This window comes from Mycobacterium sp. 94-17 (assembly GCF_035617725.1).
Taxonomy (GTDB): Bacteria; Actinomycetota; Actinomycetes; order Mycobacteriales; family Mycobacteriaceae; genus Mycobacterium.
In genome coordinates this window covers 64229-121899 of sequence record NZ_JAPIYN010000011.1, presented here as the reverse complement: position 1 = coordinate 121899, position 57671 = coordinate 64229, and the positions used below count along the sequence as shown (strand labels likewise).

Genomic DNA, 57671 nt, shown 5'->3' with positions numbered 1-57671 from the left:
CTCACCGCGCTGCAGCACGACACACCGGATGCGATGGCCTATCCCGATGGCACCGAATCCGATTGGCTGCACTCCGGCGCGACGCCGGTGCCGGGACGCACGATGGGCAAGCTCACCGTGGTGGAACGCGACTACACCGCCATCTATGACAAGTGGCTGACCCTGGGCCCGCTGGTCGACAAGTTCGGCGTGACTACCAAAGGCGTCACCGTGCACCCGTTCCGGGAGGTCGAAGAGCTCGCCGCCAAGTTCGGGGTGCTGAAATCCGGTGTGGCAGCGGGCCGTCCGGCCGTCACCACCGCGTCGCGGATGGCCGACGTGCTGCTGGCACTGTCCGGAACGACGAACGGAAGGCTGGCGGTCGAGGGCTTCCACGAACTGGAGAAGCGCACCGGTCAGCGGCTGGTGCATCTGGCCGAGGGCAGTGAGGACAAACGCATCAGCTACGCCGATACCCAGGCGCGGCCCGTTCCCGTGGTCACCAGCCCGGAATGGTCGGGCAGCGAAACGGGTGGTCGCCGCTACGCGCCGTTCACCATCAACGTCGAAAACCTCAAGCCGTTCCACACCCTCACCGGGCGGATGCATTTCTATCTCGCCCACGACTGGGTCGAGGAGCTCGGTGAGCACCTACCGGTGTTCCGCCCGCCGCTGGACATGAAGCGATTGTTCGGTCAGCCGCAGCTGGGTTCCGCCACGGAAGGTCCCGACGGCATCGGGCTCACCGTGCGCTACCTGACGCCGCACTCGAAGTGGTCTTTCCACTCCACCTATCAGGACAACCTGTACATGCTGTCGTTGTCGCGTGGCGGACCGACGATGTGGATGAGCCCGGGTGACGCCGCGAAAATCCAAGTGCACGACAATGATTGGGTGGAGGCGGTCAACGTCAACGGCATCTACGTGTGCCGGGCGATCGTCAGCCACCGGATGCCCGACGGCGTGGTCTTCGTCTACCACGTCCAGGAGCGCACCGTGGACACCCCGCGCTCCGAGACCAACAACAAGCGGGGCGGCAACCACAACGCGCTGACCCGGGTGCGCATCAAGCCCAGCCACCTGGCCGGTGGCTACGGCCAACACGCGTTCGCGTTCAACTACCTGGGGCCGACCGGCAACCAGCGCGACGAGGTGACCGTGGTGCGCCGCCGCGGCCAGGAAGTGCGGTACTGACGAATGAAGGTCATGGCGCAGTTGGCGATGGTGATGAACCTCGACAAGTGCATCGGCTGCCACACCTGTTCGGTGACCTGCAAGCAGGCCTGGACCAACCGGCCCGGTACCGAATACGTGTGGTTCAACAACGTCGAAACCCGTCCGGGGCAAGGCTATCCGCGCACCTATGAGGACCAGCAGCGGTGGCGCGGCGGCTGGATCCGTGACAAGAAGGGCCGGCTGCGGCTGCGCGACGGCGGGCGGCTGCACAAGCTGCTGCGGATCTTCGCCAATCCGAAGTTGCCCGTCATCGGCGACTACTACGAGCCCTGGACGTATGACTACGAAAACCTGACCAATGCGCCCGCGGGCGACACCTTCCCGACGGCCGCACCGAAAAGCCTGATCACCGGTGAGCCGATGAAGATTTCGTGGGGACCGAACTGGGACGACAACCTGGCCGGGTCGCCGGAGATCCTGTCCGGGGACCCGATCCTGAAGAAGGTCAGCGAAGAGGTGAAGCTCTCGCTCGAAGAAACCTTCATGTTCTACCTGCCCCGCATCTGCGAGCACTGCCTCAACCCGTCCTGCGTGGCGTCGTGCCCGTCGGGCGCGATGTACAAGCGCAGCGAGGACGGCATCGTGCTGGTCGACCAGGACCGCTGCCGCGGCTGGCGGATGTGTGTGTCCGGATGTCCTTACAAGAAGGTGTATTTCAACCACAAGACGGGCAAGGCCGAGAAGTGCACGCTGTGCTATCCGCGGATGGAGGTCGGCCTGCCGACCATCTGCTCGGAGACGTGCGTGGGGCGGCTGCGCTATCTGGGCTTGGTGCTCTACGACGTCGACAAGGTGCTGCAGGCGGCGTCGGTGGAAAAGGAGACCGATCTCTATCCCGCGCAGTGCGAGATCCTGCTGGACCCAAGCAATCCGGACGTCGTCGCCGCGGCGCGGGCGGAGGGCATCCCGGACGAGTGGATCGAGGCTGCGCAGCGCTCCCCGGTGTACGCGCTGATCCACACCTACAAGGTGGCGCTGCCATTGCATCCGGAGTACCGGACCATGCCGATGGTTTGGTACATCCCGCCGCTCTCGCCGGTGGTCGACGCCGTCAGCCGCGATGGGCACGACGGGGAAGATCTGGGCAACCTGTTCGGCGCCCTGGACGCGCTGCGCATTCCGATGCAGTATCTGGCCGAGCTGTTCACCGCCGGCGACACCGCGGTGGTGGAAAGCGTGCTGCGCAGGCTGGCGGCGATGCGCTCCTACATGCGCGACATCAACCTCGGCCGCGAGACCCAGCCGCATATCCCGCATTCGGTCGGCCTGACCGAGGAAGAGATCTACGAGATGTACCGGCTGCTCGCCATCGCGAAATACGAAGAGCGCTATGTCATTCCGACCGCCTTTGCGCCGCAGGCCCGCGATCTCGAGGAGATGGGCTGCTCGTTGACGGGCGACGGCGGGCCGGGCATGTACGAGTCGGACCCGGTGCCGGTGTCCGTGGAGACCTTCCACACCCTCCAGCAGCATGGCGACGATCCCGAAACCGCCCGGCGACCGGCACGGGTGAACCTACTCAACTGGGACGGCGGCCAGGTGCCCGCCGGAATGTTCCCCCGAGAGGAGCAGCGATGAAGCTGCTGTCGGCGCTGCGGGAGCGCTCCGCCAACCGGGCGATGCAGGATCGCCTGGTGTGGCAGGCGGCGTCGCTGCTGCTGGCCTACCCGGACGACCGACTGGCCTCGCGCCTGGACGTCGTCGACGAGTTGCTCGGCCACGTGGGCGGTGCGCAGGCAGAACTGCCGCGGCAGACGGTCGCGGCGCTGCGCGCGCGTGAGCCGATGGCCGCCGCGATGGACTACGTCGAAACCTTCGACATGCGCCGGCGGGCCACCATGTACCTGACGTACTGGACCGCGGGGGATACCCGCAACCGCGGCCGCGAGATGCTGGCGTTCGCCACCGCCTATCGGGAGGCGGGCGTGCAGCCGCCCGGCGGCGAGGCGCCCGATCATCTGACCGTGGTGCTCGAATTCGCCGCCACCGTCGATCCCGAGGTCGGGCGCCGGCTGCTGGAGCAGCATCGCGTGCCGATCGACGTGCTGCGTGGCGCCCTGGCCGAGGCCACGTCGCCCTACGAGCCGACGATCGCGGCGGTCTGCGCGACCCTCGCCCCCGCCACCGACCAGGAGCTGCGCCGCGCCGAACGGCTGGCGCAGGCCGGACCCCCGGTGGAATCCGTTGGGCTGCAACCGTTTACCTTGACCGTGCCGCCCCGCAAAGGATCGTCAAGTGTTTAGCAGCGTGCTGTTCTGGGACATCGCGCCCTACGTCACGCTCTCGGTGCTGATCGTGGGGACGTGGTGGCGCTACCGCTACGACAAATTCGGCTGGACCTCGCGATCTTCGCAGATCTACGAGTCGCGGCTGCTGAGCATTGCCAGCCCCATCTTCCATTTCGGCATCCTGGCGGTGTTCGCCGGACACGTGATGGGGTTGTTCATTCCGCCGAAGGTCACCCAGATGCTCAAGATGAGCGACCGCGTCTACCACCTGCAGGCGGTCGCCGCCGGGTCGATGGCGGGCATGGCGACACTGATCGGGATCGGGTTGCTCATCTACCGGCGGTTCACCCGCCCGGCGGTGACCACGGCCACCACCCGCAGCGACAAGATCATGTATGTGGTGTTGGTGCTGGCGATCGTGGTGGGCCTGTACTGCGACCTGATCGGGACCGGTCCGCACGGCGGCGAGTTCCACTATCGCTACACGGTCGGCCTGTGGTTCCGCCGGATCTGGATCCTGCAGCCGCACGGCGAGGTGATGGTCAACGCGCCGTTGGACTACCAGCTGCACGCCCTGATCGGGATGGTGCTGTTCACGCTCTGGCCGTTCACCCGGCTGGTGCACGTGTTCAGCGCCCCGGTCGCATACCTGTTCCGGCCGTACATCGTCTACCGCAGCCGCGAGGCGTCCAAGGACCAAGTCGTCGGCACCGCGCCGCGCCGCCGGGGCTGGTAGGGCCCGCCCCCGGGTGGGACCGGGCCACCTGCCGGTTCGCTATCCGGGGGCCTCGCTGCCACAATCACCGACGTGCTATTTCGCAACGTCGCCATCGTCGCCCACGTCGACCACGGAAAGACCACGCTGGTTGACGCGATGCTGCGGCAGTCGGGCGCGCTGCACCACCGGGGTGACGACACCCAGGAACGCATCATGGACAGCGGTGACCTGGAGAAGGAAAAGGGCATCACCATCCTGGCCAAGAACACCGCGGTGCACCGGCACAACCCGGACGGCACCGTCACGGTGATCAACGTCATCGACACCCCCGGCCACGCCGACTTCGGCGGCGAGGTGGAACGCGGGCTGTCCATGGTGGACGGGGTGCTGCTGCTGGTCGACGCCTCCGAGGGCCCGTTGCCGCAGACGCGATTCGTGCTGCGCAAGGCGCTGGCCGCCCACCTGCCGGTGATCCTGGTCGTCAACAAGACCGACCGGCCCGACGCCCGCATCGCCGAGGTGGTCGAGGCCAGCCACGACCTGTTGCTCGACGTCGCGTCGGACCTGGACGACGAGGCCGCCGCGGCCGCCGAGCATGCGCTCGGCCTGCCGACGCTGTACGCGTCCGGCCGCGCCGGCATCGCGAGCACCGAACAGCCCGCCGACGGCGAGGCGCCCGCCGGGGACAACCTGGACTCGCTGTTCGACGTGCTGATGGAGCACATCCCGCCGCCGTCGGGCGACCCGGAGGCCCCGCTGCAGGCGCTGGTGACCAACCTCGACGCGTCGGCCTTCCTGGGCCGGCTCGCCCTGATCCGCATCTACAACGGCAAGATCCGCAAGGGCCAGCAGGTCGCCTGGATGCGCGAGGTCGACGGGCTGCCGGTCATCACCAGCGCCAAGATCACCGAGCTGCTGGCAACCGAGGGCGTCGAGCGCAGCGCCACCGAGGAGGCGATCGCCGGGGACATCGTGGCGGTGGCGGGCCTGCCCGAGATCATGATCGGCGACACGCTGGCCGACCCGGACCACGCGCACGCGCTGCCGCGCATCACCGTCGACGAGCCGGCGATCTCGGTGACGATCGGCACGAATACGTCGCCGCTGGCGGGCAAGGTGTCCGGCCACAAGCTGACCGCGCGCATGGTCCGCAGCCGCCTGGACTCCGAGCTGGTGGGCAACGTGTCGATCCGGGTCGTCGACATCGGCCGGCCCGACGCGTGGGAGGTGCAGGGCCGCGGCGAGCTCGCGCTGGCCGTGCTGGTCGAACAGATGCGCCGCGAGGGCTTCGAGCTCACGGTCGGCAAGCCGCAGGTGGTGACCCGCACGATCGACGGCAAGCTGCACGAGCCCTTCGAGGCGATGACCATCGACTGCCCCGACGAGTTCGTCGGCGCCATCACCCAGCTGATGGCCGCCCGCAAGGGCCGCATGGAAGAGATGACCAACCACGCGGCGGGCTGGGTCCGGATGGACTTCATCGTGCCCAGCCGCGGCCTGATCGGGTTCCGCACCGATTTCCTCACCCTGACCCGCGGCACCGGCATCGCCAACGCCGTGTTCGACGGCTACCGGCCGTGGGCGGGGGAGATCCGGGCCCGTCACACGGGGTCGCTGGTGTCCGACCGCGCCGGCACCATCACACCGTTCGCGATGATCCAGCTCGCCGACCGGGGCCAGTTCTTCGTCGAGCCCGGGCAGGACACCTACGAGGGCATGGTCGTCGGAATCAACCCGCGCGCGGAGGATCTCGACATCAACGTCACCCGCGAGAAGAAGCTGACGAACATGCGGTCGTCGACCGCGGACGTCATCGAAACGTTGGCCAGGCCGCTCGAGCTCGATCTCGAGCAGGCCATGGAATTCTGCGCGCAGGACGAATGCGTCGAGGTGACCCCGGAGATCGTGCGAGTGCGCAAGGTCGAGCTGGACGCGACCGCCCGGGCTCGCAGCCGGTCGCGGGCCAAGGCCCGGGGCTGACACCGCGTGGTTGGGCGGGTTGTTGTGCAGCTGCTCGCTACCCTGATCAGCGTGCCGAGACGAGTCCGCCGCCTGTTGATGATGCTCGGCGGGCTGGTTTCGCTGGTCGGATTCGTCCTGTCGGCCTGCACGGTCAACCCGCCGCCGGCGCCGCAGAGCACCGATACGCCGCACAACTCGGTGCCGCCGCCGCCCCGGGTCAGCCAGATCATCATGGGCATCGACTCGATCGGCGCCGGCTTCAATCCGCATCTGCTGTCCGACCTGTCCCCGGTGAACGCGGCGATCAGCGCCCTGGTACTGCCGAGCGCCTTCCGGCCGGTCCCCGACCCCAACACGCCGACCGGCTCCCGATGGGAGATGGACCCGACTCTGTTGGTGTCGGCCGAGGTGACCAGCCAGAACCCGTTCACGGTGTCGTACAAGATCCGGCCCGAGGCGCAGTGGACCGACAACGCGCCGATCGCCGCCGATGACTTCTGGTACCTGTGGCACCAGATGGTCAGCCAGCCCGGGGTCGTCGATCCGGCCGGGTATGACCTCATCACCGGCGTGCAGTCGCTGGAGGGCGGCAAGCAGGCGGTCGTCACCTTCGCCGAACCGTACCCGGCGTGGAAAGAGTTGTTCAGCAACATCCTTCCGGCGCACATCGTCAAGGACGTGCCCGGCGGGTTCGCGTCCGGCCTGGCCCGGGCGCTTCCGGTCACCGGCGGGCAGTTCCGCGTGGAAAGTATCGACCCGCAGCGCGACGAGATCCTGCTGGCGCGTAACGACCGCTACTGGGGACCGCCTGCCAAACCCGCGCTGATCCTCTTCCGGCGTGCCGGGGCGCCCGCCGCGCTGGCCGACTCCGTGCGCAACGGCGACACCCAGGTGGCGCAGGTGCATGGCGGCTCGGCGGCCTTCGCGCAGCTGTCCGCCATTCCCGACGTCCGCACGGCCCGGATCGTGACGCCGCGGGTCATGCAGCTCACGCTGCGGGCCACCGAGCCCAAGCTGGCCGACACGCAGGTACGTAAGGCGATCCTGGGCCTGCTCGACGTCGACCTGCTGGCGGCCGTCGGCGCGGGCAGCGACAACACCGTCACCCTGGACCAGGCCCAGATCCGCGCGCCGAGCGACCCCGGATACGAGCCGACCGCGCCGCCGGCGATGACGACGCCCGCCGCGCTGACGCTGCTCGAGGGGGCCGGATACAAGGTCGAACCCAACACGTCGGCGTCGGCGGCGTCGCCGCCACCGAACCCGCCGAACACCGGGCCTCCGGAGGTCATTCGCGGCCGGATCAGTAAGGACGGCCAACAGCTCTCGCTGGTCGTCGGGGTGGCGGCGAATGACCCGACCTCGGTGGCGGTGGCCAATACCGCCGCTGACCGCCTGCGCAACGTCGGCATCGCCGCGACTGTGCTGGCGCTGGATCCGGTCGCGCTCTACCACGACGCGCTCAACGACAACCGCGTGGACGCGATCGTCGGCTGGCATCAGGCGGGCGGCAACCTGGCGACCCGGCTCGCCTCCCGGTACGGCTGTCGCGCACTGGAATCGACGCAGGTACCGATTTCCAATGGGCCGGCACCCACACCGTCCACCCCGGCCGCGCCGTCCAGCGGGCCGGCCGCGACGTCGACGACACCGGCCAGGACGCCGACCACGACACCGCCCAGCCGCCCCGCTGATCCCAACGCGCTGGTGCAGGCGCCGTCGAACCTGACCGGGATCTGCGATCGCAGCATCCAGTCGAACATCGACGCCGCGCTCAACGGCACCAAGGCCATCAGCGACGTGATCACCGCGGTCGAGCCGCGCTTATGGAACATGTCCACCGTGCTGCCGATCCTCCAGGACACCACCATCGTGGGGGCCGGGCCGAGCGTCCAGAACGTCAGCCTGTCCGGTGCGGTCCCGGTGGGCATCGTCGGCGACGCCGGCCAGTGGGTCAAGACCGGACCCTGACCCCGCTTGTCAGTCGGGGGGCCGCCCGGCCCGCGGCGGGATCACGGTGTCGACGATCAGCGTCAGCTCGCGCCGGTTCGGCGGAGACCCGTTGAGCAGGAAGTGCTGGTTGATCAGAGCCGACCCGATGCGCGCGGTGAGTGGCGTGACGCCCTTCGGGTCGAGGTCGCCGTCGTCTATCGCTGCCTGCAGGATCGATTCCATGATTTTCAGCCGCGGCTGCACCACCGCGTCGACGAAGATGGTCCGCATCTCGGGTTCGTGCAACAGCTGGTGGATGACATCCAGACCGGGAAAGCCGGTCTTTCCGGCCAGCAGATCACGCTGCGCGCTGAACATCGTCAGCAGGTTCTCTCTGGCCGAACGGCCGGACCGCAGTTCGGGCAGTGGCGGCAGCGCGTAAACCAAGGCGGCGTGCACCAGTTCGCATTTGGTGTCCCAGCGCCGATAGAGCGCGGCCTTGCCGGTGTGGGCGCGCGTCGCGATGCCCTCCATGGTCAGGCTGCCGTAACCGACTTCGGTCAGTTCGGCCAGGGTGGCCTCGTAGAGGGCGCGTTCGAGAACCTCACCCCGCCGGCGGCTGCGGCTGCCGGTGCGGTCTGCGTCGGTGAGCTGGGACACCCCTTGATAGTAGCCGTGGGCGTTCCTACCCGGTGAGGTTCGGGCGAGGTGGCCGCGCGGCGCCGAAGATAAGAAACGGTGTCGGGCACTAAAGCCGGCTGCCGATGCCGCTGCCGTCGCCGCTGACGGTAGGGTGCCCTGCATGCCCGAGACGCCGCGGCTGCTGTTCGTCCATGCGCACCCCGACGACGAAAGTCTGGGCACCGGCGCCACCATCGCCCACTACGCGGCCCGCGGCGCGGATGTCCGCGTCGTCACCTGCACCCTGGGCGAGGAGGGCGAGGTGATCGGTGACCGCTGGGCCGGACTCGCCGCCGATCGCGCGGACCAGCTGGGCGGCTACCGAATCGGCGAACTGACCGCAGCGCTGCAGGCGCTGGGCGTCGATGGTCCCCACTATCTCGGCGGTGCGGGCCGGTGGCGCGATTCGGGGATGAGTGGCGCTCCCCGCCGGCACCGGCAGCGGTTCATCGACGCCGACGAGCGCGAGGCCGTCGGCGCGCTGGTGGCCGTCATCCGCGAGCAGCGCCCACACGTGGTCGTGACCTACGACCCCGCCGGCGGCTACGGCCATCCCGACCACGTGCACGCGCACCGGATGACGATGGCCGCCGTGCCCGCGGCCGGTTCGCCGGCCGGCGCCGCCGGCTTTCCTGGCGAGCCGTGGGCCGTACCGAAGCTGTACTGGTCGGTCTTCGCGGCGCGCACATTCGGGGCGGCCATCGACACGCTGACACCCGAGGATCTGCGGCCCGAATGGTCGATCCCGCCCAGGGAGGCGTTCACCTTCGGCTACGCCGACGCCGACATCGACGCCGTCGTCGAGACCGGCCCGCAGGCCTTGGCCGCCAAGCGCGCGGCGCTCACCGCGCACGCCACCCAGGTGACGGTCGGCCCGACGGGCCGGGCCTGCGCGCTGTCGAACAACGCGGCGCTGCCGATATTCGGGGACGAGCACTACGTCCTGGTCGCGGGCGCCGCGGGCGAGCGCGACGAGCGAGGCTGGGAGACGGACCTGCTCGCCGGGCTGGGTTTCCCGGCGACCCCGGCACGGTAGGCTGCCAATCAGGCAGCCACGGAAGGAATCGCATGGACCCCGACCTGGACCCTAACCAGCAGCACTGGCAGGACCGGCTGGACAGCCTGCAATGGGTGATCGGCTCAATCCTGTCGAACATCGACAGCGTCCCGACCTGACCGAAACCGAGCCAAGCGTCGCATCCGTTGACGACGGCGCTGCGACCGATCCCGCGATCCGGTTCGTCGTGTTGGCCCTCTTGGCGGTCGACGGGGTGCTCTCCGCACTCGCCGGGTCCCTGCTGCTGCCTCTCTATATCGGGACGGTTCCGTTTCCCATCAGCGGGCTGATTTCCGGACTCCTCAACGCGGCGCTGGTGTGGGCCGCGGGTCGCTGGACCAGCTCACCCCGCGTGGCGGCCCTGCCGTTATGGACGTGGCTGCTGACGGTGGCGGTGATCAGCATGGGCGGCCCGGCCGACGACGTCATCCTGGGGGGCGGCGGCTTGATGGCCTACGGGGCGTTGATACTGCTGGCCCTGGGCGTTGTCCCGCCGGTTTGGGTGTTGTGGCGGCGCGGCCACCGCACCTGACATTGGGCCGGGATGTCACCCGTGTGCCCCCGCCGGTGTGCCGCTACTGTTGACTGTTGCCCGGACGGGACCCGCCACCGGGTGCCACGATTTCACATGTTGGGACGCGCGGATGAAATTCGATCGTCGGGGAGTTACACGAAGGTGCTGTTGACTCCGGGCGAGGAGCCTGTCGCTCTGCCTAACCCTGCGGTTCCGGCCAAGTCCTCCGCCGACGTCAGCGCCTCGGCGCTGCGACGGGTACTGCGGCGGGCCCGGGATGGCGTCGCGCTCAACGTCGACGAGGCGGCGGTCGCGATGACCGCGCGCGGGTCGGATCTGTCGGATCTGTGCGCCAGCGCGGCGCGGGTGCGCGACGCGGGACTGGAGTCGGCCGGACGGCGCGGCCCCGGCGGCGGGATGCCGATCACCTACTCGCGCAAGGTTTTCATCCCGGTCACCCACCTGTGCCGGGACAGCTGTCACTACTGCACCTTCGTCACCGTCCCGGGCAAGCTGCGTGCCCAAAAGGCCGGCATGTACCTCGAGCCCGACGAGATCGTCGACATCGCTCGCCGCGGAGCCGAACTCGGTTGCAAGGAAGCACTATTCACCCTCGGTGATCGGCCCGAGGATCGCTGGACGGAGGCGAGCGAGTGGCTGGAGTCGCGTGGCTACGACTCCACGCTGTCCTATGTGCGGGCGATGGCGATCCGGGTGCTCGAGGAGACCGGGCTGTTGCCGCACCTGAACCCCGGCGTGATGAGCTGGTCGGAGATGGCGCGGCTCAAGCCCGTGGCGCCGTCGATGGGCATGATGCTCGAGACGACCTCGCGGCGGCTGTTCGAGACGAAAGGGCTTGCGCACTACGGCAGCCCGGACAAAGACCCCGCGGTGCGCCTGCGCGCGCTGACCGACGCGGGCCGGTTGTCGATTCCGTTCACCACCGGCCTGCTGGTCGGCATCGGCGAGACCCTTGCCGAACGCGCCGACACCTTGCATGCGATTCGTAAGTCGCACAAGGAGTTCGGCCACGTGCAGGAAGTGATTGTGCAGAACTTCCGGGCCAAGGAACACACCGCGATGGCCGCCGTTCCCGACGCCGGCATCGAGGATTACCTTGCGACCGTGGCGGTCGCGCGACTGGTGCTGGGGCCGGGGATGCGCATTCAGGCGCCACCCAACCTGGTGTCGCGTGACGAGTGCCTGGCGCTGATCGGCGCCGGAGTCGACGACTGGGGCGGGGTGTCGCCCCTGACGCCCGACCACGTCAACCCGGAGCGGCCGTGGCCGGCGCTGGACGAATTGGCCGCCGTCACCGCCCAAGCCGGTTACGAGCTGGTCCAGCGGCTCACCGCACAACCCAGGTACGTGCAGGCGGGTTCGGCCTGGATCGACCCGCGCGTACGCGCGCATGTGACGGCGCTGGCCGATCCGGCGACCGGACTGGCCCGCGACGTCAACCCGGTGGGGATGGCCTGGCAGGAGCCCGACGACGTCGGCTCCTCGGGCCGGGTCGACCTCAACGCGGCGATCGACAGCGAGGGCCGCAACACCGAAACCCGCAGCGACATCGACAGCGCCTTCGGCGACTGGGAGTCGATCCGCGCGCGGGTCCACGAACTGGCCGCCGAGGGCGCCAAAGCGCCGCAGCGGATGGACACCGACGTGCTCGCCGCGCTGCGCTCCGCCGAACGCGACCCCGCCGGCTGCTCCGACAGCGAATACCTGTCGCTGGCGACGGCCGAAGGTCCGGCGCTGGAAGCCGTTGCCGCGCTTGCGGATCTGCTGCGTCAGGAGGCCATCGGCGACGACGTGACCTTCGTGGTGAACCGCAACATCAACTTCACCAACATCTGCTACACCGGGTGCCGGTTCTGTGCGTTCGCGCAGCGCAAGGGCGACGCCGACGCGTACTCCCTGTCCACCGCCGAGGTCGCCGACCGCGCGTGGGAGGCGCACGTGCAAGGCGCCACCGAGGTGTGCATGCAGGGCGGCATCGACCCCGAGTTGCCGGTCACCGGCTACGCCGACCTGGTTCGGGCCGTCAAAGCGCGGGTGCCCTCGATGCATGTGCACGCGTTCTCCCCGATGGAGATCGCCAACGGAGTAACCAAGAGCGGGTTGAGCATTCGTGAATGGCTGATCAGCTTGCGCGAAGCGGGCCTGGGCACCATTCCGGGCACCGCCGCCGAGATCCTGGACGACGAGGTGCGCTGGGTGCTGACCAAGGGCAAGCTGCCGACGTCGCTGTGGATCGAGATCGTCAGCACCGCACACGAAGTGGGACTGCGGTCGTCTTCGACCATGATGTACGGCCATGTCGACAGCCCCCGGCACTGGGTCGGCCACCTCAACGTGCTGCGTGACATCCAGGACCGCACCGGCGGGTTCACCGAATTCGTGCCGCTGCCGTTCGTGCATCAGAGCTCACCGCTGTACCTGGCCGGCGCGTCGCGGCCCGGGCCCACCCACCGTGACAATCGGGCGGTGCACGCGCTGGCGCGAATCATGTTGCACGGCCGTATTTCTCAGATCCAGACCAGCTGGGTCAAGCTCGGTGTCGAGCGCGCCCGGGTGATGCTGCGCGGTGGCGCGAACGATTTGGGCGGCACGTTGATGGAGGAGACGATCTCGCGGATGGCCGGTTCGGAACACGGCTCGGCCAAGACGGTGGCGGAACTGACCGCGATCGCCGAGGGCATCGGTCGCCCGGCGCGTCAGCGCACGACCGACTACACGACCTTGGCCGCGTAGTTCGCTTTTTGCACAGGCAAACCGGCGCGGTCGCGAGCGCGCTGCCGGGGAGGGCCGTGGGCCCACCACTGCATCACGCATCCGCAACCGCGCCGGTGTAAAAGCCGCGGGTCGGGTGCGCCGCCCGCTCAGCGGTTGCCGAGCGGGCGTGCCGGTCGACTTAGTAGTTGTTGCAGACGGTGGCGACTTGCTGGATGGTCCCCATGAACGCAGCGGCCTGCGGCATGGCTTGGATCTCCTGCTCCATCTGCACGCGCTTCGCCGGCGGGGCGGCGAGGAACTTGCGCAAGTAGCTCTGCGCCATCGGCGATTGGTTGAATTGCTGGGCCGTGGCCGGGTCCGTCGCGTTAAGCGCGGCCATGACCTGCCCGTAGTTACACGTCGTGTCGGTGACCGGGTCGGCGGACGCCACCCCGGCCGCGGCGGTCAGCGCCACCGCCGCGCTGCCAACGGCAACGCCCAACTTGCTCAACGACAGCCTCATGTGTGTACACCTTCCCCAGTTAATGCACCGCTGCAACGGCGATGACATCTGCCGAGCGGTTGCCGTCTTTCGGTCGAGGTTACCAGGCCCCGCGAGCGTGCCTGTACCGCAACAAATATCGCAGGCCACCGCCCCGGCGTTACTCGATGCAGGTCAGCGGCTCCTTCGCGGCGTTCGCGCACGGCGAACAAGGGTCGCCGGACGGACCGCGAGACTGCCGGTCTTAAATCTATGCTTCGACAGGCGCGCCGAATGGTTGACCTGTATCTGCAACGTCTAGTATCAGTAACCGAAAGCTTCACCGGAAGCGGTGAACCGCCGGTGCGAGCCCGAACAGCAGCCCACAGTTCCGCCCGCCAGATGGCCTAGTACATGGAGGAGACGTCTGTGACGTACACGATCGCCGAACCCTGTGTCGACATCAAGGACAAGGCCTGCATCGAGGAGTGCCCAGTCGACTGCATCTATGAGGGCGGCCGGATGCTCTACATCCACCCCGACGAATGCGTCGACTGCGGGGCGTGCGAGCCCGTCTGCCCCGTCGAAGCGATCTATTACGAAGACGATGTGCCGGACCAGTGGAGCCAGTACACGCAGATCAACGCCGACTTCTTCGCCGAGCTGGGCTCGCCCGGCGGCGCGGCCAAGGTGGGCATGACAGAGAACGACCCGCAAGCGGTCAAGGATCTGCCACCGCAGGGCGAAGGCGACTGAGCCGCCCGGTGCCACAGCCGCTCAAAAAGCGCCGGCCCGCGGTGTCGGTTTCCCTGCCGGAGTTCCCCTGGGACACCCTGGCCGCCGCGAAAGCGCAGGCCGGCGCCCACCCGGACGGAATCGTCGACCTCTCCGTCGGCACCCCGGTCGACCCGGTCGCTCCGGTAATCCAGGAGGCGCTGGCCGCAGCCGCGTGGGCGTCGGGGTATCCCGCCACCGCGGGCACCGCCCGGCTGCGCGAATCGGCCGTTGCCGCCCTGAACCGCCGGTTCGGGGTCACCGGGCTGGCCGAGGCGGCCGTGCTCCCGGTGATCGGCAGCAAGGAGCTCATCGCCTGGCTGCCCACGCTGCTGGGCCTGGGTCCTGCGGATGTGATCGTGGTGCCCGAGCTGGCGTACCCGACCTATGACGTCGGGGCCCGGTTGGCCGGGGCGCGGGTGCTGCGCGCGGATTCGCTGACTCAGCTGGGCCCGCAGGCGCCGTCGCTGTACTACCTGAACTCGCCGAGCAATCCGACCGGGCGCGTCTTGGGGGTCGACCATCTGCGCAAGGTGGTCGGATGGGCCCGCGACCGGGGCTGCGTGGTGGCCTCCGACGAGTGCTATCTGGGGTTGGGCTGGGACGACCGGCCGCTGTCGGTCCTGCACCCCGCGGTGTGCGACGGCGACCACACCGGCCTGATCGCGATCCACTCGCTGTCGAAGAGCTCGTCGCTGGCCGGATACCGGGCCGGGTTCGTCGCCGGGGACGCCGAGCTGATCGCCGAGCTGCTGGCCGTGCGCAAACACGCAGGCATGATGGTGCCCACGCCGGTGCAGGCGGCCATGGTGGCCGCCCTGGACGACGACGCCCACGAACTGGCTCAGCGGGAGCGCTACGCACGGCGTCGCGCCGCCCTGCTCCCCGCGCTGCGCTCGGCGGGGTTCGCCATCGACCACTCCGAGGCCGGCCTCTACCTGTGGGCCACGCGCGGCGAGCGATGCCACGACAGCGTCGGCTGGCTGGCGCAGCGTGGGATCCTGGTGGCGCCAGGTGATTTCTATGGGCCCCGCGGTGCGCAGCATGTGCGGGTTGCGCTGACCGCCGGCGACGAGCGGATCGCGGCGGCCGTGCAGCGGCTCGCCTGACCGGTGACGATGCGCGCCGTGCGGCGGCGCGAGGAGGAGCCGGGCCATGCATCCCGGCCGGGCTGCACCCGCCCACGACGGGGGCCCGTTAGCGTGCACAATGCATCGGAGGCGTTTCACGTTCCCCACCTCGGTTAAGGACGGTGCTCGTGACCAGTTCGACCGGCAAGCTGCGCATCCCGCTTTCGTTGGGGGACATCGCCAAGCGGGTGTTTCTCGGTAAGCCGCTGATCACCGAGGACATCGCGTCCGAGAAGCTGTCGAATTCCGTTGCGCTGGGCGCGCTTTCGCCTGACGCGGTCTCGTCTGTCGCATACGGTCCCGAGCAGATCCTGATCGAGCTCTTGCCCCACGCCGGGCTGGCCGCGTTTTTGCTTCTGCTGCCCATCACCGGTGTCATCCTGCTGATCCTGGTGCTGGTGGCCGCCTCGTATCGGCAGGTGGTGATGGCCTACACCCGAGCCGGCGGGTCGTACATCGTCGCTCGGGACAATTTCGGGCCCAAGGTGGCGCAGATCGCCGCCGCGGCGCTGCTGATCGACTATGTGGTCACCGTCGCCGTGCAGTCGGCGGCCGGCACCGTCGCGGTGGTCTCGGCGATCCCCGCGCTGGGCCCGTACAGCCTCGAACTCACGGTCGCCGTGGTGCTGTTCATCTGCTACGCCAACCTGCGCGGCCTCCGGGAAGCGGGACTGCCGTTCGCGGTGGCGACCTATTCCTTCATCGCCATGGTCGGCCTGACCATCGTGGTCGGCGTGGTCCGCGCCTTCCTCGGGAACCTGCCGGTCTACGATCCCGCCCACCTGCCCGGGACCGTGCCGGTGCATCAGGGCAACGGGTTGGTGCTGGGCGCCACGATTTTGGTGCTGCTGCGCGCGTTCGCCAACGGCGGTTCGTCGCTGACCGGGGTGGAGGCCATCTCCAACACGGTCGACTACTTCCGAAAGCCGCAGGGCCGCAACGCGCGTCGGGTGCTGACCGCGATGGCCACCGTCCTCGGCCTGCTGCTGGCCGGCGTCGCCTACCTGGCCCACGTCACGCACGCCACCCCGTACCTCACGGAGTATCCCTCGGTCTTGTCGCAGATCGGGCGGGCCGTCTTCGGCGGCGGCACGGTGGGCGACGTGTTCTATGTCCTGGTGCAGGCGGCCACCGCCGCCATCTTGTTCACCGGCGCGAACACCAGCTTCAACGGTTTCCCGGCCCTGGCCAGTTTCGTCGCCGAAGACCGCTTCCTGCCCAGGCAGCTCACCAAACGTGGTCATCGCCTGGTGTTTTCGAACGGGATCATCACGCTGACCGCGCTGTCGGTCGCGTTGCTGGTGGCCACCGGCGGGTCGGTGAACGCGCTGGTGCCGTTCTACGCGATCGGCGTGTTCACCGGTTTCTCGATGGCCGGCTACGGGATGACCAAGCACCATCTCACGCATCGGGAACAGGGCTGGCGCCGCCGGCTGGCGATCAACCTGTCCGCGGCGATCCTGTCGACGATCGTGGTGGGAATCTTCGCGGTGGCGAAGTTCACCGAGGGCGCCTGGCTGGTGGTCGTCGTCTTCCCGCTGTTGGTGTTCATGCTGACCCGGCTCAACCGCGAATACCGCGCCGAGGCAGCCATTCTCGAGATGTTCCGCACGGACCGCCCGGAGCTGGTGAAGTACGCGCGGCACCGGGTGTTCGTGTTCGTCGACTCCGTCGACCTCGCTGTGATCGAGGCGCTGCGTTACGGCAGGGGACTGCGCGCCGACGAGCTGATCGCGGTGCATTTCATGGTCGACCCGGCACACGCGGCGCTGCTGCGAAAGCGTTGGGACCATTTCGAACTCGACACTCCGCTGCGGATCGTGGACTGCCCCGACCGCCGGATCAGCCGGGCCGCGCAGCTGCTGGTCGCCAAGGCGCGCGACGAGCACGCGGGCACCAACGTGACGGTGCTGTTGCCGCGACGAACGTTCGCGCCGCTGCTCGGCCGGGTATTGCACGACCGCACCGCCGACAAGATCTCGCGAGCGGTCAGCCTCATTCCCGACGCGGCGGCGACGATCGTGCCCTACGACGTCGAATCGCGGATCCGGGAGGCCTATCCCGACACCCTCGAGCAGCGAATCGGTCAGGGAGTCGACAAGATCGAGGCGTGGGTGTCGAAGGATGAGGACGAGAATGTCGACGCCTACGAACACCCGGATCGGCCGCGGTCGGTGATCATGGTGGCCGGCCTGATCTCCGGGCAGCGCGCCAGCATCGAGGGGCGCGTCAACGAGGTCCAAGACGTTACGAACCGAGGCCGGACCCACCGGCAGATCGTCATCGGCGACAGCACCGGCGAAATGACGGTCTCCTTCCGCCCGGGGCACGGGGGCGCCGACATCCAGCCCGGTCAGGTGCTGCGGATCACCGGGAAGGCCCGCCAGAGCGGCACCCGCGCGATATCCATGCTCGATCCGGCGTACCAGGTCGTCGAGGATCCCGCGAAGGAGGCCGGGCAGTCCGAGGAGGCCGAGGAGTCCGGAAAGGCCGGAGCAGCCGCGAAGGATTCCGAAATCGCCGGCGATACGTAGCGGCGCGCGGTGGCGCCGCCCGAGCGACCCGAGCCGGGCGCGTCGGCAATTTGCGCGCGCCTTGAGTCAAACCCAACCGACGGCGGCCGGACAACCCGAACGAGAGTTGTACAGAACATCAACAGCTAACGCTGCCGGCATGTCGAAGGCGCGTGCAGCCCCGAACTCCATGGGAGGCCGGACTTCTGGTATTGGGCACGATCGCATGCCGTTCTAGAGGCAACGATTACGAACACCCGGTGCAGGACTCGGCGGGCCGCGCGCCCGGGCGGCTCCTCGGCAGGCCGGCTACCGTGCGGGGCGAGATGCCGGTGCCGCGCAGCCGATGCCGGCGCGTTACCGGGTGTCGTGCCGCCCGCCGTCGCGCGGCGTTTCCGCCGACCACGCACGGATCGCGCGGCCCCACCGACCGCCAGTGCATTTGCTCGAATACCCGAGAGCGAATCCGGCTGGCGCGGGCGCGCCCGTGGCGCACAAAACCCACGTAAATTGGCCATCTTTACTTGTGGACTGGTTCTAATCCGGATTCATTGATAGACAATACGGTGAAGGTGTGGGGCCAGGATCGAAGCGGCGAGCTTGCGGCGCCGAAGCCGGGCATCGGTGTCGGGTCCGGGACATTGTCCGGCGGAGCCGAGGCGATGTCCTCCCGGCCACCAACGCTGCGACCGTGATGTGAAGGATGTTAAGTGGCCGTGAGGGTTTCGTCACTGTCTGCGATCGACGCGGGTCGACTCCCGCGTTGCGCGACGCACCCTTGCGCGGCCGAGACGCGGTGAACAGGAGCTGGCAATGTCGAACAACATCACCTGGCACGACCATCAGATCAGCCGCGCCGAGCGCGAGGGTCTCAACGGCCACAAGGGCTGCGTCATCTGGTTCACCGGCCTGAGCGGCAGCGGCAAGAGCACGGTGGCCAACGCCGTCGAGCAGAAGCTCCACGCCAGGCGGATCCGCAGCTACCTGCTGGACGGCGACAACGTCCGCTACGGGCTCAACGCCGGACCGGATCTGCTCGAGGAGCGACACGGCCCGGAGTTCGCGAAGCGGTTCGGCCTGGGATTTTCCGCTCAGGATCGTGAAGAGAACATCCGTCGTATCGGCGCGGTCGCCAAGCTGTTCTGCGAGTCCGGCACCATCGCGCTGACGGCCTTCATCAGCCCCTACTTTCGCGATCGTGACGCGATCCGGGCGACCCTGGATGACGGGGATTTTCAGGAGATCTTCATCGACACCCCCATCGAGGTCTGCGAGCAACGCGATCCCAAGGGGCTCTACAAGAAGGCCCGGGCCGGCGAGATCAAGGGGTTCACCGGGATCGACGATCCCTACGAAGCGCCGCCGCGGCCGGAGTTGCGGCTCGAGGGCGGCACAAAGGACGCGGACACGCTGGCCGATGAGGTGATCGCCCATCTCGAACGGGTGGGCGTCATGTCGGCCACGGTCCGGCGAGATGCATAACGGGCAGGTCCGGCGGCGACGCACCGAAACGAGGTCATTGTCATGAGCTATCAGGGTCATAACGGGAAGCCGATCGTGGAACGGGTGTCCACGGAGAATGCGGCGGGTCAGATCGACGGGCTGGCACGCATCCCGATCTCCAAGGCCACCGCACACGAGGTCATCAGCCTGTCCTACGGGTTCTTCACCCCGCTCTCGGGGTTCATGGGCCGGCGCGAGGTGGACGGCACGCTCGACAAGTTCCAGCTGTCCGACGGCACGCTGTGGAGCATCCCGATCGTCTTCGACCTGTCGGCCGAAGACGTCGAGAAGTTCGGGGTGAAAGAGGGCCAAAGCGTCGTCCTCGAATATCACGACGCCCCGATGGCGCTGTTCGAGGTCTCCGAGATCTACGAGTACGACTTGGAGCGCATGGCCGAAAAAACCTACGGCACTACCGATCCGCGGCATCCGGGCGTCAAGAAGACGTTGGCTTACGCGAATCGGTTCATCGGCGGCGACATCACCCTCATCAACGAGCCGGTGTTCAACGAACCCTTCAAGAGCTTCTGGCTCACGCCGCGGCAGCACCAGGACGCGCTGGCGGAAAGGACCTGGAAGCGCACCGTCGCCCATCAAACCCGAAACGTCCCGCACAGCGGTCACGAAGCCTTGATGAAGCAGGCGTGGCTGGCCGCGAACGAGGATCAGCCCGTCGACAACCTGAACACGGGCGTACTGGTCAACGCCATCATCGGCCAGAAGCGTGTCGGGGACTACATCGACGAAGCAATCCTGTTGACGCAGAACGAGTTACGCACAAGCGGATATTTCCGCGAGGACATCCACCTGGTGTCGTTCACGCTGTGGGACATGCGCTACGCGGGACCCCGGGAAGCGATCTTCCACGCGATCCTGCGGACGAACCTCGGCTGCACGCATCACATGTTCGGACGCGACCACGCCGGCGTTGGCGATTTCTACCACCCCTACGATTCGCAGAACATCCTCAAGCAATACCGCAGCGAGCTGGGGATCAAGCCGGTGTTCCTGCGGGAGAACTGGTACTGCCCGGTATGTCAGGAGGTCACAAACTCCGCCCTGTGCGGTCATGACGACCAGTCACAAAGCTTCAGCGGCAGCCTGATTCGAAGCATCCTGACCGACGAGGTCAAGCCGACCCAAAAGGTGATGCGGCATGAGGTATTCGAAGTCGTGATGGACTGCGCCGCCAAGTACGGCCAGGGCTCGCCGTTCGTCACCGAGCAATATCTGAAAGACAGGTTGCCGGTCTTCACGCTGAACCCATTGGAGCACTCATGAGCACTGGCGAAAAGAAGATCAAGGTCAACGTCTGGATCAACGAGGAACGGTTGGAGGCGTTGGCCAACGCCGGCATGGCAAACCTGGCGGTCGAGGCGTTCGCCGGGATGAAGCTGCTGGAGATCTACACCACCGAAGAGCAGAAAGACGTTCTGCTGCAGCGCTTTCCCGGAGCGAAGTACGACTCGGCCACGACCCGCTCGATCGAACTGCTCCCGAAGCAGGCCAAGGACAGGCTGCTCGAGTTGTCCATTAAGATGCACTCCACCGGCCCTGATGTGGTGGGCCGCTTTCTGGAGGAGTCCGAGACCGCCAACAGCCGGTAGCGAGGCGTCATTCCCCCGGCCGAAGGCGGTCAGGCGAACTGCTGGACCCGTAGGCTGAGCGAAAACAGCAGTCGCACATCGGGATCGGCCAGCGACGTGGACAACAACTTCTCGATCCGGCGCACCCGGTAGCGAACCGTGTTCGGGTGTACTCGCAACGACCGTGCGGCCTTGGCAATGTCGCCGAAGGCGTCCAGGTAGGTTCGCAGCGTCTCGGCCAGCACCGGGTCATCGTCGCGCAGCGCCACGATCCGGGGGTCGATCAATCGCTTGTCGCCGCCGATCAGGGTCACGATTTCGTCGAGCAGTACGGCGGTACGCGCTTCGGCCAAAGACGTCACCTGCCCGAACGAAATGGGGTGTCGCTCGGCGCTGTTCAGCACGCGATCGACCTCGCTGCGCGCCGCCGCGGCCCTGGCGAGGCCGCCGATCGGCGCGGCGATGGCCGCCCTCAGCTCGACCCCGAGTTCGGCGCGCATGGCGCCGACGGTGCCGTGCACCCACGAGGTGACCGAGCGGTTCTGCGTGTGCGGGAGAAGCACATACGTTCGCGCACCGGACGACGCGACCTGGGCGTCACGACGAAAAGCGCTGGCGCTCAGCGCGATGACGTCAGCGATCCGAGTGTGACGCGGCGAACCGTCCGCCACGTCCCAACCGATCAGAGCCGCGTCGCCGTCGGCGGCAAGGCCGAGTTCGCCGGCGATTGCGGCGACGTCGAGGTGCCCGACCGCCTCCGCGTCGGCCAGGCCGAGCAGCTGCTGAACCCGGCGGGCGTGTGTGGACGGCCGGGCCGCCAGCCTCGACATGATGCGCGCGGCCAGCACGGCCGCGCCCCGCACCATCTCCTCGGCGTCGTCGGCCAATGGTTGCGAGCCCTGCTGCACCCAGATGGTTCCGGCGAACACCGGAGGTCGCCGCGCGTCCGGTGCGGGCTGGTAGATCCCGACCGCCAGTCGCGGGCGCAGCCCCAGCTCGGGCCGCTCGGCGACGCGGACCACGTCACCGCCCGACCGCAGCGCGTCGAAGATGCCCCACTGGCCGATCCACTCGAGATGTTCGGGCGGGCCTGCCCTGCCCAGGATGGACAGGCGGCGCAGCTCGTCGGCTTCGTCGTTGGAGGCGGAGTACGCCAGGACGTGCGATTGGGCGTTTTCGATGCTGACCATGCCGTGGATGCGGTCGGCGAGTGACTGCGACAGGCCGAACAGGTCGGTACCCGAGTCGTCCATCGCGTCCGTGCGGTCCCCGTGATGCTCGAGCACGTGGTTGACCAGCTGATAGAGGCGTTCCCAGCGGGCCCGTGGATCGGCGGCCACCACGGCCGAGCCAGCCGCAACTGCCTTGGCCACCAATGCATTCGACGGTTCTTTGGCGAAGATGGCCACCGGCACGCGTTCGCGCGCCTGCTTGTCCACCCACCGCAGCGCCTCGTCGTCGGCCACGCCCAACAGGAAGAAGACGTCGGCCGAGCCCGCGGCGGCCGCCAGCCCGAGCCGCACGTCATCGGAGTCGATCAGCGCCGCCGAGCCCACCGGTAGGTCCAGGCCCCGTGGCGCGTCGACCAGGCTCACCAGGGTTGCGTCCAAGGCGAGTAACAGCTGGCCCAGCCCCACACCGGACATTGTCCGATCATACTATTACTACCGGTCTACGTTGTCTGATCGGCTAATTCCTCGCCCTGCCGCGGCGAGGATCCTTGCAAGATGGACGCGATAACCCAGGTCCCGATGCCGGCCAACGAGCCGGTCCACGACTACGCACCGCACTCCCCGGAACGCACCCGCCTGACGGCCACCCTCGCCGAGCTCGCGGGTCGAGCCGTCGACCTCCCGCACGTCATCGGCGGTGTCCACCGCATGGGCGACGGCGAACGCATCGACGTCGTCCAGCCGCACCGGCACGCCGCCAAGCTGGGCACGCTCACCAACGCCGGACACCACGACGCGACAGCGGCGATCGACGCGGCGATGGCCGCGAAGAACGCCTGGGCGGCAATGCCGTTCGACGAGCGCGCCGCGGTGTTCCTGCGCGCCGCCGACCTGCTGGCCGGGCCGTGGCGGGCAAAGATCGCCGCCGCAACGATGCTCGGCCAATCGAAGTCGGTCTACCAGGCCGAGATCGACTCGCCGTGCGAGCAGATCGACTTCTGGCGATTCAACGTGGCGTTCGCGCGGCAGATCCTGGCGCAGCAGCCTCTCAGCGGGCCGGGTGAGTGGAATCGCAGTGAATACCGCCCACTGGACGGTTTCGTGTATGCGATCACGCCGTTCAACTTCACCTCCATCGCGGGCAATCTGCCCACCGCCCCGGCGCTGATGGGCAACACCGTGGTGTGGAAACCCTCAATCACCCAGACGTTTTCGGCCTACCTGACCATGCAGTTGCTCGAGGCCGCGGGGTTGCCACCCGGGGTGATCAACCTGGTGACCGGAGATGGCCTCGCCGTCTCGGAGGTGGCGCTGGCCGATCCGCGGCTGGCCGGCATCCACTTCACCGGATCGACGGCCACCTTCGGGCACCTGTGGCAGCAGGTGGGCGCGAATATCAATCGCTACCAGAGCTATCCGCGGCTGGTCGGCGAGACCGGCGGCAAGGACTTCGTCGTAGCGCACGCCTCGGCGCGCCCGGACGTGTTGTGCACGGCGCTGATTCGCGGTGCGTTCGACTACCAGGGCCAGAAATGCTCGGCGGCGTCGCGGGCGTTCGTCGCGCAGTCGGTGTGGCGCCGTATGGGCGACGACTTCCTGGGCAAGACGGCCGCGCTGCGCTACGGCGACGTCACCGACCTGACCAACTACGGGGGGGCGCTGATCGACCGGCGCGCCTTCATCAAGAACGTCGACGCCATCGAGCGCGCCAAGGGCGCGGCGCACGTCACCATCGCCGTCGGTGGCGAATACGACGACAGCGAAGGCTATTTCGTGCGCCCCACGGTGCTGCTGTCCGACGACCCGGCCGACGAGTCTTTCGCGACGGAATACTTCGGCCCGCTGCTGTCGGTGCACGTCTACCCCGACGCCGATTACGAGCGGATCCTCGACGTCGTCGACACCGGGTCCCGCTACGCGCTGACCGGCGCGGTGATCGCCGACGATCGCGGCGCCGTGCTAACCGCCCAGGACCGCCTGCGGTTCGCCGCCGGAAATTTCTACGTCAACGACAAGCCCACCGGTGCGGTCGTCGGGCGCCAGCCGTTCGGCGGGTCGCGCGGCTCGGGCACCAACGACAAGGCCGGATCGATGCTGAACATGTTGCGCTGGACATCTGCCCGCACCATCAAGGAGACCTTCGTCCCGGCAACCGACCACACCTATCCGCATATGGGCGCCGACTGATGGCCGGGCTGTTCGCCGCCACCCTGCGCCCGGCGATCATGGCCGCGAGCCGCCGCGAGGGCTTGCGCCGCACCGCCGAAAGGCTGTCGGTGACCCGTAAAGTGGTGCACCGCTTCGTGCCCGGGGAGACGATCGATTCCGTGCTGAAAAGCGCTGCCGCCCTGCGCGATTCGGGCCGCTTCGTCAGCGTCGACTATCTGGGCGAGGACGTCGCCGACGCCGATGACGCCGACGCAGCCGTGCGGACCTATCTGGATCTGATCGACGGGCTGGGTGGGCTCGGCGCGCGCGGCGGCGCGGTCCGGCCTGTGGAGGTCTCGGTCAAGCTGTCGGCGCTGGGGCAGTCGCTGGGACGCGACGGGCACAAGATCGCGCGAGAGAACGCCTGGTCGATCTGCGCCGCGGCCCGGCGTGCGGGGGTGTGGGTGACCGTCGACGCCGAGAGCCACACCACCACGGATTCGACGCTGCGCATCGTGCGCGACCTGCGGACCGAATTTCCTTGGCTGGGCCTGGTGTTGCAGGCTTACCTGCGGCGCACCCTGGACGACTGCGAGGAGTTCGCCGCCTCCGGCGCGCGGGTCAGGCTGTGCAAGGGCGCCTACGACGAACCGGCCTCGCTGGCGTACCGCGATCCGACCGAGGTGACCGACTCCTACCTGGCCTGCCTGCGGGTGCTGATGGCCGGGTCCGGCTACCCGATGGTGGCCTCCCACGATCCTGCGATCATCGGCGCGGTACCCGCATTGGCACGCGAATCGTGCGGCCGCAGTCGCGAATTCGAGTACCAAATGCTGTATGGCATCCGCGACGACGAGCAGCGGCGGCTCGTGGCCGCCGGCAACCGGCTGCGGGTCTACGTCCCGTTCGGTACCCAGTGGTACGGCTACTTCATGCGGCGGCTGGCCGAAAGGCCGGCCAATCTGACGTTTTTCCTGCGGGCGCTGCGCCCGCGTTGACCCGGCCGCGCCGCAGACGATTACGGCAGTGTGGCGAGCCTGGTGGCTCAGGGCACCGCCGGCTCATCTCGGGGAACGTCGATCTCCTGGGCCGGCAACGGCATTGGCACTAATGGTCGTCCACAGTTGCGGTGGCCGACACAGCCGCAGTTGAGGCCGATGATACAACCATGCAGAGCGGCGGCTCCGCCATCGTCGGTGGTCCCTGCCTGCGGAGCCGGAAGCGGGTTTGCCTGCCACACGCTGGACGAAGCGGTGTTGGGTGCCATTCTTTCGTTCGCCGAGATGCCGGTGCCGCTTTCGCATCCAATCGCTGAGGCCAGCATGGCTGCACCACCGAAAAGCGCGATCGTCGTCCTGACTCCGGATTTCCTCAGACTCCCGCGTTCTTTCACTCTTCTGTTCTCCTTTTTCATTTCAGGTCAACGGTATTCATCCGCGCGCGGGGTCGGAAACCGCGGGCCGTGAACCGACCGATGACAGGCATGGCTCTTCGGTGACGATGTCGTCGGCCAGCGGTGCGATGGCCGAGATGATCGCCAGAACGATTGGTGGGGGAACGCAAGCGGCGACGAGCGCGTCGGTGAGGTGGTCGAGGACACGGTAGAAGTGCCGTCGGCCGATGTTGCGGCCGCGGTGTGCCTGTGCCATGGACAGTCCGGTGTACTTCTGCGGTCCGCCCAATGTGGCCGCGAAGAACTCGACCTGCCTGCGTTTGAGGTCATCGGTATCCGTGTTGTGGAAGTAGCCGCTCAGCCGAAAGTCGGCGAGGACGCGTTTGTAGAAATCGTCTACGACTGCAATCAAGGCGGCTTCCCCGCCGAGTTTCTGGTAGATGCTGGTCATCCGAAGTTCTCCTAACGGGTTGCGCGGTGTGTGAGTTCGTCGATACCGAAATTCCGCCGGCGCCAAACGCGCATGATGGATCGACACATCTGCGTTAGCCGCAAGCTGGTGAGGGTGGGATCAGGTTGGGCCCACGGCTGACTGGGATCAGCGCCGGCGTAAGAGGCTGCCCCTGGTAACCGCTGAATCGGCGTGGGGGTGAATCGATGGCACGCGGTAGCTGAGATCGGCCCATGAGCCGGCCACCGTCGCATAGACATCACTGCCCTGCGTTGACCGGATCAGCGTCGAGCGATGCAGAACCTCGTCAAAATATCCTGACCTGCAAGAAAAGTGGGCGCACCGCAGCCGGCGCCTTCGGGCCGCCGATCCGACGGGGATAGCGCAATTGCCACTGGAGACCCTGGCGTCACGGGCAGCGCGCGAAGCGACATCGGCAGCCGGGCCGGATTGTGGTCTATGGTCGCGACAGCGTGGGAGCACTCGTCTGACCAGCCAAGGTCAAGATACGGGTGCTCGCCGCGATCACTGGCAGTAGCAGGCTCCCAGCCCACGGAGGTAGTCAACGCGCGCGGTGCGTCAGCCGCAGCGGACTGAGCCCAAGCGGTCTGCGACTGGGCCACGCCGGATCCGACGAGGCCGGCGAACAACGCCACCACAGCTGCGATGACAACCAGCGGCCGCAACCGCTGCGCTCTGCCTCCGTCGTTGAACCGCACAATGGCACCAGTCTAACAATCGCCGGTGTGGCTGTGTGAAACACCGGCCGAATTCATATGTGCCGACGCGTCTGGCAGGCCGGCGGTGAGCGCGGAACTCGGTGTCCGGCCGCGCAATTTGTCAGCGCTGCCGATCACCGGGTGCAGTTCGCTAACCGCGACGCGGCCGCGGACGGTCGCTCCCGAAGCCGCGCACCACGTGGGCGCGCACGAATTCCGCGGCCACGTCAGGATCATCCATGTCCAGCGTGGAGGACGGGGTGCTGAAAAGGGAGAACAGGATGCGCGCGAACCATTCGCCGGCAGCCTCGATGTCGAGCTCCTTGCGCACCTCGCCGGTGAGCCGGGCGGCCGCCAGGTAGGGCGCGAAGAACTCGACGCATTCGCGCAGCAGCACGGCGGCGTCCTTGGTCAGCAGCAGGCTGATCGCGTCCTCGTCGAAGTACTTCTCGGACGCGATGACCCGCCGCGCCTGGGTGACGAAAACAGCTGCCGAACACAGCTTGTCCTCTAACGTGCCGCCGCGGTCCATCGCCTTGGACATCTCCCGGTAGAACCGCTCCGACGCGTGTTCGGCGCACGCCTCGACGATCGAGGCCTTGTCGGAAAAGTATTCGTAGACGGTGCTGCGGGACACCCCGGCCTGCTTGGCGATGTCGACGATGGTCGCCCGCTGCAGGCCCTGCTTGCCGAAGCACGCGAACGCGGAATCCACGATGAGATCGCGGGTGTCGGTCACCGGGGCCGCATGAGTCGTCACGGAATCAGCGCTCCCCGCGGTACCAGCCCGGCATCGGCCGAGGCGAACGCGGCGTTGACGTCGGCCAGATGGAACGGCGTGGGCATCAGCCGCTCGAACGGAAAGCTGGTGTGCCGCAAGAACGACAGACCGGTGACCAGGGTGACGGGGTCGTACAGCATCACGCCGCGCACGGACTTGTTGCCGTAGACCAGCGCGCTGGGGTCGAGCTCGAAGGTGCATCCCATCCCGACGTTGCCGACCTCGAGCAGGGTGCCGCCGTTGTTGAGAAACCCGATCCCCTCCGGGATGACCCCCGGCACGCCGACGACCTCGAGCACCCAGTCCGCACCGATGCCGTCGGTGTGTCGGCGCACCCGCTCGGTGAGCTCCGCGGCCGAGAGGCCGTCGGCGTCGATGCAGTGCGTGGCGCCGAAGCCGGCGGCGACGTCGAGTCGTTCGGCGATCTTGTCGATGACGATCACCGCGGCCGCACCCGCCGTTCGCGCCACCGCCGCCGCGTTGATTCCCAGTCCGCCGGCGCCCTGGATGACGACGGTGTCCCCGAGCCGCACTTCGCGCAGCGCGAAAAGCACCTGGGCCAGTGCGCAATTCAGCGGCGCGACGGCCTCGTCGGCCAGGTCGGGGGGAACTTTGTACAACGGCTGTCTGCGGCTGGTGTAGTAGTACTCGCCGTAGGCGGCGACGAAGTGCGGCGCCTGTTCGTGGCTGCGGTATTCGCCGGCCATCAGGTTCTGGCAGGCATAGGACCGTCCCCGCGCGCACGCGTGACAACTGCCACAGAACCAGAAGTACGGCGCCACCACACGATCGCCGACGGCCAGCGGCTGACCGGTGGCGTCGGTGGTCAGGCCCTCGCCGAGTTCGGCTATTTCGCCGACCATTTCGTGACCTATGGCGAACGGGCACGGCAGTGGTAGCTCGCCGCGAAAGATGTGCAGGTCGGATCCGCAGATACCGGCCATCCGCAGCCGCAGCGCGGCAGTGCCCGGCGCCGGTGTGGTCAAGGGGAATTCGGCCAGCTCGATGGGCCCACCGTGCGCGGTCAGGATCGCCAGCCTCGGCATGACAAACCCCTCAGCCGGCCGGTGCGAGAATCAGGCCGCTGGTGGGAACGCCGGTGCCGGAGGTGACCAGCACGTGTTCGACATTGTCGACCTGGTTGTGCGAAGTGCCGCGCACCTGGCGCACCCCCTCGGTGATGCCGTTCATGCCGTGGATGTAGGCCTCGCCGAGCAGGCCGCCGTTGGTGTTGATGGGGAACTCGCCACCCAGCGACAGCCGCTCGACGGTGGCGAAGTCCTTCGCCTCGCCGCGCCCGCAGAATCCGAGCTCCTCGAGCTGAGCGAACACGAACGGCGTGAAATGGTCGTAGATAAAGGCGGTTTGGATGTCTTGCGGCTTGAGACCCGAATCGCGCCACAGCTGCCGAGCCACCACGCCCATCTCGGGTAGCCCGGTGATCTCGTCACGGTAGTAGCTGGTCATCATCTCCCCGTTGGCGGCGGCGCCCTGGGCGGCCGCGGTGATGACGGCCGGTGGCTGCCGCAGGTCGCGGGCACGCCCGGCGCTGGTGATCACCAGCGCGACACCGCCGTCACTCTCCTGGCAGCAATCCAGCAGGCGCAGCACGGGTTCGACGATCCAGCGCGAATTCTGGTGGTCTTCCAGGGTGATCGGCCGCTGGTAGAACCACGCGTCCGGGTTGGTCGCGGCGTGCTTGCGGTCGACGACCGCGATCCTGCCGAAGTCCTCGTTGGTAACGCCATACGTCGACATGTAACGCTGGGCGTGCATCGCGACCCAGGCCGCGGGGGTGAGCAACCCGAAGGGCGCGTAATGCGCCATGAACAAAGGTGTTTCGGCCATGCTGCGACCGCTGCCGCCGAACCGGAAACCGGACCGTTCGTTGAACGCGCGCCAGCAGACCACCACGTCGGCGACTCCCGTGGCCACGGCCATCGCCGCGTGTACGACGGTGCCGGCGGCCGCGCCGCCGCCGTGATGCACCCGGGAGAAGAAGCTGAGGTCGCCGATGCCCACGTTGCGGGCGATGTCGATCTCGTCACTGGAATCCATGGTGAACGTGACCATGCCGTCGACATCGGCCGGCGCCAGGCCGGCGTCGTCGAGCGCGGCGCTGACCGCCTCGCACGCCAATTGCAGCTCGCTGCGCCCGGATTCCTTCGAGAACTCGGTCTGGCCGATCCCGACGATGGCACAGCTGCCGGGCAGCGTCCTGCTCATGCGCCCGACCCGTCGAGCAGGCTGAGTACCGCGGTGCCGGACACGTGGTCGCCGAGGCTGTTGGAACCGGCGAAGGTTATCTCGATGAAGTTCTCACCGTCGCGGCCCTCGCTCTTGCTGGTGACGCTGCCGGTGAACCGCAGCGGATCATCCGGGAAGCACGGCACCCCGAGGCGGATCGACAGCTTCTTCACCATCGCCTCGGGCCCGGCCCAGTCGGTGAGGAAGCGCACGCAGTAGCCGTTGGTGGTCAGGATGTTCATGAACAGGTTGGGCGAGCCCTGCTGCTTGGCGTACTCGCGGTCGTGGTGCACCGGCATGAAGTCGCGGGAGGCGATCGCGCCGGCAACGATCATCGTTGTGGTGATCGGGATTTCGAGCGGGGTGACCTCTTGGCCGACCGAGATGTCCCGCCATTGCAAGGTGCGGTTGGCGGTCGTCGTCATGAGTGTCCTTCCGAATAGGTTGCGGCATAGGTCGCGCCGAGCCGGGCCAGCTGCGCCGATGCCGGGCCGAGGGTGAGCTCGTTGTGCTTGGCCCACAGGAAATAACGATGCAGGGGATAGGTGACGTCGATGCCGATGCCGCCGTGTACCTGCTGGGCGGTGCCGGCCACCCGGGCGCCGGCCTCGGCGGCCCAGAATTTCGCGATGCGCGCGGCCCGGCGTGTCTGTTCCAAGGGCCGCCCGCTCGCGATCAGCCAGGCGGCCTGCCAGGTGGTCCACCGGATCGCCTCGACGTCGATGAAGGCGTCGGCCATCCGCTGCTGCACGGCCTGGAAGCTGCCGATCGGGCGTCCGAACTGCTCACGCGTGCAGGTGTATTCGGCGGCGATACGCAGTGCCCGCTCGGTGACGCCGAGCTGGATCGCGCACAGCGCCACCAGGGCGCGGGTGTACAGCGACTCGGTCAGTCCATCGCCGGCGATCATATCCGCCGCGGAAACCGTTGCACCGTCCAGGAATACGTCCGCGTGCGGTTCGCGGCTGGTGGTGGGAGCCGGGCGGATCTCGGCGCCCGCCGCGTCGGCGGCCAGCAGGAAAAGGCCCTCGTCCCCATCATCGGTCGAGGCGGGAATAAGCAGCGTGTCGGCGAGTTGTGCGGCAGGTACCAGCTCTTTGGCGCCGTCCAGTCGCCAGTTCGGGCCGTCGCGGCGTGCGGTGGTTACCGGGCGCGCCGGGCCCGAGCGGCCGGGTTCGACCAAACCCGCTGTCAGGATTCGAGATCCGGTGACCACGCCGGGCAGGAACCGCTGCTGCTGTTCGCGGCTGCCGTGCCGGGCGATCGGGTCGGCGCCCAGCACCAGCGTGGCGTAGACGGGCACGGGGGCGACGGCGTAGCCGACCTCGGCCAGCAGCACCCCGAGTTCGACGAAGCCACCGCCCGAACCACACGAGCCGCCCACCGACTCCGGCAGCGCGGTGCCGAGCAGGTCGGCGCCGGCCAGCTCCTGCCAGAGCGCCGCGTCATGGCGGATCTCGGCGGCTTCCAGCTCGGTCAGCCGCTCCGGCGTGGCGCGGCGCTCGAACAGGTCGCGGGCGAGCTTGGCGATCGTCTCCTGCTCTTCGGTGAACGAGAAGTCCATGGACGCCGCCTACGCGCTCGGCCGGAACTGGTGCAGCACCAGGTCGTCGAACGTTTGGTAATAGACCTCGACCGGCATTCCCGGTGTCACGTCGGAAGGATCGATGTCGGTCAGGTTGGACACCAGCCGCACGCCCTCCTCGAGTTCCACCAGCACGACGATGTAGGGGTACTCGAAGAACGGAAATTTCGGCTCGTGCGGCATCACGTAGCTGTACACGGTGCCGCGGCCCGACGATTCGATCGCCTCCCAGTCAAGGGACCGGCAGTGTGGGCACATCGGACGCGGCGGGTGCCTCAGCCGCCCGCAGCCGGTGCAGCGCTGGACCAGAAGCTTGTTGTCCCGCAACCCATTCCAGAAGAATTCGGTGTCCGGGGTGATCGCCGGAGCCAGTCGGGCCGCCATCAGCTCGCCGGCCTGAAGCGCAGCACCCGGAATCGTTGCCGCCCCAACACCTCGCCGTGCTGGTCGGTGTACGTCGTCAGCCAGGTCAAGAAGAAGCCGGTGCCCAGCGCGGTCTTCTTCTCGTCGGACACCGATTCGTAGACCGTCGTCGCGCTGATCTCGTCGCCCAGTCGCGGGTACCGTTCGATCTCGAACTCCGAATTGGTCGCCACCGTGCTGGTGTAGCCGGCCTCGTCGAGGAACGACGTCGGATTGCCGTGGATCTCGACCGGGGCCCCACCCCGCTCGCCGATCCCCTCCAGCTTCGGCGACGGCATGGTCCAGGTCTGCAGCATCACCGGCGGCGACACGATGCCGCCGAACCGTGACGACGCGGCGAATTCCGGGTCGAGGTAGACGGGGTTCATGTCGGCCATCGCGTACGCCCAGTGCCGGATCATCGGCTGATTCACCGGGTCCGGTGCCACCGAGGGCGTCCCGGTGCCACCGGTCGGCCGGCCGACGAGCGCCCGCACCTTGGCGCTGACGGATTCTGAGTCGGTCACTTGGTGTTGTCCTCCTGACTAATTGGCGGCCCGAAGGTCGCGGGGTGCCCGTGGCATGCCCAACCCGGCCATGGCGATGATGTCGCGTTGAATCTCGTTGGCGCCGCCGCCGAAGGTGTTGATGACGGCCTGGCGGTAGGCGGACTCCAGCGCGCCGCGCAGCGGGGCCTCGCCGCCGCGCCGCACCCCGTTGCCGTCGAGCACCTCGAGCAACTCCCGGGCGACCTGCTGCGTGAGCTCGGTGCCGAACACCTTGGCCGCCGACGCTTCCCCCATGCTCAGCGCTCCCTTCGTCATCGCCGCGTTGACCCGCGAATTGACGAGTTTGTACGCGGCGACCTCGGCCTCGACCCGCGCCAGCGCCGACTGCACCCAGGGCTGGTCGATCACCCGGCCGCCGTCGAGCTCGGTGCTGACGGCCCAATCCAACGTCTTTTCGAACAGCGGCTCGAGCGCACCGAGATTGCCCAGGGCCGCGCGCTCGAAATTCAGCTGCGTGGTGATCAGTTGCCAGCCCTGATTCTCGGCGCCCACCAGCGCGCTGACCGGCACGCGCACGTCGTCGTAGAACGTGTAGAACGTGGAAACTCCCGGCATGGTGTGCAGCGGCTGCCAGGAGAAGCCGGGCGAGGAGGTCGGCACGATGAGAATGGAAATGCCCTTGTGCTTCTTGGCATTCGGGTCGGTACGCACGGCCAGCCAGATGTAGTCGGCATAGGCGGCGCCGCTGGTGAACATCTTCTGGCCGTTGATCACGTACTCGTCACCGACACGGACGGCTGACGTGCGCACCGAGGCGAGGTCGCTGCCCGCCCCGGGTTCGGAGTAGCCGATCGCGAACTCGACGGTGCCGTCGAGAATCGCCGGCAGAAACCGCTGCTTCTGCTCCTCGGTGCCGTAGTGCATCAACGTCGGTCCGACGGTGTTGAGCGTCACCAGCGGGATGGGCGCACTGACCCGGCGTGCCTCCTCGGCGAAGATGAACTGTTCGATGGCCGAAAATCCGCGTCCACCATATTTCTTGGGCCAGCCGACACCGAGCAGGTCGGCCGCGGCCAGGGCGCGGACGCAGTCCCGCACCGCCGGGCCCCCCTCCATCCGTTCGCTGACCGCCGCGACACGCTCCGGCGTCATCACGGTGTGCAGGGCCGCACGGATCTCGGCGCGCAGCTGCTCCTGTTCGGGCGTGTACTCCAAATCCATTGCCTCAGGCCCCCATCCGCACCGGCATGCGCTTGACTCCGGGCACCATGGTGGCCCGCATCCGGTCCACGTCGCCCACCAGCTCCATGTCGGGGAAGCGGCGCAGCAGCTCGTCGAAGAACACGGTCGCCTCCAACCGCGCCAATTGCGCCCCCACACAAGAATGTTCGCCGCAACCGAACGCGATGTGCGGATTCGGGTGTCGGGTAACCCTGAACTCCTCGGAGTCGGGGCCGAACACGTCCTCGTCCCGGTTGGCCGACCCGTAGAGCATCACCACCACCTCGCCGGCGCGGATCCGCTGACCGCGGATCTCCACGTCGGCGGTCGCGGTGCGGGCCATGTGCACCACGGGGCTGTTCCACCGCAGCATCTCCTCGACGGCGAGCGGGATGCGGCCGGGATCCTCGACCAGCAGGCGGCATTGGCCGGGATGGGCGATCAACGCCAGGGTGCCCAGCGCGATCAGGTTGCGGGTGGTTTCGTTGCCGGCGACCAGCAGCAGGAAGGTGAAGTTGAGCAGGTCGTCGTCGGTCAGCCGGTGTTCGTCGATCTCGGCCTCGGCCAGCACCGACAGCAGGTCGTCGCGTGGTTGCACGCGGCGGGCGGCGATCAGCGTCCGGAAGTACTCATAGAGTTGCCCGGCCGCCACCAACGGATCGAGCTCGATCTCGGGATCGGCCGTTCCTGTGGCCGCGTCCGACCAGGCGCGGAACTGCTCCCAGTCGTCGGGCGGGGCGCCGATCAGTTCGGCGATCATCCGTGTGGGCAGCGGAGCGGCGATGCGCTCGGCGAACTCGTGCACGGAACCGGGTTCGATGTCGTCGAGAATCCCGCGGACGATCTCGCGGATCTTCGGCTCGAGCACGGCCACCCGCCGCTTGGTGAATCCGGAGTTGATCAGCTTGCGCATCTGCCGGTGCCGCGGCGGATCGGTGAAGATCAGGCTGCCCTGCTGCACCGGGTTGGGCATGTGCGGATCCGGAATCGTGATGCCCTTGGTCGACGAGAACAGCGCCGGGTTGCCCGACACGTACCGGATGTCCTCGTATTTCAGCAGCGCCCAGAAGTTGGTGACGTCGTTCCAGCACACCGGCGCCGTCGCGCGCAGTTCGCGGTAGGCGGGATACGGGTCACCCGCGTAGAAGTCGGGGGAGTGCAGCGGGAAGTCCGGTGATCGCAGCGGCGGATGAGTCTGCACGGCAAGCCCCTCTCGCAGGACACCCGATCCGACAGATTAGTACAATCTGTCTGCCGAATGTGTCTACTCTGCGGCCCGGCGTGCTGTCAACACGACATCAAAGTAGCGAAATAGCCCAATTTTCACGCGATTGACGATTGACGACGACCACGTGGGGGTGTACACCAAGTGATCAGATGACCGGAGGATGCACATGGCCGATTCACCCGCTCTTGTCCAGACCTACCAGCTCTACATCGACGGCGAGTGGGTCGAGCCGGCCGACGGTCGCTACGACGACATCTCCCCGTCAACCGAGTCCGTCATCGCCACCGCACCCGACGCGAGCGTCGCCCAGGTCGGCGACGCGATCGGTGCCGCGCGCCGCGCCTTCGACAGCGGACCCTGGGGCACGATGACCGCCGAGCAGCGCGCCGGGTGCCTGAACCAGCTGGGGGAGGCGCTGGCCAAGCACGCCGACGACTTCTTTGCGCTGTCTCAGCTGGAGTGGGGCTGTGTCGCCAACGAGCGCGTCATGCAGATCGACGGCGCCGGGTTCATGTCCATGCACGCCGCCCAGCTCGCCACACAGCTGATCGACCAAAAGGTCAGCGGCATGAGCGCCGGAACCACCGTGCTGCGGCACTCGCCGCTGGGTGTCGTATCGGTGCTGACCCCGTGGAACTTCCCGCACTGCCTGAACGTCATGAAGCTGAATCATGCTCTGGCCGCGGGCAATACAGTCGTGCTCAAGCCCTCTCCGCTGACGCCGCTGGCCGGGCTGGCGCTGGCGCGGCTCATCGACGAGCACACCGACCTCCCGCCCGGGGTGGTCAACGTGGTCACGCCCTCGGGCGTCGAGGCGGCCAGGCTGCTGACCACCGATCCGCGCATCGACATGGTGAGCTTCACCGGCAGTTCGGCCGTCGGTCGCCAGGTCATGTCCGCCGCCGGGGACACGATGAAGCGAATCCTGCTGGAACTGGGCGGCAAGTCGGCGAGCATCGTGCTCGACGACGCCGTCATCACCGACGACATGCTGCGCCAGATGCTGTTCGAGTCGTGTTCGCTGCACGCCGGACAGGCCTGCATCCTGCACAGCCGGCTGTTGTTGCCCGACTCGCTGCACGACGGCGTCGTCGACCGGCTTGCCGCGCTGGCCCGCGAGGTCAAGGTGGGCGACCCCACCGACCCCGACGTGCAGATGGGCCCGCTGATCAGCGCAGCGCAGCGCGACCGGGTCGAGGCGCACATCGCCGGCGCGCGCAGCGACGGGGCGAAGCTGGTGACCGGCGGCGGCCGGCCGGCCGGTCTGGACGTCGGCTACTACGTGGAACCGACGATCCTGTCCGGGGTGGAGCCGAATTCGACTATCGCGCAAGAGGAAGTGTTCGGCCCGGTGCTGACCGTGCTGCGCTACCGCGACGACGACGACGCGGTCGCCATCGCCAACCACTCGCAATACGGGCTCTCCGGCGCGGTGTGGGGGCAGGACGTGGACCGCGCCGTCGGCGTGGCGCGGCGCATCCGGACCGGCCAGATCGCGGTCAACGGCGTCAGTCCCGCCGGCGCGCCGTTCGGCGGCTTCAAGCTCAGCGGGCTGGGCCGCGAGGGCGGCGGAATCGGGGGATTGCACCAGTACATGGAACCGATGGCGATCGGCGTCCCCGCGTGACGGGACCCCTTGCGGGGCTGCACGTCGTCGAAATTGCAAGCGAGATCTCGGGTCCCTACGCGGCGAAGCTGCTCGCCGACCTGGGTGCCGAGGTGATCAAGATCGAGCCGCCCGCCGGAGACCCGTTGCGTCGCTGGGGCCCGTTCGCCTCGGGCGTCGCCGACCCGGCTCGGTCCGGCTTATTCGAATACCTCAACGCCGGAAAACGCGGTGCCACACTTGATCTTTCGGTGGCGCGCGGACTGGCGGCCGCACGCGAACTGATCGCACGGGCGCAGCTGCTGATCGAGGATTTCCCGCCCGGAGCGCTGGAGGGATGGGGGCTCGGGCTCGACGATCTGCAGTGGATCAACCCAAACCTGGTGCTGCTGCGCATCTCCGCGTGCGGTCAGTCCGGCCCGTGGCGGCACCGGGCCGCCACACCGCTCACCCTGCAGGCGGCTTCGGGCTGGATCAGCTTTCGGGATCCGGATCGTCCGCCGGTTCAGGTCGGCGCCCGGATTGCCGAGTACGTCGCAGGCGCCTACGGCGCGCTGGGCGCGCTGACCGCCCTGCGGCTGCCGACCTCGGGCCGTGTCGCCGAAGTGGATGTCTCGCAACTGGAATCGCTGCTGTCGACGCTGCCCTATCCGATGTTGATGGCGCAGCGGATGCGCCGGCTCGGACTGCCCCCCAACCTGCGCTCGGCGCCCATGCTGGGTGTCGTCCGGGCCGCCGACGGCTGGGTGGGCATCAACTGCCTGACGGGCCAGCATTGGCTCGACGTTTGCGCCATGTTCGGCCTGCCCGAGTTCGGCGAGCATCAGCTCGCGATCATGATGGGCGGCCCGGAGCGCGACGACTTCTTCGCCAAGGCGCAACTGGTGCTGGCCGGCCAGACCGTCGCCGAGATCGTGGAACTCGCTCAGGCGCTGCGGATTCCGGCCGCCCCGGTCAACGACGGCGCCACCGTGCTCGATTGCCCGCAGTATGCGGCGCGGGGGTTCTTCGTCGAGGCCGGGCCGTTTCGTCATCCGGGGCCGCCATTTCGGTTCTCGAAAATCCCCGTGGCGCAACGCCATCCGGCTCCGCGCCGCCGAGCGCGGACCACGACGTGGGCCGGTGCGGGCCGGTCGCTTCAGCGCTCACCGGGGCCGCTGCCCTTCAGTGGGCTGCGGGTGCTGGACCTGACCACGTTCTGGGCCGGGGCCTACCTGACCTGCTACCTCGGGGCGTTCGGCGCCGATATCGTCAAGGTCGAATCGATCCAGCGACCCGACGGGCACCGCTACTCGGGCGCCTTCGCCTACGAGGGCGACGACTGGTTCGAGCGCAGCCCGGTCTGGCAGGGCACCAACTTGAACAAGCGCGACCTCACGCTCGACCTGACATCGGCGAGCGGCCTCGATCTCGCGCAGCGGCTGGCCGCCCGGGCCGACGTCGTGGTGGAGAACTTCTCCCCGCGAGTGGTCGAGCAGTTCGGCCTGGACTACGGCTCGTTGGTGGCGCTCAGACCCGACGTGATCGTGGTGCGGATGCCCGGATACGGCCTGTCCGGCCCGTGGCGCGACTACGTGGGCTGGGCGCTGAACTTCGAGCAGACGTCGGGCATGTCGGCGGCCACCGGATACGCCGACGGCCCGCCGTGCAATCCGCAGGGCCCCGCCGACCCGATCGTCGGCGTGCACGCCGGGGTCGCGCTGCTGGCCGCGCTCGAGCACCGCAACCGCACCGGCGCGGGCCAACTCATCGAGATAGCCCAGATCGAGGTCGCCGCCGCGGTCACCGCCGAGCCGGTGATCGAGTACTCGATGAACGGCGTGGTGCGCCCCCGCGAGGGCAACCGCCGGCGCGGCTACCTGCAGGGCGTCTACCCGACGAACGACGACGTGTGGGTCGCGCTGTCCGTACCCGAGCAGCCGATCGACCACGACGTCTTCGACGAGCTCGTCGCCGCCTGGACCCGCACGCAGACCGCCGCGGCGATCGTCGAAACCCTGCATGCACAGGGGATCGCGGCCGAGCGCGTGATCACCGGAGACCAGATGTATGACCCCGCGCTCGTCGGGGCACAGCTCGACGCCCGCGAATACTACGAGGAACTTGCGCACCCGATCACCGGAGCGCACCGCTACCCCGGCTGGCCGTTTCGCATCACGCCCGGACCGCGACACCACCACCGCACCGCCCCGCCGACGCTCGGCCAGCACAACGACGAGGTCCTGCGCGAGCTGGGCCTGTCCGAGACGCAGCTGGCCGACCTGCGGCACCGGCGCGTCATCGGCGAGCGGGTGCTCAACGCATAGCCGCCTTTGGCGAACCGCGCCTGACATGCCAAGCTGCTGGACATGGTCATGGAGATCGCCCGCCCCAAACTCGAAGGAAACGTCGCCGTCGGCGAGGACCGCCAGATCGGCTTCGCTGAGTTCGGTGACCCCCAGGGCCGGGCGTTCTTCTGGCTGCACGGCACGCCGGGCGCCCGGCGCCAGATCCCAACCGAGGCGCGCGTCTACGCCAAAGACCACGGCATCCGCCTGATCGGCCTGGACCGCCCCGGGATCGGCTCGTCGACGCCGCACCGGTACGAGAACATCCGGGCCTTCGCCGACGACCTGCGGACGATCGCGGACATTTTGGGCATCGACAAGATGGCCGTCATCGGCCTGTCCGGCGGCGGCCCGTACGCGCTCGCGTCCGCCGCAGCACTGTCCGACCGGGTGGTGGCGGCCGGCATCCTTGGCGGCGTCGCGCCGTTCGTCGGCGACCAGGGGATCACCAGCGGGCTGATGAACCTGGGCAAGCGGGTCGCGCCACTGCTGAAGCTGGGCGGCGACCCACTGCGGATCGGCGCGAGCCTGGTGGTCCGGTCGATCCGTCCCGTCGCGAATCCCGCGCTGTACCTGTACGCCGCGATATCGCCCGAAGGCGACCGGCGCCTGCTGACCCGGCCCGAGTTCGGGGCCATGTTCCTCGACGACCTGCTCAACGGCAGCCGCAAGCAGCTGGCCGCCCCATTCAACGACATCATCCTGTTCACCCAGGACTGGGGATTCCGGCTCGACGAGGTCAAGGTCCCGGTGCGCTGGTGGCACGGCGACAGCGACCACATCGTCCCCTTCGCCCACGGCGAGCACGTGGTCGCCTTGCTGCCCGACGCCGAACTACTCGTCCTGCCGGGCGAGAGCCACCTCGGCGGGCTGGGTCGCGGCGAGGAGATCCTGTCCACTCTGATGAAGATCTGGGACGAGACAGACTGACCTCGCCGGGCGCCGGGTAGCCTGCTGACGTGCTGCTGGCGTCCCTCGATCCTTCGGTCCTGACCACCACCGATGTCGCCGACGCGGTGCGCGTCGACGGCACCGTGCTCAGCCGCAGCGACCTGGCCGGTGCCGCGACGTCCGTGGCCGAACGGGTGGGCGGCGCCGACCGCGTCGCCATCCTGGCCGCCCCGACGGCCGCGACGGTCCTGGCGGTCACCGGGTGCCTGATCGCCGGGGTGCCGTTCGTCCCGGTCCCCGCCGACGTCGGCGCTGCCGAACGCAGGCACATGCTCACCGACTCAGGCGCGCAGGCCTGGCTCGGGCCGGTGCCTGACGAGGCCGACGGCCTGCCGCACATCCCGGTCCGGCTACACGCCCGCTCCTGGCACCGCTACGCCGAGCCGTCGCCCGGCGCCACCGCGATGATCATCTACACCTCGGGCACCACCGGGTTGCCGAAAGGCGTGGTGCTGAGCCGGCGGGCGATCGCGGCCGACCTCGACGCCCTCGCGGACGCCTGGCAGTGGACCGCCGACGACGTCTTGGTACACGGCCTGCCACTTTTTCACGTACACGGCCTGGTGCTGGGCCTGCTCGGATCGTTGCGGATCGGGAATCGCTTCATCCATACCGGCAGGCCGACCCCGGAGGGCTACGCGCAGGCCGCGACCGACCACGCGGGCACGCTGTTTTTCGGCGTGCCGACGGTGTGGTCGCGGGTGGGGGCTGACGAGACGGCCGCCCGGGCGCTGCGCCCCGCGCGGCTGCTGGTCTCCGGAAGCGCGCCGCTGCCGGTTCCGGTGTTCGACCGGCTCGCCGGCCTCACAGGGCATCAGCCCATCGAACGCTACGGCGCGTCGGAGTCGCTGATCACCCTGTCCACCCGCGCCGACGGCGAGCGACGCCCGGGCTGGGTGGGCCTGCCGCTGCCCGGCGTGCAGACCCGGGTGCTCGACGACGACGGCGGCCCGGTGCCGCACGACGGCGAGTCCGTCGGGAAGCTGCACGTGCGCGGGCCGATGATGTTCGACGGCTACCTGAACCGGCCGGACGCCTCCGCCGAGGCGTTCGGCACCGACGGCTGGTACCGCACCGGCGACGTCGCCGTGATCGACGCCGACAGGATGCACCGCATCGTCGGACGCGAGTCGGTCGACCTGATCAAGTCCGGCGGCTACCGCATCGGCGCGGGCGAGATCGAAACGGTGCTCCTGGGGCATCCGGGGGTCCAAGAGGCGGCGGTGGTCGGGATGCCCGACGCGGACCTGGGCCAGCGCATCGTCGCCTACGTGGTCGGCCCGGCCGACGGCGACGAACTGATCGATTACGTCGCCCAGCAGCTTTCGGTGCACAAGCGGCCGCGGGAGGTGCGCACCGTCGACGCGCTGCCGCGCAACGCCATGGGCAAGGTCCTCAAGAAGCAGCTGCTCACCGAGGGCTGAACGCTTGCCGAACCGGGCGCTCCTGTGGGGCCGGGCCCCGAGACACGCAGCAAGCTGTCAGCTTCAGGGCCGGGCGTGCCCGCGAAGGTTCACCTACCGTCGTAACCGTGAATCGAGGTAACCGGACGGTGGCCGGCCACCAGGCCTCTCGACCCGCGGACAGCCCCGCCCCCGCCGCACGCACCCCCATGCGGCGCATCGCGGCGGCCTGTCTCGTGGGCTCGGCCATCGAGTTCTACGACTTTCTCATCTACGGGACCGCGGCGGCACTGGTGTTTCCCGCGGTGTTCTTCCCGAACCTGGGCGCCACGGTGGCCACCATCGCGTCGATGGCGACGTTTGCGACGGCGTTCCTGTCCCGCCCGCTGGGTGCGGCCGTCTTCGGTTACTTCGGGGACCGGCTCGGCCGCAAGAAGACGCTGGTCGCCACCCTGCTGATCATGGGCGCGTCGACCGTCAGCGTGGGCCTGGTCCCCAGCACGGCGTCGATCGGGGTGGCGGCGCCGTTGATCCTTATCGTCCTGCGGTTGCTGCAGGGCTTCGCCGTCGGCGGCGAATGGGCCGGGTCCGTCCTGCTGAGCGCCGAATACGCGCCTCCCGGCAAACGCGGCTGGTACGGCATGTTCACCTCGCTGGGCGGCGGCACCGCGGGGACGCTGGCCAGCCTGACGTTCCTCGCCGTCAGCCTCACCATGGGGGAGAGCAGCCCCGCGTTCCTGGAGTGGGGCTGGCGGGTGCCGTTCCTGATCAGCAGCGGGCTGATCGCGATCGCCCTCTATGTGCGCCTCAACATCGATGAGACCCCGCTGTTCGTCGAGGAGAAGGCCCGCAACCTGGTGCCCAAAGCGCCGCTGGCCGAGCTGGTGCGGCTGCAGCGGCGCGAGATCGTGTTGGTGGCGGGCTCTTTCCTGGCCGGCATGGGCTTCGTCTATCTGGGCCACACCTTTCTCGTCATGCACGCCCACTCGCACCTGGGCTACTCGCGCAGCTTCATCTGGGCCGTCGGCGGGCTGGGCGGTCTGACGAGCATCGTGTTCGTCGCGTTCGGGGCCTGGCTGTCCGATCGCGTCGGGCGCCGCCGGGTGATGCTGTGCGGACTCGCAGCGTGCCTGCCGTGGTCGTTCGTGGTCATGCCGCTGCTGGACACCGGCAACCCCGCCATGTACGTGGTCGCCGTCCTCGGCATGACCGCCTGCGCGGCCGTCGCCAACGGTCCCACGGGCGCCTTCATTCCCGAACTGTTCGCCACCCGCTACCGCTACAGCGGCGCGGCCGTGGCGATGAACCTGGCCGGCATCCTCGGCGCCGCCGTACCGCCGCTGTTGGCGGGCACCTTGCTGGCGACCTACGGAGGCTGGGCGATCGGGCTCATGATGGCGACCCTCGTCGTGGCCAGTCTCGTCTGCGTGACACTGCTGCCCGAAACCCGAGGGACCGCGCTGGGCGAAGTCCCGGCTGTCGAGCGGGTCCCCGCCGACTTATAGGCGCCCGCCTTCAGTTGGCGTGCAGGTCTTCGTTCAGGGCGATGCCTTGGCCGCCGCGGGCCACCACCTCCACCGCCCCACTCACCGAATTGCGGCGGAACAGCAGGTTGTTGCCGCCGGACAGGTCGAGTGCCTTCATCGTTTTGCCTTCGGGCGTAATGACTTTGGTGCCCGCGGTAACGTACAGGCCGGCTTCGACGACGCAGTCGTCGCCCAGCGAGATGCCCAGGCCGGCGTTGGCGCCGAGCAGGCAGCGCTTGCCGATCGAAATCACTTCGGTACCACCGCCGGACAGTGTCCCCATGATCGAGGCTCCACCGCCGACGTCGGAACCGTCGCCCACCACCACACCGGCGGAGATGCGACCCTCCACCATGGACGCCCCCAGGGTGCCGGCGTTGTAGTTGACGAAGCCCTCGTGCATCACCGTCGTGCCCGGCGCCAGGTGGGCGCCGAGCCGAACCCGGTCGGCGTCGGCGATGCGCACTCCGGTCGGCAGGACGTAATCGACCATCCGCGGGAACTTGTCGACGCCGTAGACCGCGACCGGCCCGCGGCGCCGCAGCCGGGCCCGGACCGCCTCGAAGCCCTCGACGGCGCACGGGCCCCGATTAGTCCAGACCACATTCGTTAATACCCCGAACAGGCCGCCGGCGTTCAGCCCGTGCGGCGCCACCAGTCGGTGCGAGAGCAGATGCAATCGCAGATAGGCGTCGTAGGCGTCGGCGGCCGCCTCGTCCAGCGAGCCGATGACCGTGCGCACGGCGACGGTCTCTGTGCCGCGGTCGTCGTCGCGGCCGACGAGCGCGGCCAGCTCCGGCGGAGCATCCGACAGCGCCAGCCGCGAGGTCGCGCTGGTGGCTGAGTCGGTCAGTTCCGGTGCGGGAAACCACGTGTCGAGGATCGATCCGTCGGCGGCCAGCGTTGCCAGCCCGATACCTGCAGCTCCAGTCACGGCGGACAGGTTACTTCCTGGGCCGCGCCCGGGTCCGCCCGCCCTGCTGGGTACTGCGCCGAGGCACTGGGCACTCGGCCCGACAGGTAGGCAAAAGCCGACGCGGGCAACGCCATTCGTTTGGTCCGGGCCTGTGGTCCGGGGCGGCCGGCGCCCGGCCTCGCCGGTCCTGGCAGGTCAAGGCGTGAATTTCAGCATTTTGGGTACGCAGCTCCCGGGACCTGCGGGGTCGCTATCCGGCCTTGCAGAAGGTTCCCTGTCGCCGGTCCTTAGCGGCCGCCCGTTTGCTGGAGGAGAAGAAACATGTCCTTTGTCACCACTCGGCCCGACGCGCTGCTGGCCGCGGCGAGCACCCTCGAAGGGCTCGGCTCTTCGCTGGCCGCTCAGGATGCCGCCGCCGCAGCGCCCACCACGAGCATCGCTCCCGCGGCCGCCGACGAGGTGTCCGGTCTGCAGGCGGCCCAGTTTTCCACCTACGGTGCGTGGTACCAGCAGGTCAGTACCCAGGCGAAGGCAATTCACCAAACGCTGGTGAGCAACCTCGACAGCAACGCCGGTTCGTACGCCACGGCGGAAGCGGCGAATCGGGTGACCACCAGCGCCGCAGCCCTGCCCGCCGCGGCACCGCTGGCCGCGGCCGACCCGTCGTCTTCCGGAGCTGCCCTTGGCACCACCATCGAGTGGGGTCAGGACGTCGGCGCCGCGGCATCCGACTTCATCGCCCTGGGGCAAGGGCAGTTCCTGCCGGCCAGCGGCGTGGCCGGAGTCCCCGCATTGACGAGCGATGTCGGCGCGGCGGGCGCCGCCGTCGGTGTCTCCACGCCGGCCGGTCCCGCAGCCGTGAGTGCCGCGCCGGTGCTGGCGAGTGTGGGCCAGGGGCCTTCGATCGGCGCGATGTCGGCAGCGCCCAGCTGGGCGGCAGGCGGCATGCCGGCGAATCCCGTCGCGGTCCAGCCGGAAGGGGCCGGCCTCGCCAGTGCTGCGCCGCGCGCCGCATCGGTGAACACCGTGCCGGGCGGCCTGCCCTCGGTGGCCAGCACCGGGCGCGGCGACTCCGGCCTGGGCGCGCCACGCTACGGCCTCAAGCCCACCGTGATGCCCAAGCCCACCGTCTGATACGAGAAAGGTAGCAGCACAATGACTTTCGACTTTGGAGCACTGCCACCCGAGGTGAACTCTTTGCGGATGTACACCGGCGCCGGCGCCGGGCCGATGATGGCCGCCGCGGCGGGATTCGCCAGCCTGGCCGACGAATTGAGCACGACGGCGGCGGCCAGCGAAGCGGCGATCTCGAATCTGACCGGGGAGGAGTGGATGGGCCCGTCGTCGGCCGCGATGGTCACTGCGGCCGAGCCGTACGTGACGTGGATGCACACCACCGCAGCGCAACTGCAACAGGCGGCAACCCAGGCCATGGCGTCGGCGGCCGCCTACGAGACGGCTTTCGCGATGACGGTGCCGCCGCCGCTGATCGCCGCCAACCGGGCCCAGCTCGCGGCGTTGGTCGCGACGAACTTCCTGGGGCTGAACACCGCGGCCATCGCTGCCACCGAGGCGCAGTATGGCGAGATGTGGGCCCAGGATGCGGCGGCCATGTATGGCTACGCCGCGTCGTCGGCCACCGCGGGCAGACTGAGCCCGTTGACGTCGCCGGCGCCCACCAACAACTCGGGCGGGCTGGGCGCGCAAAGCGTCGCGGCCACGGGTGCGCAGACGAGCGGGCTGCAAAATGTCGTGTCCAACGTGCCCAACAAGGTCGAGGCGCTGGCGGCGCCCGCCGCCGTGCCCGACCCGCCGAGCCTGGACGATCTGCTCGGCAATCCCGTGGTGTCCAACCTCGGCAACGCCGGGTTCGACGTCGGTTCCTGGAATCTGTTCAACACGATGGTGTCCGGGGTGCTGTACCAGCACGCGGCCGACGCGGCAGCGGCTCCCGCCGCCGCCGCCGGTCTGACTGGTGGGCTGGGTGGCTCCGGCGCGCTGCTGGGCGCGGCGGCCCCGGCCAGTACCGCGGGCGTGAGTGCCGCGCCGGTGCTGGCGAGGATGGGCTCCGCGGCTCCCGTCGGCGGATTGTCGACACCCGTCGCGTGGTCGGCGGCCACGCCCGCGCCCCCGGCCGCGACCCTCGCCGGCGCGGGGTGGGCCGCGCCGACCGAAGAGGCCCACACTACGTGGGCGTCCGGGATGCCGGCGGTCGCCTCGGCGGGGCGGGGCGGCTACGGCATGGGGCCGCGCTACGGCGTCAGGCCCAAGGTGATGCCCACGCAGTTGCTCGTCTGACGCGATCCGCCGCGCCCGGCGACCCGCTGCGCCCGGCTCCGCCGCGCTGGCGATCGCCACGGGACCACTACCCTGAGACCGTGCTGGACTTACGCGGGGATCCGATCGCGCTGACCGCGGCGCTGGTGAACATCCCCAGCGAATCGAGGGACGAAGCGCGGCTGGCCGACGAGGTCGAGGCCGCTCTGCGGGCGCAGGTCCCCGCGTTCGAGATCATTCGCAACGGCAACGCCGTGCTGGCTCGCACGCACCACCGGCGGCCCTCGCGCGTGCTGTTGGCCGGGCACCTGGATACCGTGCCGATAGCCGAGAACCTGCCCAGCCGCCGCGAGGGCGACGACCTGTACGGCTGCGGCACGGCGGACATGAAATCCGGGGACGCGGTCTTCTTGCACCTGGCCGCCACCGTGGCCGACCCGGTGCACGATCTGACGCTGGTGATGTATGACTGCGAGGAAATCGAAGCCGCCGCAAACGGATTGGGCCGCATCGAACGCGAGTTACCGGACTGGCTGTGCGCCGACGTGGCCATCCTGGGCGAGCCCACCGGCGGATACATCGAGGCCGGCTGCCAGGGCACCCTGCGTGTGGTGGTCAGCGCCACCGGCACCCGCGCGCATTCGGCGCGATCGTGGTTGGGGGACAACGCGATTCACAAGCTCGGCGCGGTGCTCGAGCGGCTGGCCGCGTACCAGGCACGCAGCGTCGACATCGACGGCTGCATCTACCGGGAGGGCCTGTCGGCCGTGTTCATCGACGGCGGCGTGGCGGGCAACGTCATTCCCGACGCAGCCGCCGTGACGATCAACTTCCGGTTCGCCCCCGACCGGTCGTTGCCCGACGCGCTGCAGCACGTGCAGGACGTGCTCGCCGGGCTCGACGTGCACATCGAACAGACCGATGCGGCGGCGGGCGCACTGCCCGGACTGTCCCAGCCCGCCGCCAAGGCCCTGGTCGACGCCGCGGGCGGCAACGTCCGGGCCAAGTACGGTTGGACCGACGTCGCCCGGTTCGCCGCGCTGGGCATACCGGCGGTCAACTTCGGGCCGGGAGATCCGAATCTGGCGCACAAGCGCGACGAGCGGGTCGCGGTCGCCAACATCACCGCCGCGGTGGATGTGCTGCGCGGCTACCTGAGCGGCTAGACATCCCCTGCCCCGCGCCCCCGCGCCTGTGCGGCGGCGTCGGCGGCGGCGGCATGCATGCCGATCGACGTCAGCTCGTCGGACACCGAACGCAGCCCCGCGCCATCGGCGGCGGCCAGCGCGCGGGCGTGCGACAGCGCAATTCGTCCTGCGGCACAGTCGATTTCGTTGCCGAGTCGAGCCAGGGGATCGACGGCGCGGGTGTCGCCCAACCGCACGGCCTCGTGCCAGACCCGCACCGCCACGCCGCGCTGCCCGCCGCGCTCGGCCATCCGGGCGGCGTCGCGCGCGGCGGCCACCGCACCGTGTGCGTCGCGCACCAAGGCCAGCCGCCACGCCCGCGCCACCACGAGCTCGGGCGCGAACAGCGCCGACTTGGTGCCATGCCGGGATTCGGCCCTGCTCAACGCCTTTGCCGCCGCGGCGGTATCGCCCTGCTGGGCCAGCGCGGTGGCCAGCAGCGTCAGCGACAGCGGCCCCCACGAGTAGCCGGTCCGCTCCAAGGTGGCCGCCGCGGGGGTCAATAATGCTGCCGCAGCCGCGAATTCACCACCGTAGATCAGCGCATGTGCCAGCAGCACCTCGCCGATCGCGCGGCCCGGCTGTTGCAGTTCGGCGAAGTCGGTGAACTGCCGAGCGAGGCGGCTGGCTTCGTCGGGGCGCCCGGCCATCAACAGCGCGGTGATCTGCCCCAGCCCGACCGTGAAGCGCAGCAGCCCGGGATGTTCGGCGTCCGAGGCGCGCCGCGCCAGCGGCTCGACGTCATCGAACCGGCCCTCGCGCGCCGCGCACAATGCGGCCGTGCTGGCGGCCCAGGCCACCGCCTGGTCGTCGGCCGCCGACGAGGCGAGGACGTCGGCGGCGACCTTCACGGCGTGCCCGACATTGCCGGCGTTCATCGCGAAGGTCGCGCTCAGCGCGTCGAGGGTGGTCCGTGGGCCGGTATCGGTGACCCGGTTGCGCACGGTCCGCAGGAACGCGGTGGCACGCTCGGGTTCGCCCAGCATCCAGAACTGGTTGGCCGCGCGCAGCAGCGCCCAGTCCATCAGCGCCGGTTCGGTCAACCCGCTGGAGTCGACGCCGGCCAAGACCGCATCCGCCTCGCGGCCGCGGCCCTGCCAGCCCAGGGCGTGTGCCAGTGCGAGCCGCGCCGCCAACCCGCCGGAACGCTGCAGGGCCGAGCGGGCCAGCCGTTCGCCCAGCGCCAGATCGCCCAACCGCAGCGCCTGCCGGGCGGCGGCAACCACGTCGGCGGCCGGTGGGGGAGTGTCGCTGTCCAGCGCCAGCGACACCAGCCGCAACCGGTCACTGAGGTGTTCGGGGTCACGCTGCGACAGCAGCCCGACCAGCTCGGTGCGGCGTTGCCGCGCGTCGTCGGGGTCCAGCGTGGCCCGGGTTCGCTCCGCGAACAGCGGGTGGGCCGTATAGACCACCGGGTCGTCCGAAGATCCGCCCCGCGCCCGGGTCTCCGCGGCACCCCAGGTGACGGCGTCGGCCACCGCGCCCTCCCCGGCGAGCGCGGTCAGCGCGGCGACCGACAGCGGCTCGGCGACCGCGAGGTACTCGAGCACCGACCGCGCCGGAGCCGGCAACTCAGCGAGGAACGTGTCGATCTGCGTGGGCCCGGTGGCACCGTCGGGCGGCTCGATGTCGATCCGGGTGAGCAGGCCGTCGCGCCACAGTGCCGCGATCGCCTCGGGAGCGGGCTCGGCGCGGGCGGTGACGATCAGCCTTCCCGCGCCGTCGCGCGCCAGCTGGTAGACGAGCGTCGCCGACAGCACGTCCAGGTGTTGCGCGTCGTCTACGACGAGCAGCAGTTCGTCACCGCCCAGCGACGCCCGGGCGGCCCGCAGCAGCGCGGCCGGCTTGCCGATGTCGGCGATCTCCACCAGATGGCTGAACGCACCGAACGGGACCGCGCGTTCGGTCGGGGTGCCGGTGACCCAGCGGATGAGCGCGTCCGGGTGCCGATCGGCGAAGCGTTCGGCGGCCTGGCGGGCCAGGGTGGATTTGCCGACACCGTCGGGCCCCAGTACTACCGCTCCGCGGGCCCCGTCGGCCAGGGCAGCGTCCAGCCGCTCTGCGGCCGTCGCATGTTGGGGGACGTTCCATCGAATCGGCACTGCCGAATTTTATGGTGCGAGACGCCGGTGGCAGAACGAAAGCCCCGGATATGACGCCCAGGGCGCCGCTGGTCTACCTTTGGCGGATATGCCCGGCCAACGCGAGTCATCCGGCGAGTGGTCGGTGTGCGTGTATTGCGCGTCCGGCCCGCTGCACCCCGAATTGCTCGGCGTCGCTACGGAACTCGGTGAGGCGATCGCGGAGCGCGGCTGGACGCTGGTGTGGGGTGGCGGCCGGGTATCGGCGATGGGTGCGGTGGCGAGCGCGGCGCGCGGCCGCGGCGGCCGGACCGTCGGCGTCATCCCCACGATCCTGATGCGCCGCGAGATTGCCGACGCGGATGCCGACGAGCTGATAGTCAGCGACACGCTGCACGAGCGCAAGCAGCTCATGGAAGACCGCGCCGACGCTTTCGTGGTGTTGCCGGGCGGCCTCGGCACCCTCGACGAGTTGCTCGACGCATGGACGGCGGCGTTCCTGGGCCTGCACGCCAAACCCATCGTGCTACTCGATCCCTTCGGTCACTACGAGGGGCTGTGGACCTGGTTGTGCGGGCTGCTGGACAGCGGTTACGTCTCCCAGGTGGCGATGGATCGGTTGGTGCTGGTCGACAAGGTGAGCGCAGCGATGGACGCGTGCGCGCCCGGCTGAGGCTGCCGAGGGGTTTGCCACCCTATTAGGCTGTCCGCCGGGCTTGACTTTCCGAAACGAATCGAGGGGATCACGTGTCCGATCGTGAGGGGGGAGCGCGCACGGCGGTCAAACTGACCGACATCGCTTCCCGAGTGCCGGCCGTGCTGGCCGACCTGCCGGTGATCGCGCGCGGCGCGAGGACCGGACTGCTGGCCCAACCGGGCTCCAAGAGATCGATCGGCACGGTCTTTCAGGAGCGGGCCGCGCGCTACGGCGACCGGATCTTCCTGCGCTTCGGCGATCAGCAGCTCACTTATCGCGACGCCAACGCCGCCGCCAATAGATACGCCGCCGTGCTGGCCGCGCGCGGCGTCGGGCAGGGCGACGTCGTCGCGATCATGCTGCGCAACTCACCCAACACCGTGTTGGCCATGCTGGCCGCGGTCAAGTGCGGCGCCATCGCGGGCATGCTCAACTACCACCAACGCGGCGAGGTGCTCGCGCACAGCCTGGGCCTGCTGGACGCCAAAGTGCTCATCGCCGAAACCGATCTGGTCAGTGCCGTGGCCGAATGCGGCGGCTCGGGCAGCACCGAGACGCTGACGGTCGAGGACCTGGAGCGGTTCGCGGTGAGCGCGCCGGCCACCAACCCCGCCTCGGCGTCGGCCGTGCACGCCAGGGACACTGCCTTCTACATCTTCACCTCGGGCACAACAGGATTTCCGAAGGCCAGCGTCATGACGCACCTGCGTTGGCTCAAGGCGCTCGCGGCGTTCGGCGGCATCGGGTTGCGGCTCAAGAGCTCCGACACCCTGTACTGCTGCTTGCCGCTGTACCACAACAACGCGCTGACGGTGGCGCTGTCGTCGGTGATCAACTCGGGGGCAACGCTGGCGCTTGGCAAGTCGTTCTCGGCGTCGCGGTTCTGGGACGAGGTGATCGCCAACGAGGCCACCGCGTTCATCTACATCGGCGAGGTGTGCCGGTATTTGCTCAACCAGCCGGCCAAACCGACCGACCGCGGGCACAAGGTGCGCCTGATCGCCGGAAACGGGCTGCGCCCGGAGATCTGGGACGAGTTCACGAAGCGATTCGGCATCGCCCGCGTCTGCGAGTTCTACGCCTCCAGCGAGGGCAATGCGGCGTTCATCAACATCTTCAACGTGCCGCGCTCCACCGGCGTCTTCCCGATGCCGCTGGCCTACGTCGAGTACGACCCGGATACCGGCGTGCCGCTGCGCGACGACAACGGACGGGTCCGTCGCGTGCCTGCGGGCGAGCCCGGTTTGCTGCTCAGCCCGGTCAACCGGCTGCAGCCCTTCGACGGCTACACCGACCCGGAGTCGAGCGAAAAGAAATTGGTGCGCAACGCCTTTCGTGAGGGCGATTGCTGGTTCAACACCGGTGACGTGATGAGCCCGCAGGGCATGGGGCACGCCGCGTTCGTCGACCGGCTCGGCGACACCTTCCGATGGAAGGGCGAGAACGTGGCCACCACGCAGGTCGAGGCGGCGCTGGCATCGGACGACTCCGTCGAGGACTGCACGGTCTTCGGCGTCGAGGTGCCCCGTACCGGCGGCCGCGCCGGGATGGCCGCGGTCAAGCTGCGCGACGACGCCGAGTTCGACGGGCAGTCGCTGGCCCGGGCCGTGTACGAGCAGCTTCCGGTCTACGCGCTGCCGCTGTTCGTCCGGCTGGTGGACTCGATCGAGCAGACCACGACGTTCAAGAGCCGCAAGGTGGAGCTGCGCGAGCAGGCCTACGGCCCGGACGTGGAGGATCCGCTCTACGTGCTGGCCGGCCGCGACGAGGGCTACGTGCCGTACTACGACGAGTACCCCGACGAAGTGGCCGGGGGCAAACGCCCGTAGGGCGTGCGGCCGCCCGCATGCCCGGGCCGGTCCCGGGGCGCCACCTCCGGCAGTGACCAGGCACTATGTATTGGTGCAATCGACTCTCTGCGGCCGACCGGTGGCGGGTGATCGGGCGCTGATCATGGCGATCGTCAACCGCACCCCGGACTCGTTCTACGACAAGGGTGCGACCTTCAGCGACGAGGCCGCCAGGGCCGCTGTGCACCGCGCCGTCGCCGAGGGTGCCGACGTCATCGACGTCGGCGGCGTTAAGGCCGGCCCCGGTGCGGAGGTCGATGCCGACACCGAGGTCGCCCGGCTGGTGCCGTTCATCGAATGGCTGCGCGACGCCTATCCGGACCAGCTGATCAGCGTCGATACCTGGCGTTCCGCGGTCGCCAAGGTGGCCTGCGCGGCCGGCGCGGACCTGATCAACGACACGTGGGGCGGCGTCGACCCGGCGCTGCCGGAGGTGGCCGCCGAGTTCGGTGCGGGTCTGGTGTGTTCGCACACCGGCAACGCGCAGCCGCGCACGCGTCCCTTTCGGGTGAGCTACGGAACCGCCACCCGTGGCGTGGTCGACGACGTCATCGCCCAGGTCACCCGGGGCGCCGAGCGGGCGGTGGCGTGCGGAGTGGCCCGCGACCGGGTGCTGATCGACCCCACCCACGACTTCGGCAAGAACACGTTCCACGGGCTGCTGCTGTTGCGTCACGTGGGCGATCTTGTTAATACCGGGTGGCCCGTGCTCATGGCTTTGAGCAACAAGGACTTCGTCGGGGAGACTCTGGGTGTGGAATTGACCGAGCGGCTCGAGGGAACGTTGGCGGCGACCGCGCTGGCGGCAGCCGCCGGGGCGCGGATGTTTCGCGTGCACCAGGTCGCGGCCACGCGCCGGGTGCTGGAGATGGTGGCCTCGATCCAGGGCACCCGCGCGCCGGCCCGCACGGTGAGGGGCCTGGCATGACGATGTCTGACCTGCTCGCGGGCGCTCTTGCCGGCGACGGCATGCTCGCCGCCCGGCCCGGTGACACCTGGCTGGCCAATGGCAGCTGGGACCGGCCAAGCTGGACTATCGCGGAGCTGGAGGCCGCGAAGGCGGGGCGGACCATCTCGGTGGTACTGCCGGCCCTGGACGAGGAAGAAACCATCGAGTCGGTGATCGAGAGCATCTCACCGCTGGTCCGGGACTCCGGGGGGCTGGTAGACGAGCTGATCGTGCTGGACTCGGGCTCCATCGACGACACCGAGATCCGCGCGGTCGCCGCGGGCGCCCGCGTCGTCAGCCGCGAGCAGGCGTTGCCCGAGGTGCCGATACGGCCCGGCAAGGGCGAGGCGTTGTGGCGGTCGCTGGCGGCCACCCGCGGCGACATCGTGGTGTTCGTCGACTCCGACCTGATCGATCCCCACCCGATGTTCGTGCCCTGGCTGGTCGCTCCGCTGCTCACCGGCGACGGCATTCACCTGGTCAAGAGCTTCTACCGGCGGCCTTTGCGGGGCAGTGAGCTCGCCGATGTCGGCGACGTGGCATCCGACGTGAGCGCCACCGGCGGTGGCCGGGTGACCGAGCTGGTGGCCCGGCCGTTGCTCGCGGCGCTGCGTCCGGAACTGGGCTGCATCGTGCAACCGCTCGGCGGTGAATACGCCGCCACCCGCGAGCTGCTGACCTCGGTGCCGTTCGCCCCGGGCTACGGCGTGGAGATCGGCCTGCTGGTGGACACCTTCGACCGGCTGGGCCTCGACGCGATCGCCCAGGCCAACCTGGGGGTGCGCGCGCATCGCAACCGGCCGTTGGCGGAGTTGGGTGTGATGAGCCGGCAAGTCATCGCAACCCTGCTGTCGCGCTGCGGGATCCCCGACTCCGGGGTCGGGTTGACGCAGTTCATCGCCGACGGCGCCGAGGGGAACGGCTACGTTGCGCAGACGTCGCCGGTGTCGCTGGAAGACCGGCCGCCGATGCAGACGCTCAGGCCCCGATAACTCCCCGGCGGAGCAACGCGGTGTCGGTGGCGTAGGGCAATATCGATCACGTGGCGTTGGTATTGCTGTACCTGGTGGTTCTGGTGCTGGTGGCGATCGTCTTGTTCGGCGCGGCCAGCCTGTTGTTCGGTCGCGGCGAGCAGCTGCCGCCCCTGCCGCGGGGAACGACTGCCACGGTGTTGCCCGCGTTCGGGGTGAGCGGCGCCGACGTCGACGCCGTCAAGTTCACTCAGGTGCTGCGCGGTTACAAGACCAGCGAGGTGGACTGGGTGCTGGACCGGCTCGCGCGTGAGCTCGAAGCGCTACGTGGCCAACTGGCCGCCGTGCACGCCTCGCCGGATGTGGCGGAGGCCGGGGCCGAACCGGGGGAACCGGACGACGGTGAGGATCGTCAGGACCAAGTGTGAGTGATGACCAACTGGTTCGCTGCGGTTGGGCGACCGTGCGACCCGGACCCGATTTCGAGCTCTATCGCGACTATCACGACCGCGAATGGGGCCGACCGGTGCGCGACGGGACCGCGTTGTTCGAGCGGATGAGTCTGGAGGCGTTTCAAAGCGGCCTGTCGTGGCTGATCATTTTGCGGAAGAGGGAGAACTTCCGGCGCGCGTTCGCCCGATTCGACATCGCCAAGGTCGCCGAATACACCGACGCCGACGTGCAGCGGCTGCTGGCCGACGAGGGAATCATCCGCAACCGCGCCAAGATCGAGTCGACGATCGGCAACGCCCGCGCCGCCGCTGAGCTGGGAACTCCCGCGGACCTGGCCGACCTGCTGTGGTCATTCGCGCCGTCGCCGCGGTCCCGTCCGGCCGACTCATCCGAAATCCCTTCGGCCACTGACGAATCCAAGGCCATGGCCCGTGAGCTCAAGCGGCGCGGGTTCCGCTTCGTCGGCCCGACCACCGCGTATGCGCTGATGCAGGCGACCGGGATGGTCGACGACCACATTCGCGCTTGCTGGGTTCCCGCCACAACCCGGTGAACACACAGATGTGGGTCTTTGTACGACGGGCGAACTGGATAGGGAACAATAGGGGGGTGATTAGGCAGTTCGATGCCGGGCATGGCTTGAAGTTCGCTGGCGGGGCGTGCTCGGCGCCGACCAGGTCCGCACTGGCGGGCCGGCTCGAACCTGGAGGGAGCACTCGATGGCGGCGATGAAGCCCCGGACCGGAGACGGTCCTCTGGAAGCAACCAAGGAGGGGCGCGGCATCGTGATGCGGGTACCACTTGAGGGAGGCGGTCGCCTGGTGGTCGAGCTGACACCCGACGAAGCCGCTGCCCTCGGCGACGAACTCAAGGGCGTCACGAGCTCCAGCTAGGGCCTGCCGCCGAACCAACGTCGGCGGCGCTACGCACACACTTTCCGATAGATCTCCAGGGTCTGCTCGGCGACGTGGGCCCAGGAGAACTCTTCGACGCAGCGCTGGCGTCCCGCTTCGCCGTAGCGCCGCGCTTTTTCCCGGTCGGCGATCAACTCGTTGACCGCTTCGGTCAGTCGGGCCTGATAGCCCCGCGCGTCATCGGGTGCGTAATGCACCAGCGTCCCGGTGACTCCGTCGGCGACCACCTCCGGAATTCCGCCGACATCGGAGGCCACCACCGCAGCCGAGCAGGCCATTGCCTCCAAATTCACGATGCCCAACGGCTCATACACCGATGGGCATACGAAAACCGTTGCTGCCGAGAGGATTTCACGTAGCTCCCCGATGGGCAGCATTTCCCGGATCCAGAACACCCCCGTGCGGCTCGCGGCCAGCCCGGCCACGGCGTCGCGGATCTCGTCGGCGATCTGCGGGGTGTCGGGAGCGCCGGCGCACAACACCACCTGCGTCTCCGGGCTGAATCGGTGGGCCGCCGCCACCAGGTGCGCCAGCCCCTTCTGCCGCGTGATCCTGCCTACGAACACCACGATGGGCCGGGCCGGATCGACCCCCAGTTCGGCCAGCATCGATCCGGTTTGCATCGGCCCGGCCGGGTACCAGACGTCGGTGTCGACGCCGTTGCGGATGACATGCACGAGGTTGGGGTCCAGCGTGGGGTAGACCCGCAGGACGTCTTCGCGCATCGCGGAACTGACCGCGATGACGGCGTCCGCGGCGACCACCGCGGTCTGCTCGACCCAGCTCGAGATCCGGTAGCCCCCACCGAGTTGCTCGGCCTTCCACGGGCGCAGCGGTTCCAGCGAATGCACGGTCAGCACGTGCGGGACGCCGTACAGCAGTGCGGCCAGATGCCCGGCCATGCCGGTGTACCAGGTGTGCGAATGCACCACACTGGCCCCCGACGCCGCGTTGGCCATCACCAGGTCCGCCGACAGGGTCGACATCGCCGCGTTGGCGCCGCGCAGCCGTGGGTCTGGCTCGTGCACCCGCACCCCGTGGATGCCCGGACGCGGCGCACCCATGCAATGCACGTCGACCGCGCACAGCCGGCGCAGCTGGGCGACGAGTTCGGTGACGTGCACTCCCGCTCCGCCGTAGACCTCCGGTGGGTATTCGCGCGTCATCATGGCCACCCGCATACCCGAACGGTAGTTCGGCGACGGGACCCACCGCGAGTCGGGTTCACCGTGGCAAGTGGCGATCTCCGTGGCGTGCGCGGCCAAATACCTTGACGGACAGTCCCACAGAACGCGGTGAATCGCCCTTCCCCCTGGCAGCCCTTCGCGACGGCCGATAGGTTTGTCACCATGAGGGAAGCGCCACACGTGCTGGGCATCGTCCTGGCCGGCGGTGAGGGCAAGCGGCTGTATCCGCTGACTGCGGACCGTGCCAAGCCCGCGGTTCCCTTCGGGGGCGCCTATCGACTGATCGACTTCGTGCTGTCCAACCTCGTCAATGCCCGGTATCTGCGCATCTGCGTTCTCACCCAGTACAAGTCGCATTCACTGGACCGCCACATTTCGCAGAATTGGCGGCTGTCCGGTCTGGCCGGTGAGTACATCACCCCGGTGCCCGCGCAGCAGCGGCTCGGCCCGCGCTGGTATACCGGTTCGGCCGATGCCATCTACCAGTCGCTCAATCTGATTTTCGACGAAGACCCCGACTACATCGTGGTTTTCGGTGCCGACCACGTGTACCGGATGGACCCCGAGCAGATGGTCCGCTTCCACATCGACAGCGGCGCCGGCGCGACGGTGGCCGGCATCAGGGTGCCGCGCGGCGAGGCCACCGCGTTCGGCTGCATCGACTCCGACGAGTCGGGCCGCATCCGCAAGTTCGTCGAGAAGCCGCTGGATCCTCCGGGGACCCCGGACGACCCAGAGCAGACGTTCGTGTCGATGGGCAATTACATCTTCACCACCAAGGTGCTCATCGACGCGATCCGCGCGGACGCCGACGACGACCATTCCGATCACGACATGGGCGGTGACATCATCCCGCGACTGGTCGACGACGGGATGGCCGCGGTGTACGACTTCAACGACAACGAGGTGCCCGGCGCCACCGATCGTGACCGGGCCTACTGGCGCGACGTGGGAACGCTGGACGCGTTCTACGACGCGCACATGGACCTCGTGTCGGTGCATCCGGTGTTCAACCTGTACAACAAGCGCTGGCCGATCCGCGGCGAGTCGGAGAACCTGGCGCCGGCCAAGTTCGTCAACGGTGGTTCCGCGCAGGAGTCGGTGGTGGGCGCGGGCAGCATCATCTCGGCGGCCTCGGTGCGCAACTCGGTGTTGTCGTCCAATGTGGTGGTCGACGACGGCGCCATCGTGGAGGGCAGCGTGATCATGCCCGGCGCCCGGGTCGGCCGTGGCGCGGTGGTGCGCCACGCGATTCTGGACAAGAACGTCGTCGTCGGGCCGGGCGAGATGGTCGGCGTGGATCTGGAAAAGGACCGGGAACGCTTCGCGATCAGCGCCGGCGGGGTGGTCGCCGTGGGCAAGGGCGTTTGGGTTTAGCGCGACGACGATGCGGGCCGCGTAGCGGACCGCTGAGGAGTAGCGCCATCGGGTCGAGCGACGACGATGCGGGCCGCGTAGCGGACCGCTGAGGAGTAGCGCCATCGGGTCGAGCGACGACGATGCGGGCCGCG

At 68.7% G+C, this 57671-nt stretch carries 50 protein-coding genes (1 of these 50 cut by a window edge); 33 read left to right on the top strand and 17 right to left on the bottom strand.

Features of this window, described 5'->3' with window-relative positions; all coding sequences use genetic code 11:
* From OQ789_RS14780 to OQ789_RS14755, 6 genes are all read left to right on the top strand, one after another.
* On the top strand, positions 1 to 1173 hold the final stretch of the coding sequence (locus OQ789_RS14780) for a nitrate reductase subunit alpha (protein WP_324686685.1). It extends 2544 nt beyond the left edge of the window; only the last 1173 of its 3717 coding nucleotides appear in the window; its start codon lies off the left edge, out of view; it ends in the stop codon at positions 1171 to 1173.
* A 3-nt stretch (positions 1174 to 1176) separates the two neighbouring features.
* Positions 1177 to 2793 (top strand): nitrate reductase subunit beta, encoded by a 1617-nt coding sequence (narH, locus tag OQ789_RS14775; protein ID WP_324686683.1) that lies wholly within the window; start codon positions 1177 to 1179, stop codon positions 2791 to 2793.
* On the top strand, positions 2790 to 3458 hold the full coding sequence (gene narJ / locus OQ789_RS14770; protein WP_324686682.1) for a nitrate reductase molybdenum cofactor assembly chaperone: 669 nt from the start codon (positions 2790 to 2792) through the stop codon (positions 3456 to 3458). The genes narH and narJ overlap by 4 nt, the downstream gene beginning before the upstream one ends.
* Complete coding sequence (narI, locus tag OQ789_RS14765) at positions 3451 to 4179, top strand: respiratory nitrate reductase subunit gamma (protein WP_324686681.1); 729 nt, start codon at positions 3451 to 3453, stop codon at positions 4177 to 4179. Before narJ ends, narI begins: the two co-directional genes overlap by 8 nt.
* A 72-nt stretch (positions 4180 to 4251) precedes the next feature.
* Positions 4252 to 6141: a translational GTPase TypA gene (gene typA / locus OQ789_RS14760; RefSeq protein ID WP_324686680.1), complete on the top strand. Its 1890-nt coding sequence runs from the start codon at positions 4252 to 4254 to the stop codon at positions 6139 to 6141.
* A 45-nt stretch (positions 6142 to 6186) separates the two neighbouring features.
* Complete coding sequence (locus OQ789_RS14755) at positions 6187 to 8094, top strand: ABC transporter family substrate-binding protein (protein WP_324686751.1); 1908 nt, start codon at positions 6187 to 6189, stop codon at positions 8092 to 8094.
* Between the two features lie 9 nt (positions 8095 to 8103).
* On the opposite strand, the gene OQ789_RS14750 is transcribed toward OQ789_RS14755, so the two are convergent.
* The gene (locus OQ789_RS14750) at positions 8104 to 8715 is read right to left on the bottom strand and encodes a TetR/AcrR family transcriptional regulator (RefSeq protein WP_324686678.1); all 612 of its coding nucleotides are present in this window, start codon (positions 8713 to 8715) and stop codon (positions 8104 to 8106) included.
* Between the two features lie 142 nt (positions 8716 to 8857).
* Here OQ789_RS14750 and mshB point away from each other — a divergent pair, with 142 nt between their 5' ends.
* From mshB to OQ789_RS14735, 3 genes are all read left to right on the top strand, one after another.
* A complete protein-coding gene (gene mshB / locus OQ789_RS14745; RefSeq protein ID WP_324686677.1) occupies positions 8858 to 9772 on the top strand; it encodes an N-acetyl-1-D-myo-inositol-2-amino-2-deoxy-alpha-D-glucopyranoside deacetylase in 915 nt (304 codons plus the stop codon).
* Positions 9773 to 9863: 91 nt separating this feature from the next.
* Positions 9864 to 10325, top strand: coding sequence for a hypothetical protein (locus OQ789_RS14740; protein WP_324686676.1), 462 nt, complete (start codon positions 9864 to 9866; stop codon positions 10323 to 10325).
* A gap of 96 nt (positions 10326 to 10421) precedes the next feature.
* A complete protein-coding gene (locus tag OQ789_RS14735; RefSeq protein WP_324686675.1) occupies positions 10422 to 13061 on the top strand; it encodes a bifunctional FO biosynthesis protein CofGH in 2640 nt (879 codons plus the stop codon).
* Between the two features lie 160 nt (positions 13062 to 13221).
* Here OQ789_RS14735 and OQ789_RS14730 read toward each other — a convergent pair whose 3' ends face one another.
* On the bottom strand, positions 13222 to 13545 hold the full coding sequence (locus tag OQ789_RS14730) for a hemophore-related protein (protein WP_324686674.1): 324 nt from the start codon (positions 13543 to 13545) through the stop codon (positions 13222 to 13224).
* A 387-nt stretch (positions 13546 to 13932) separates the two neighbouring features.
* Here OQ789_RS14730 and fdxA point away from each other — a divergent pair, with 387 nt between their 5' ends.
* From fdxA to OQ789_RS14700, 6 genes are all read left to right on the top strand, one after another.
* Positions 13933 to 14259, top strand: coding sequence for a ferredoxin (gene fdxA, locus OQ789_RS14725; RefSeq protein WP_324686673.1), 327 nt, complete (start codon positions 13933 to 13935; stop codon positions 14257 to 14259).
* A gap of 41 nt (positions 14260 to 14300) precedes the next feature.
* Positions 14301 to 15386, top strand: a complete 1086-nt coding sequence (gene dapC / locus OQ789_RS14720; RefSeq protein WP_324686749.1) for a succinyldiaminopimelate transaminase — start codon at positions 14301 to 14303, stop codon at positions 15384 to 15386.
* 149 nt (positions 15387 to 15535) lie between these two features.
* Positions 15536 to 17941: an APC family permease gene (locus OQ789_RS14715; RefSeq protein WP_324686672.1), complete on the top strand. Its 2406-nt coding sequence runs from the start codon at positions 15536 to 15538 to the stop codon at positions 17939 to 17941.
* Between the two features lie 792 nt (positions 17942 to 18733).
* On the top strand, positions 18734 to 19402 hold the full coding sequence (gene cysC, locus OQ789_RS14710; protein ID WP_324686671.1) for an adenylyl-sulfate kinase: 669 nt from the start codon (positions 18734 to 18736) through the stop codon (positions 19400 to 19402).
* A gap of 42 nt (positions 19403 to 19444) precedes the next feature.
* On the top strand, positions 19445 to 20704 hold the full coding sequence (sat, locus tag OQ789_RS14705; protein WP_324686670.1) for a sulfate adenylyltransferase: 1260 nt from the start codon (positions 19445 to 19447) through the stop codon (positions 20702 to 20704).
* On the top strand, positions 20701 to 21030 hold the full coding sequence (locus OQ789_RS14700) for a DUF6955 family protein (RefSeq protein WP_324686669.1): 330 nt from the start codon (positions 20701 to 20703) through the stop codon (positions 21028 to 21030). Before sat ends, OQ789_RS14700 begins: the two co-directional genes overlap by 4 nt.
* 29 nt (positions 21031 to 21059) lie before the next feature.
* On the opposite strand, the gene OQ789_RS14695 is transcribed toward OQ789_RS14700, so the two are convergent.
* On the bottom strand, positions 21060 to 22655 hold the full coding sequence (locus OQ789_RS14695) for a PucR family transcriptional regulator (RefSeq protein WP_324686668.1): 1596 nt from the start codon (positions 22653 to 22655) through the stop codon (positions 21060 to 21062).
* Positions 22656 to 22736: 81 nt separating this feature from the next.
* Here OQ789_RS14695 and pruA point away from each other — a divergent pair, with 81 nt between their 5' ends.
* Positions 22737 to 24368 (top strand): L-glutamate gamma-semialdehyde dehydrogenase, encoded by a 1632-nt coding sequence (gene pruA, locus OQ789_RS14690; RefSeq protein ID WP_324686667.1) that lies wholly within the window; start codon positions 22737 to 22739, stop codon positions 24366 to 24368.
* A complete protein-coding gene (locus OQ789_RS14685) occupies positions 24368 to 25327 on the top strand; it encodes a proline dehydrogenase family protein (RefSeq protein WP_324686665.1) in 960 nt (319 codons plus the stop codon). The genes pruA and OQ789_RS14685 overlap by 1 nt, the downstream gene beginning before the upstream one ends.
* A gap of 47 nt (positions 25328 to 25374) precedes the next feature.
* On the opposite strand, the gene OQ789_RS14680 is transcribed toward OQ789_RS14685, so the two are convergent.
* The 11 genes from OQ789_RS14680 to OQ789_RS14630 all read right to left on the bottom strand — a co-directional run bounded on the left by OQ789_RS14680 (position 25375) and on the right by OQ789_RS14630 (position 34838).
* On the bottom strand, positions 25375 to 25743 hold the full coding sequence (locus OQ789_RS14680; protein WP_324686664.1) for a hypothetical protein: 369 nt from the start codon (positions 25741 to 25743) through the stop codon (positions 25375 to 25377).
* A gap of 16 nt (positions 25744 to 25759) precedes the next feature.
* Positions 25760 to 26173: a group 1 truncated hemoglobin gene (locus OQ789_RS14675; RefSeq protein ID WP_324686663.1), complete on the bottom strand. Its 414-nt coding sequence runs from the start codon at positions 26171 to 26173 to the stop codon at positions 25760 to 25762.
* 870 nt (positions 26174 to 27043) lie between these two features.
* Positions 27044 to 27652 carry a TetR/AcrR family transcriptional regulator gene (locus tag OQ789_RS14670; RefSeq protein WP_324686661.1) on the bottom strand — a complete coding sequence of 203 codons (609 nt, stop codon included), beginning with the start codon at positions 27650 to 27652 and terminating at the stop codon, positions 27044 to 27046.
* Complete coding sequence (locus tag OQ789_RS14665) at positions 27649 to 28719, bottom strand: zinc-binding dehydrogenase (protein ID WP_324686660.1); 1071 nt, start codon at positions 28717 to 28719, stop codon at positions 27649 to 27651. The genes OQ789_RS14670 and OQ789_RS14665 overlap by 4 nt, the downstream gene beginning before the upstream one ends.
* Positions 28720 to 28729: 10 nt before the next feature.
* Positions 28730 to 29899, bottom strand: coding sequence for a lipid-transfer protein (locus OQ789_RS14660; RefSeq protein ID WP_324686659.1), 1170 nt, complete (start codon positions 29897 to 29899; stop codon positions 28730 to 28732).
* Positions 29896 to 30345 carry a MaoC family dehydratase gene (locus tag OQ789_RS14655; protein ID WP_324686658.1) on the bottom strand — a complete coding sequence of 150 codons (450 nt, stop codon included), beginning with the start codon at positions 30343 to 30345 and terminating at the stop codon, positions 29896 to 29898. The genes OQ789_RS14660 and OQ789_RS14655 overlap by 4 nt, the downstream gene beginning before the upstream one ends.
* A complete protein-coding gene (locus OQ789_RS14650; protein WP_324686657.1) occupies positions 30342 to 31484 on the bottom strand; it encodes an acyl-CoA dehydrogenase family protein in 1143 nt (380 codons plus the stop codon). Before OQ789_RS14650 ends, OQ789_RS14655 begins: the two co-directional genes overlap by 4 nt.
* 9 nt (positions 31485 to 31493) lie before the next feature.
* The gene (locus tag OQ789_RS14645; RefSeq protein ID WP_324686656.1) at positions 31494 to 31889 is read right to left on the bottom strand and encodes a Zn-ribbon domain-containing OB-fold protein; all 396 of its coding nucleotides are present in this window, start codon (positions 31887 to 31889) and stop codon (positions 31494 to 31496) included.
* Entirely contained in the window at positions 31889 to 32434 is a 546-nt protein-coding gene (locus tag OQ789_RS14640; protein WP_324686655.1) for an FAS1-like dehydratase domain-containing protein, read from the bottom strand. Before OQ789_RS14640 ends, OQ789_RS14645 begins: the two co-directional genes overlap by 1 nt.
* An 18-nt stretch (positions 32435 to 32452) precedes the next feature.
* Positions 32453 to 33637, bottom strand: a complete 1185-nt coding sequence (locus OQ789_RS14635; RefSeq protein WP_324686654.1) for an acyl-CoA dehydrogenase family protein — start codon at positions 33635 to 33637, stop codon at positions 32453 to 32455.
* 4 nt (positions 33638 to 33641) lie between these two features.
* Positions 33642 to 34838, bottom strand: coding sequence for a cytochrome P450 (locus tag OQ789_RS14630; protein ID WP_324686653.1), 1197 nt, complete (start codon positions 34836 to 34838; stop codon positions 33642 to 33644).
* Between the two features lie 193 nt (positions 34839 to 35031).
* On the opposite strand from OQ789_RS14630, the gene OQ789_RS14625 reads away from it, so the two are divergent.
* The 5 genes from OQ789_RS14625 to OQ789_RS14605 all read left to right on the top strand — a co-directional run bounded on the left by OQ789_RS14625 (position 35032) and on the right by OQ789_RS14605 (position 42657).
* Positions 35032 to 36492 carry an aldehyde dehydrogenase family protein gene (locus OQ789_RS14625; protein ID WP_324686652.1) on the top strand — a complete coding sequence of 487 codons (1461 nt, stop codon included), beginning with the start codon at positions 35032 to 35034 and terminating at the stop codon, positions 36490 to 36492.
* Complete coding sequence (locus OQ789_RS14620) at positions 36489 to 38777, top strand: CoA transferase (protein ID WP_324686651.1); 2289 nt, start codon at positions 36489 to 36491, stop codon at positions 38775 to 38777. Before OQ789_RS14625 ends, OQ789_RS14620 begins: the two co-directional genes overlap by 4 nt.
* A gap of 42 nt (positions 38778 to 38819) precedes the next feature.
* The gene (locus tag OQ789_RS14615) at positions 38820 to 39728 is read left to right on the top strand and encodes an alpha/beta hydrolase (RefSeq protein ID WP_324686649.1); all 909 of its coding nucleotides are present in this window, start codon (positions 38820 to 38822) and stop codon (positions 39726 to 39728) included.
* A gap of 29 nt (positions 39729 to 39757) precedes the next feature.
* The gene (locus tag OQ789_RS14610; protein ID WP_324686648.1) at positions 39758 to 41173 is read left to right on the top strand and encodes an acyl-CoA synthetase; all 1416 of its coding nucleotides are present in this window, start codon (positions 39758 to 39760) and stop codon (positions 41171 to 41173) included.
* Between the two features lie 188 nt (positions 41174 to 41361).
* Positions 41362 to 42657 (top strand): MFS transporter, encoded by a 1296-nt coding sequence (locus tag OQ789_RS14605; RefSeq protein ID WP_324686747.1) that lies wholly within the window; start codon positions 41362 to 41364, stop codon positions 42655 to 42657.
* A 10-nt stretch (positions 42658 to 42667) separates the two neighbouring features.
* Here OQ789_RS14605 and dapD read toward each other — a convergent pair whose 3' ends face one another.
* Entirely contained in the window at positions 42668 to 43621 is a 954-nt protein-coding gene (gene dapD, locus OQ789_RS14600) for a 2,3,4,5-tetrahydropyridine-2,6-dicarboxylate N-succinyltransferase (RefSeq protein ID WP_324686746.1), read from the bottom strand.
* Between the two features lie 294 nt (positions 43622 to 43915).
* On the opposite strand from dapD, the gene OQ789_RS14595 reads away from it, so the two are divergent.
* The 3 genes from OQ789_RS14595 (at position 43916) to dapE (ending at position 47037) form a co-directional block, all read left to right on the top strand.
* Positions 43916 to 44728 carry a PPE family protein, SVP subgroup gene (locus OQ789_RS14595; RefSeq protein ID WP_324686646.1) on the top strand — a complete coding sequence of 271 codons (813 nt, stop codon included), beginning with the start codon at positions 43916 to 43918 and terminating at the stop codon, positions 44726 to 44728.
* A 21-nt stretch (positions 44729 to 44749) separates the two neighbouring features.
* Positions 44750 to 45892 (top strand): PPE family protein, encoded by a 1143-nt coding sequence (locus tag OQ789_RS14590; protein ID WP_324686645.1) that lies wholly within the window; start codon positions 44750 to 44752, stop codon positions 45890 to 45892.
* A gap of 80 nt (positions 45893 to 45972) precedes the next feature.
* Positions 45973 to 47037 carry a succinyl-diaminopimelate desuccinylase gene (gene dapE / locus OQ789_RS14585; RefSeq protein WP_324686644.1) on the top strand — a complete coding sequence of 355 codons (1065 nt, stop codon included), beginning with the start codon at positions 45973 to 45975 and terminating at the stop codon, positions 47035 to 47037.
* Here the strand turns inward: dapE and OQ789_RS14580 are convergent.
* Entirely contained in the window at positions 47034 to 49160 is a 2127-nt protein-coding gene (locus OQ789_RS14580) for an AAA family ATPase (protein ID WP_324686643.1), read from the bottom strand. The two genes, dapE and OQ789_RS14580, sit on opposite strands and share 4 nt — an antisense overlap.
* An 88-nt stretch (positions 49161 to 49248) precedes the next feature.
* Between OQ789_RS14580 and OQ789_RS14575 the strand changes: the two genes are divergently transcribed.
* From OQ789_RS14575 to OQ789_RS14545, 7 genes are all read left to right on the top strand, one after another.
* Complete coding sequence (locus OQ789_RS14575; RefSeq protein WP_324686642.1) at positions 49249 to 49812, top strand: TIGR00730 family Rossman fold protein; 564 nt, start codon at positions 49249 to 49251, stop codon at positions 49810 to 49812.
* 74 nt (positions 49813 to 49886) lie between these two features.
* Positions 49887 to 51665, top strand: coding sequence for a long-chain-acyl-CoA synthetase FadD6 (fadD6, locus tag OQ789_RS14570; protein WP_324686641.1), 1779 nt, complete (start codon positions 49887 to 49889; stop codon positions 51663 to 51665).
* A gap of 73 nt (positions 51666 to 51738) precedes the next feature.
* Positions 51739 to 52614 carry a dihydropteroate synthase gene (gene folP, locus OQ789_RS14565; RefSeq protein ID WP_324686640.1) on the top strand — a complete coding sequence of 292 codons (876 nt, stop codon included), beginning with the start codon at positions 51739 to 51741 and terminating at the stop codon, positions 52612 to 52614.
* Complete coding sequence (locus OQ789_RS14560; RefSeq protein ID WP_324686639.1) at positions 52611 to 53627, top strand: glucosyl-3-phosphoglycerate synthase; 1017 nt, start codon at positions 52611 to 52613, stop codon at positions 53625 to 53627. The genes folP and OQ789_RS14560 overlap by 4 nt, the downstream gene beginning before the upstream one ends.
* 50 nt (positions 53628 to 53677) lie before the next feature.
* The gene (locus OQ789_RS14555; protein ID WP_324686638.1) at positions 53678 to 54034 is read left to right on the top strand and encodes a DivIVA domain-containing protein; all 357 of its coding nucleotides are present in this window, start codon (positions 53678 to 53680) and stop codon (positions 54032 to 54034) included.
* Positions 54031 to 54612 (top strand): DNA-3-methyladenine glycosylase I, encoded by a 582-nt coding sequence (locus OQ789_RS14550; protein WP_324686637.1) that lies wholly within the window; start codon positions 54031 to 54033, stop codon positions 54610 to 54612. Before OQ789_RS14555 ends, OQ789_RS14550 begins: the two co-directional genes overlap by 4 nt.
* Before the next feature lie 166 nt (positions 54613 to 54778).
* The gene (locus tag OQ789_RS14545; protein ID WP_003878471.1) at positions 54779 to 54952 is read left to right on the top strand and encodes a DUF3117 domain-containing protein; all 174 of its coding nucleotides are present in this window, start codon (positions 54779 to 54781) and stop codon (positions 54950 to 54952) included.
* Between the two features lie 29 nt (positions 54953 to 54981).
* Here OQ789_RS14545 and glgA read toward each other — a convergent pair whose 3' ends face one another.
* Positions 54982 to 56154, bottom strand: coding sequence for a glycogen synthase (glgA, locus tag OQ789_RS14540; protein ID WP_324686636.1), 1173 nt, complete (start codon positions 56152 to 56154; stop codon positions 54982 to 54984).
* Between the two features lie 168 nt (positions 56155 to 56322).
* Between glgA and glgC the strand changes: the two genes are divergently transcribed.
* Positions 56323 to 57537: a glucose-1-phosphate adenylyltransferase gene (gene glgC, locus OQ789_RS14535; RefSeq protein WP_324686635.1), complete on the top strand. Its 1215-nt coding sequence runs from the start codon at positions 56323 to 56325 to the stop codon at positions 57535 to 57537.
* The last annotated feature ends 134 nt before the right edge of the window (positions 57538 to 57671 follow it).

What these genes read in the sequence shown, in the direction of transcription:
- narH (WP_324686683.1), top strand. Translation starts at nt 1,177, where the DNA reads ATGAAGGTCATGGCGCAGTTGGCGATGGTGATGAACCTCGACAAGTGC.
- narJ (WP_324686682.1), top strand. Translation starts at nt 2,790, where the DNA reads ATGAAGCTGCTGTCGGCGCTGCGGGAGCGCTCCGCCAACCGGGCGATG.
- mshB (WP_324686677.1), top strand. Translation starts at nt 8,858, where the DNA reads ATGCCCGAGACGCCGCGGCTGCTGTTCGTCCATGCGCACCCCGACGAC.
- OQ789_RS14740 (WP_324686676.1), top strand. Translation starts at nt 9,864, where the DNA reads ATGGGTGATCGGCTCAATCCTGTCGAACATCGACAGCGTCCCGACCTG.
- OQ789_RS14735 (WP_324686675.1), top strand. Translation starts at nt 10,422, where the DNA reads ATGTTGGGACGCGCGGATGAAATTCGATCGTCGGGGAGTTACACGAAG.
- OQ789_RS14730 (WP_324686674.1), bottom strand. Translation starts at nt 13,545, where the DNA reads ATGAGGCTGTCGTTGAGCAAGTTGGGCGTTGCCGTTGGCAGCGCGGCG.
- cysC (WP_324686671.1), top strand. Translation starts at nt 18,734, where the DNA reads ATGTCGAACAACATCACCTGGCACGACCATCAGATCAGCCGCGCCGAG.
- sat (WP_324686670.1), top strand. Translation starts at nt 19,445, where the DNA reads ATGAGCTATCAGGGTCATAACGGGAAGCCGATCGTGGAACGGGTGTCC.
- OQ789_RS14700 (WP_324686669.1), top strand. Translation starts at nt 20,701, where the DNA reads ATGAGCACTGGCGAAAAGAAGATCAAGGTCAACGTCTGGATCAACGAG.
- OQ789_RS14695 (WP_324686668.1), bottom strand. Translation starts at nt 22,655, where the DNA reads ATGTCCGGTGTGGGGCTGGGCCAGCTGTTACTCGCCTTGGACGCAACC.
- pruA (WP_324686667.1), top strand. Translation starts at nt 22,737, where the DNA reads ATGGACGCGATAACCCAGGTCCCGATGCCGGCCAACGAGCCGGTCCAC.
- OQ789_RS14685 (WP_324686665.1), top strand. Translation starts at nt 24,368, where the DNA reads ATGGCCGGGCTGTTCGCCGCCACCCTGCGCCCGGCGATCATGGCCGCG.
- OQ789_RS14680 (WP_324686664.1), bottom strand. Translation starts at nt 25,743, where the DNA reads ATGAAAAAGGAGAACAGAAGAGTGAAAGAACGCGGGAGTCTGAGGAAA.
- OQ789_RS14675 (WP_324686663.1), bottom strand. Translation starts at nt 26,173, where the DNA reads ATGACCAGCATCTACCAGAAACTCGGCGGGGAAGCCGCCTTGATTGCA.
- OQ789_RS14665 (WP_324686660.1), bottom strand. Translation starts at nt 28,719, where the DNA reads ATGCCGAGGCTGGCGATCCTGACCGCGCACGGTGGGCCCATCGAGCTG.
- OQ789_RS14660 (WP_324686659.1), bottom strand. Translation starts at nt 29,899, where the DNA reads ATGAGCAGGACGCTGCCCGGCAGCTGTGCCATCGTCGGGATCGGCCAG.
- OQ789_RS14655 (WP_324686658.1), bottom strand. Translation starts at nt 30,345, where the DNA reads ATGACGACGACCGCCAACCGCACCTTGCAATGGCGGGACATCTCGGTC.
- OQ789_RS14650 (WP_324686657.1), bottom strand. Translation starts at nt 31,484, where the DNA reads ATGGACTTCTCGTTCACCGAAGAGCAGGAGACGATCGCCAAGCTCGCC.
- OQ789_RS14645 (WP_324686656.1), bottom strand. Translation starts at nt 31,889, where the DNA reads ATGGCGGCCCGACTGGCTCCGGCGATCACCCCGGACACCGAATTCTTC.
- OQ789_RS14635 (WP_324686654.1), bottom strand. Translation starts at nt 33,637, where the DNA reads ATGGATTTGGAGTACACGCCCGAACAGGAGCAGCTGCGCGCCGAGATC.
- OQ789_RS14625 (WP_324686652.1), top strand. Translation starts at nt 35,032, where the DNA reads ATGGCCGATTCACCCGCTCTTGTCCAGACCTACCAGCTCTACATCGAC.
- OQ789_RS14615 (WP_324686649.1), top strand. Translation starts at nt 38,820, where the DNA reads ATGGTCATGGAGATCGCCCGCCCCAAACTCGAAGGAAACGTCGCCGTC.
- OQ789_RS14605 (WP_324686747.1), top strand. Translation starts at nt 41,362, where the DNA reads ATGCGGCGCATCGCGGCGGCCTGTCTCGTGGGCTCGGCCATCGAGTTC.
- OQ789_RS14595 (WP_324686646.1), top strand. Translation starts at nt 43,916, where the DNA reads ATGTCCTTTGTCACCACTCGGCCCGACGCGCTGCTGGCCGCGGCGAGC.
- OQ789_RS14590 (WP_324686645.1), top strand. Translation starts at nt 44,750, where the DNA reads ATGACTTTCGACTTTGGAGCACTGCCACCCGAGGTGAACTCTTTGCGG.
- OQ789_RS14575 (WP_324686642.1), top strand. Translation starts at nt 49,249, where the DNA reads ATGCCCGGCCAACGCGAGTCATCCGGCGAGTGGTCGGTGTGCGTGTAT.
- OQ789_RS14560 (WP_324686639.1), top strand. Translation starts at nt 52,611, where the DNA reads ATGACGATGTCTGACCTGCTCGCGGGCGCTCTTGCCGGCGACGGCATG.
- OQ789_RS14545 (WP_003878471.1), top strand. Translation starts at nt 54,779, where the DNA reads ATGGCGGCGATGAAGCCCCGGACCGGAGACGGTCCTCTGGAAGCAACC.
- glgA (WP_324686636.1), bottom strand. Translation starts at nt 56,154, where the DNA reads ATGCGGGTGGCCATGATGACGCGCGAATACCCACCGGAGGTCTACGGC.
- glgC (WP_324686635.1), top strand. Translation starts at nt 56,323, where the DNA reads ATGAGGGAAGCGCCACACGTGCTGGGCATCGTCCTGGCCGGCGGTGAG.